At 65.0% G+C, this 57,671-nt stretch carries 47 protein-coding genes and 1 tRNA gene (1 of these 48 only partly in view); 34 read left to right on the top strand and 14 right to left on the bottom strand.

Features of this window, described 5'->3' with window-relative positions:
- Positions 1–932 carry the 5' portion of an MFS transporter gene (locus IFT54_RS12000; protein WP_031395864.1) on the bottom strand. The gene continues 397 nt to the left of window position 1, outside the view, so 932 of the gene's 1,329 nt are visible here — the first part of the coding sequence; the start codon lies at positions 930–932; its stop codon lies beyond the left edge, outside the window.
- Positions 933–1,251: 319 nt separating this feature from the next.
- Here IFT54_RS12000 and IFT54_RS11995 point away from each other — a divergent pair, with 319 nt between their 5' ends.
- The 10 genes from IFT54_RS11995 (at position 1,252) to IFT54_RS11950 (ending at position 10,729) form a co-directional block, all read left to right on the top strand.
- Positions 1,252–2,364, top strand: coding sequence for a ubiquinol oxidase subunit II (locus IFT54_RS11995; RefSeq protein ID WP_420894097.1), 1,113 nt, complete (start codon positions 1,252–1,254; stop codon positions 2,362–2,364).
- A gap of 10 nt (positions 2,365–2,374) precedes the next feature.
- Entirely contained in the window at positions 2,375–4,375 is a 2,001-nt protein-coding gene (gene cyoB / locus IFT54_RS11990; RefSeq protein WP_031395866.1) for a cytochrome o ubiquinol oxidase subunit I, read from the top strand.
- A 4-nt stretch (positions 4,376–4,379) separates the two neighbouring features.
- Entirely contained in the window at positions 4,380–5,024 is a 645-nt protein-coding gene (gene cyoC, locus IFT54_RS11985) for a cytochrome o ubiquinol oxidase subunit III (protein WP_042467557.1), read from the top strand.
- Positions 5,021–5,422: a cytochrome o ubiquinol oxidase subunit IV gene (gene cyoD / locus IFT54_RS11980; protein ID WP_031395868.1), complete on the top strand. Its 402-nt coding sequence runs from the start codon at positions 5,021–5,023 to the stop codon at positions 5,420–5,422. Before cyoC ends, cyoD begins: the two co-directional genes overlap by 4 nt.
- A 35-nt stretch (positions 5,423–5,457) precedes the next feature.
- Entirely contained in the window at positions 5,458–6,138 is a 681-nt protein-coding gene (locus IFT54_RS11975; protein WP_342354818.1) for an SURF1 family protein, read from the top strand.
- A 75-nt stretch (positions 6,139–6,213) separates the two neighbouring features.
- The gene (locus IFT54_RS11970) at positions 6,214–7,524 is read left to right on the top strand and encodes an ATP-binding protein (protein WP_244648872.1); all 1,311 of its coding nucleotides are present in this window, start codon (positions 6,214–6,216) and stop codon (positions 7,522–7,524) included.
- Positions 7,521–8,069 carry a response regulator transcription factor gene (locus IFT54_RS11965; protein ID WP_197975339.1) on the top strand — a complete coding sequence of 183 codons (549 nt, stop codon included), beginning with the start codon at positions 7,521–7,523 and terminating at the stop codon, positions 8,067–8,069. Before IFT54_RS11970 ends, IFT54_RS11965 begins: the two co-directional genes overlap by 4 nt.
- Positions 8,070–8,135: 66 nt before the next feature.
- On the top strand, positions 8,136–9,173 hold the full coding sequence (locus IFT54_RS11960) for a spore photoproduct lyase family protein (protein WP_342354817.1): 1,038 nt from the start codon (positions 8,136–8,138) through the stop codon (positions 9,171–9,173).
- 133 nt (positions 9,174–9,306) lie between these two features.
- A complete protein-coding gene (locus IFT54_RS11955) occupies positions 9,307–9,873 on the top strand; it encodes an NADPH-dependent FMN reductase (protein ID WP_192070774.1) in 567 nt (188 codons plus the stop codon).
- 1 nt (position 9,874) lies between these two features.
- Positions 9,875–10,729: a pirin family protein gene (locus IFT54_RS11950; protein WP_192070773.1), complete on the top strand. Its 855-nt coding sequence runs from the start codon at positions 9,875–9,877 to the stop codon at positions 10,727–10,729.
- Between the two features lie 111 nt (positions 10,730–10,840).
- Here the strand turns inward: IFT54_RS11950 and IFT54_RS11945 are convergent, their stop codons facing one another.
- Positions 10,841–12,784, bottom strand: coding sequence for a CocE/NonD family hydrolase (locus tag IFT54_RS11945; protein ID WP_192070772.1), 1,944 nt, complete (start codon positions 12,782–12,784; stop codon positions 10,841–10,843).
- A gap of 143 nt (positions 12,785–12,927) precedes the next feature.
- Here IFT54_RS11945 and IFT54_RS11940 point away from each other — a divergent pair, with 143 nt between their 5' ends.
- Complete coding sequence (locus IFT54_RS11940; protein WP_042466673.1) at positions 12,928–13,314, top strand: potassium channel family protein; 387 nt, start codon at positions 12,928–12,930, stop codon at positions 13,312–13,314.
- Here the strand turns inward: IFT54_RS11940 and IFT54_RS11935 are convergent.
- Positions 13,311–14,195, bottom strand: a complete 885-nt coding sequence (locus IFT54_RS11935) for a LysR family transcriptional regulator (protein WP_192070771.1) — start codon at positions 14,193–14,195, stop codon at positions 13,311–13,313. The two genes, IFT54_RS11940 and IFT54_RS11935, sit on opposite strands and share 4 nt — an antisense overlap.
- Before the next feature lie 94 nt (positions 14,196–14,289).
- On the opposite strand from IFT54_RS11935, the gene IFT54_RS11930 reads away from it, so the two are divergent.
- The gene (locus IFT54_RS11930; protein ID WP_192070770.1) at positions 14,290–15,837 is read left to right on the top strand and encodes a CoA-acylating methylmalonate-semialdehyde dehydrogenase; all 1,548 of its coding nucleotides are present in this window, start codon (positions 14,290–14,292) and stop codon (positions 15,835–15,837) included.
- A gap of 93 nt (positions 15,838–15,930) precedes the next feature.
- On the opposite strand, the gene IFT54_RS11925 is transcribed toward IFT54_RS11930, so the two are convergent.
- Positions 15,931–16,248, bottom strand: a complete 318-nt coding sequence (locus tag IFT54_RS11925) for a GIY-YIG nuclease family protein (protein ID WP_244648870.1) — start codon at positions 16,246–16,248, stop codon at positions 15,931–15,933.
- A gap of 113 nt (positions 16,249–16,361) precedes the next feature.
- Here IFT54_RS11925 and IFT54_RS11920 point away from each other — a divergent pair, with 113 nt between their 5' ends.
- From IFT54_RS11920 to mmsB, 4 genes are all read left to right on the top strand, one after another.
- Positions 16,362–17,507 carry an acyl-CoA dehydrogenase family protein gene (locus IFT54_RS11920; protein ID WP_192070768.1) on the top strand — a complete coding sequence of 382 codons (1,146 nt, stop codon included), beginning with the start codon at positions 16,362–16,364 and terminating at the stop codon, positions 17,505–17,507.
- A 141-nt stretch (positions 17,508–17,648) separates the two neighbouring features.
- Positions 17,649–18,689, top strand: coding sequence for an enoyl-CoA hydratase/isomerase family protein (locus IFT54_RS11915; protein WP_192070767.1), 1,041 nt, complete (start codon positions 17,649–17,651; stop codon positions 18,687–18,689).
- A gap of 53 nt (positions 18,690–18,742) precedes the next feature.
- Positions 18,743–19,519: an enoyl-CoA hydratase gene (locus tag IFT54_RS11910; RefSeq protein ID WP_192070766.1), complete on the top strand. Its 777-nt coding sequence runs from the start codon at positions 18,743–18,745 to the stop codon at positions 19,517–19,519.
- 207 nt (positions 19,520–19,726) lie between these two features.
- Positions 19,727–20,608 carry a 3-hydroxyisobutyrate dehydrogenase gene (gene mmsB / locus IFT54_RS11905; protein WP_192070765.1) on the top strand — a complete coding sequence of 294 codons (882 nt, stop codon included), beginning with the start codon at positions 19,727–19,729 and terminating at the stop codon, positions 20,606–20,608.
- On the opposite strand, the gene IFT54_RS11900 is transcribed toward mmsB, so the two are convergent.
- Positions 20,605–21,465 (bottom strand): peptidylprolyl isomerase, encoded by an 861-nt coding sequence (locus IFT54_RS11900; protein WP_192070764.1) that lies wholly within the window; start codon positions 21,463–21,465, stop codon positions 20,605–20,607. The two genes, mmsB and IFT54_RS11900, sit on opposite strands and share 4 nt — an antisense overlap.
- Positions 21,466–21,553: 88 nt before the next feature.
- On the opposite strand from IFT54_RS11900, the gene IFT54_RS11895 reads away from it, so the two are divergent.
- Positions 21,554–21,644, top strand: a tRNA-Ser gene (locus IFT54_RS11895).
- Positions 21,645–21,971: 327 nt separating this feature from the next.
- Here IFT54_RS11895 and IFT54_RS11890 read toward each other — a convergent pair.
- The 7 genes from IFT54_RS11890 to IFT54_RS11860 form a co-directional block, all read right to left on the bottom strand.
- Positions 21,972–22,427 carry a spore coat protein U domain-containing protein gene (locus tag IFT54_RS11890; RefSeq protein ID WP_192070763.1) on the bottom strand — a complete coding sequence of 152 codons (456 nt, stop codon included), beginning with the start codon at positions 22,425–22,427 and terminating at the stop codon, positions 21,972–21,974.
- On the bottom strand, positions 22,424–24,766 hold the full coding sequence (locus tag IFT54_RS11885; protein WP_192070762.1) for a fimbria/pilus outer membrane usher protein: 2,343 nt from the start codon (positions 24,764–24,766) through the stop codon (positions 22,424–22,426). Before IFT54_RS11885 ends, IFT54_RS11890 begins: the two co-directional genes overlap by 4 nt.
- Positions 24,767–24,784: 18 nt before the next feature.
- Positions 24,785–25,525, bottom strand: coding sequence for a fimbrial biogenesis chaperone (locus IFT54_RS11880; RefSeq protein WP_192070761.1), 741 nt, complete (start codon positions 25,523–25,525; stop codon positions 24,785–24,787).
- On the bottom strand, positions 25,525–26,088 hold the full coding sequence (locus IFT54_RS11875; protein ID WP_244648868.1) for a Csu type fimbrial protein: 564 nt from the start codon (positions 26,086–26,088) through the stop codon (positions 25,525–25,527). Before IFT54_RS11875 ends, IFT54_RS11880 begins: the two co-directional genes overlap by 1 nt.
- A gap of 539 nt (positions 26,089–26,627) precedes the next feature.
- Positions 26,628–27,749 (bottom strand): GGDEF domain-containing protein, encoded by a 1,122-nt coding sequence (locus IFT54_RS11870; protein ID WP_192070760.1) that lies wholly within the window; start codon positions 27,747–27,749, stop codon positions 26,628–26,630.
- Positions 27,750–28,125: 376 nt separating this feature from the next.
- Positions 28,126–28,464 (bottom strand): hypothetical protein, encoded by a 339-nt coding sequence (locus IFT54_RS11865; RefSeq protein ID WP_197984650.1) that lies wholly within the window; start codon positions 28,462–28,464, stop codon positions 28,126–28,128.
- A 47-nt stretch (positions 28,465–28,511) separates the two neighbouring features.
- Complete coding sequence (locus tag IFT54_RS11860; protein WP_192070759.1) at positions 28,512–31,103, bottom strand: ATP-binding protein; 2,592 nt, start codon at positions 31,101–31,103, stop codon at positions 28,512–28,514.
- Between the two features lie 685 nt (positions 31,104–31,788).
- Here IFT54_RS11860 and IFT54_RS11855 point away from each other — a divergent pair.
- Both IFT54_RS11855 and IFT54_RS11850 read left to right on the top strand, forming a co-directional pair.
- Positions 31,789–32,160 carry a response regulator gene (locus IFT54_RS11855; protein ID WP_192070758.1) on the top strand — a complete coding sequence of 124 codons (372 nt, stop codon included), beginning with the start codon at positions 31,789–31,791 and terminating at the stop codon, positions 32,158–32,160.
- Positions 32,160–34,457 (top strand): sensor histidine kinase, encoded by a 2,298-nt coding sequence (locus IFT54_RS11850; RefSeq protein ID WP_192070757.1) that lies wholly within the window; start codon positions 32,160–32,162, stop codon positions 34,455–34,457. Before IFT54_RS11855 ends, IFT54_RS11850 begins: the two co-directional genes overlap by 1 nt.
- A gap of 222 nt (positions 34,458–34,679) precedes the next feature.
- Here IFT54_RS11850 and IFT54_RS11845 read toward each other — a convergent pair whose 3' ends face one another.
- A complete protein-coding gene (locus IFT54_RS11845; RefSeq protein ID WP_192070756.1) occupies positions 34,680–35,087 on the bottom strand; it encodes a VOC family protein in 408 nt (135 codons plus the stop codon).
- Between the two features lie 592 nt (positions 35,088–35,679).
- Here IFT54_RS11845 and IFT54_RS11840 point away from each other — a divergent pair.
- The 8 genes from IFT54_RS11840 (at position 35,680) to cobA (ending at position 46,388) form a co-directional block, all read left to right on the top strand.
- Complete coding sequence (locus IFT54_RS11840; protein WP_031441254.1) at positions 35,680–36,258, top strand: ANTAR domain-containing response regulator; 579 nt, start codon at positions 35,680–35,682, stop codon at positions 36,256–36,258.
- Positions 36,255–37,463, top strand: coding sequence for an ABC transporter substrate-binding protein (locus tag IFT54_RS11835; RefSeq protein WP_192070755.1), 1,209 nt, complete (start codon positions 36,255–36,257; stop codon positions 37,461–37,463). Before IFT54_RS11840 ends, IFT54_RS11835 begins: the two co-directional genes overlap by 4 nt.
- A 192-nt stretch (positions 37,464–37,655) precedes the next feature.
- On the top strand, positions 37,656–38,939 hold the full coding sequence (locus IFT54_RS11830) for a nitrate/nitrite transporter (protein WP_192070754.1): 1,284 nt from the start codon (positions 37,656–37,658) through the stop codon (positions 38,937–38,939).
- Positions 38,939–40,156 carry an alginate export family protein gene (locus tag IFT54_RS11825; protein ID WP_192070753.1) on the top strand — a complete coding sequence of 406 codons (1,218 nt, stop codon included), beginning with the start codon at positions 38,939–38,941 and terminating at the stop codon, positions 40,154–40,156. Before IFT54_RS11830 ends, IFT54_RS11825 begins: the two co-directional genes overlap by 1 nt.
- Entirely contained in the window at positions 40,153–42,621 is a 2,469-nt protein-coding gene (nirB, locus tag IFT54_RS11820) for a nitrite reductase large subunit NirB (protein WP_192070752.1), read from the top strand. The genes IFT54_RS11825 and nirB overlap by 4 nt, the downstream gene beginning before the upstream one ends.
- Positions 42,618–42,965: a nitrite reductase small subunit NirD gene (nirD, locus tag IFT54_RS11815; RefSeq protein WP_192070751.1), complete on the top strand. Its 348-nt coding sequence runs from the start codon at positions 42,618–42,620 to the stop codon at positions 42,963–42,965. The genes nirB and nirD overlap by 4 nt, the downstream gene beginning before the upstream one ends.
- Positions 42,962–45,571 (top strand): nitrate reductase, encoded by a 2,610-nt coding sequence (locus IFT54_RS11810; RefSeq protein WP_192070750.1) that lies wholly within the window; start codon positions 42,962–42,964, stop codon positions 45,569–45,571. The genes nirD and IFT54_RS11810 overlap by 4 nt, the downstream gene beginning before the upstream one ends.
- The gene (gene cobA, locus IFT54_RS11805; protein WP_192070749.1) at positions 45,564–46,388 is read left to right on the top strand and encodes a uroporphyrinogen-III C-methyltransferase; all 825 of its coding nucleotides are present in this window, start codon (positions 45,564–45,566) and stop codon (positions 46,386–46,388) included. Before IFT54_RS11810 ends, cobA begins: the two co-directional genes overlap by 8 nt.
- 243 nt (positions 46,389–46,631) lie before the next feature.
- Here the strand turns inward: cobA and IFT54_RS11800 are convergent, their stop codons facing one another.
- Entirely contained in the window at positions 46,632–47,300 is a 669-nt protein-coding gene (locus IFT54_RS11800; RefSeq protein ID WP_183937868.1) for a TetR/AcrR family transcriptional regulator, read from the bottom strand.
- A 142-nt stretch (positions 47,301–47,442) separates the two neighbouring features.
- Here IFT54_RS11800 and IFT54_RS11795 point away from each other — a divergent pair, with 142 nt between their 5' ends.
- From IFT54_RS11795 to IFT54_RS11765, 7 genes are all read left to right on the top strand, one after another.
- The gene (locus IFT54_RS11795; RefSeq protein ID WP_192070748.1) at positions 47,443–49,791 is read left to right on the top strand and encodes a TonB-dependent receptor; all 2,349 of its coding nucleotides are present in this window, start codon (positions 47,443–47,445) and stop codon (positions 49,789–49,791) included.
- Positions 49,792–49,842: 51 nt separating this feature from the next.
- Entirely contained in the window at positions 49,843–51,132 is a 1,290-nt protein-coding gene (locus IFT54_RS11790) for a spinster family MFS transporter (protein ID WP_446740670.1), read from the top strand.
- 323 nt (positions 51,133–51,455) lie between these two features.
- On the top strand, positions 51,456–53,099 hold the full coding sequence (locus IFT54_RS11785; RefSeq protein WP_244648866.1) for a putative bifunctional diguanylate cyclase/phosphodiesterase: 1,644 nt from the start codon (positions 51,456–51,458) through the stop codon (positions 53,097–53,099).
- Complete coding sequence (locus IFT54_RS11780) at positions 53,096–53,836, top strand: LysM peptidoglycan-binding domain-containing protein (RefSeq protein WP_192070747.1); 741 nt, start codon at positions 53,096–53,098, stop codon at positions 53,834–53,836. The genes IFT54_RS11785 and IFT54_RS11780 overlap by 4 nt, the downstream gene beginning before the upstream one ends.
- On the top strand, positions 53,836–55,512 hold the full coding sequence (locus IFT54_RS11775) for a serine/threonine-protein kinase (protein ID WP_244648864.1): 1,677 nt from the start codon (positions 53,836–53,838) through the stop codon (positions 55,510–55,512). Before IFT54_RS11780 ends, IFT54_RS11775 begins: the two co-directional genes overlap by 1 nt.
- An 11-nt stretch (positions 55,513–55,523) precedes the next feature.
- The gene (locus tag IFT54_RS11770; protein ID WP_192070746.1) at positions 55,524–56,534 is read left to right on the top strand and encodes a type VI secretion system-associated FHA domain protein; all 1,011 of its coding nucleotides are present in this window, start codon (positions 55,524–55,526) and stop codon (positions 56,532–56,534) included.
- The gene (locus IFT54_RS11765) at positions 56,531–57,283 is read left to right on the top strand and encodes a PP2C family protein-serine/threonine phosphatase (RefSeq protein ID WP_192070745.1); all 753 of its coding nucleotides are present in this window, start codon (positions 56,531–56,533) and stop codon (positions 57,281–57,283) included. Before IFT54_RS11770 ends, IFT54_RS11765 begins: the two co-directional genes overlap by 4 nt.
- The last annotated feature ends 388 nt before the right edge of the window (positions 57,284–57,671 follow it).

Below are 57,671 nucleotides of genomic sequence, written 5' to 3'. Positions count from 1 at the left end.
CCGGAAACGAGCGTCGCGCACAGACCGATCGCCGCGCCGATCACCTCGATCGTCAGGAACCGGCCCGGCGTCTCGCGCGTGAACAGCACGATCCACGACAGCGGGAACACCGTCACCATGTGGAACAGCGCGAAGCTCGCGAGCGGGGCGAAGGCACCGAGCACGATGGTGCGGCCTTCCGCGCGAATCGTGTCGAGCACGGGCGCCGGCTGCAGCGCACGCGATTCGAACAGCGTCGTGAACTCAGGGGTGACGACGAGGCGGAGGCGGGCGAAGAGCGCGACGACGTTGATCGCGAAGGCCACGAAGAACGGATAGCGCCAGCCCCAGTCGATGAAGTCGGCGGCAGGCAGCGTCGCGACAAAGAAGGCGAACAGGCCGCTGGCCACCAGCAGGCCGAACGGCGCGCCAAGCTGTGGCAGCATCGCGTACCAGCCGCGGCGTCCCTCGGGCGCGTTGAGCGAGAGCAGCGAGGCGAGACCGTCCCAGGCACCTGCGAGCGCGATGCCCTGCGCGATACGCAGGATCGACAGCAGCACGACCGACCAGTTGCCGACCTGCGCATAGCCGGGGAGGAAGCCCATCGCCACGGTCGCCGTGCCGAGCAGGAACAGCGCAATCGTCAGCTTGGCGCTGCGGCCATAGAGCCGGTCGACCGCGATGAAGATCACCGACCCGAGCGGGCGCGCGATGAAGGCGAGCGCGAAGACCGCGAACGAGTAGATCGTCCCCTGCAGCCGGTCGACATAGGGGAAGACCAGCGTCGGGAAGACGATGACCGAGGCGATCGCATAGACGAAAAAGTCGAAAAACTCGGACGTGCGTCCAATGACGACGCCGATCGCGATCTCGCCCGGCGACACCTTTTTCCCGTGATCGTGAAGATCGCGGGCATCGTCTTCAAAAGACGTCGATGCGGCGTGTGCACTCATTCTCAAACTCGCTTCCGTGAGGCGGCTCGCCGCCCAATGGCCTTTTCGGACGGCGCACCGATCATACGCCTTTTCGTCGACTGCGGGCAGGGCCTTTCGGAGTCACACCGAGAGACCTATCTCTGTCGCATCATGAGCGCCATGCCTTTGCTGCAGTGCGGCGCCCATTGGACAAATTGTCCACTATGGAATGATCTAACAGCGGCGTAGGGGCGAGTACATGACCGCCGAGCTATCGAATTCCAGGCCCCGATCCTGGCTCTTACGCGCAGCAGCCCTGCTGCCCGCGCTGTTGATCAGTGGATGCAACTGGGTCGTGATGTCGCCATCTGGCGATATTGCGGTGCAGCAGCGTGACCTGGTTCTCATCTCCACCGGGCTGATGCTCATCATCATCGTCCCGGTGATCGCGCTGACGCTGTTTTTCGCCTATCACTACCGGCAGACGAACAAGAGCGCGAAGTACGAGCCGACCTGGGATCACTCGGTCGGGCTCGAGCTGCTGATCTGGGGCGTGCCGCTGCTGATCATCATCGCACTGGGCGCATTGACCTGGACCAGCACGCATCTGCTCGATCCCTATCGTCCGCTCGGCCGCATCTCGGCACAGAGTGGCGATATCGGCGAGAACACGCCGGTGGGGCAGCTCGCGGGTAACCAGCAGACGATCACGGGCGGCAAGCCGCTCGACGTCCAGGTCGTCGCGCTCGACTGGAAATGGCTCTTCATCTATCCCGAATACGGCATCGCCACGGTCAACGAACTGGCCGCGCCGGTCGATCGCCCGCTGCGGTTCAAGATGACCTCGTCCTCGGTCATGAACGCCTTCTACATCCCTGCGCTCGCCGGCATGATCTACACCATGCCCGGGATGGAGACGACGCTGCATGCGGTGATCAACAAGCCCGGCAATTACGAAGGCTTCTCGTCCAACTATAGCGGCGCGGGCTTTTCGGGCATGCGCTTCCGCTTCCACGGCGTGTCCGACGCGGGCTTCGATGCCTGGGTCGCGAAGGTCCGGAACGGCGGCGGCGGTCTGAACCGTGCGAATTACATGCAGCTCGAAAAGCCGAGCGAGAAGGTGCCGGTCCGCTATTTCGGCGGTGTCGAGAGTTCGCTGTTCAAGGCGATCGTCGAGCAGTGCGTGAAGCCCGGCAAGCCATGCATGTCGGACATGATGGGCAAGAACCCGCATGACGGCATGGCGATGCCCGGCGTCAATGGCGGCAGCGGGCCGCAGGACGCCGGCCCCCGACCCGAGGGCGGCTTGATGAAGGACGGCGACGAAAAGGGGAGCGGTAAACACTGGTCTGCGCCAGCCGACATAAAACGCGACGGCGCCAACGCCGCGCCCGGCTCGCCTGCCAACCGCAATCACACCATGCTGACCCCCTCAACCATGCCGGGCTCGCGCCCCGTCGCGAACGGCTAGAGAAAAGCTCATGTCAGACTCCATATTGAAGACGATCTTCGGCCGACTGACGCTGGAATCGCTGCCGCTGCATGAACCGATCGTCGTCGCGACGTTCGGCATGGTGGCGATCGGCGGTGCCGCGCTGCTGGCCGCGCTCACCTATTTCAAGGTGTGGGGCTATCTGTGGAACCAGTGGTTCACCAGCGTCGACCACAAGAAGATCGGGATCATGTACATGATCCTCGCGATCGTCATGCTGCTGCGCGGCTTCTCCGACGCGATCATGATGCGCCTGCAGCAGGCGATGGCGTTCGGGGGTAGCGAAGGCTATCTCAACGCGCATCACTATGACCAGGTCTTCACCGCGCACGGCGTGATCATGATCTTCTTCGTGGCGATGCCGATGGTCACGGGGCTGATGAACTATGTCGTCCCGCTCCAGATCGGTGCGCGCGACGTGTCCTTCCCGTTCCTCAACAATTTCAGCTTCTGGATGACCGCGGCGGGTGCCGTGATCGTCATGATGTCGCTGTTCATCGGCGAATTCGCGCGGACCGGCTGGCTCGCGATGCCGCCGCTGTCGGGGATCGCCTATTCGCCCGATGTCGGGGTCGATTACTACATCTGGGCTTTGCAGATCGCGGGCATCGGGACACTCTTGTCCGGCGTCAATCTGGTCGCGACCATCGTCAAGATGCGTGCGCCCGGCATGGGCATGATGAAGATGCCGATCTTCACCTGGACCGCACTGTGCACCAACATCCTGATCGTCGCCGCCTTCCCGGTGCTGACCGCGGTGCTCGCGATGCTGTCGCTCGACCGGTACATCGGTACCGCGTTCTTCACGAACGACGCGGGCGGCAACCCGATGATGTACGTCAACCTGATCTGGATCTGGGGTCACCCCGAGGTCTACATCCTGGTCCTGCCGGCGTTCGGCATCTTCTCGGAAGTCACCTCGACCTTCTCGGGCAAGCGCCTCTTCGGCTACAGCTCGATGGTCTATGCGACGCTCGTCATCACGATCCTGTCGTATCTCGTCTGGCTGCACCACTTCTTCACCATGGGGTCGGGGGCCAGCGTCAACTCGTTCTTCGGCATCACCACGATGATCATCTCGATCCCGACCGGGGCCAAGATCTTCAACTGGCTGTTCACCATGTACAAGGGGCGGATCCGGTTCGAACTGCCGATGATGTGGACGATCGCCTTCATGGTGACCTTCACGATCGGCGGCATGACCGGCGTCCTGCTCGCGGTGCCGCCCGCCGACTTCGTGCTGCACAACTCGCTGTTCCTGGTCGCGCATTTCCATAACGTGATCATCGGCGGCACGCTGTTCGGCATGTTCGCCGGGATCAACTACTGGTTCCCGAAGGCGTTCGGCTTCAAGCTGGACGAGAAGTGGGGCAAGGTGTCGTTCTGGTGCTGGGTGTCGGGCTTCTACTTCGCCTTCATGCCGCTCTATGTGCTCGGCCTGATGGGCGTGACCCGCCGCATGCGCTATTTCGACGATCCGAACCTGCAGATCTGGTTCGTCATCGCCGCCTTCGGTGCAGCACTGGTCGCGGTCGGCATCGCTGCCTTCCTGATCCAGATCTTCGTCAGCATCCGCAACCGCGAGGCGCTCGCCGATCACACCGGCGATCCCTGGGGCGGCCGGACGCTCGAATGGGCAACCTCGTCGCCGCCGCCCGACTATAACTTCGCGTTCACGCCCGTCGTCCATGACCTGGATGCCTGGTACGACATGAAGGACCGCAAGCATCAGCGGCCGGTCAGCGGCTTCCGCGCGATCCACATGCCGAGCAACACCGGTACCGGCGTCGTGTTGGGCGTGCTCAGCATCGCCTTCGGCTTCGCGATGATCTGGTACATGTGGTGGCTGGCGGGTCTGACGCTGGTCGGGATCTTCGCCACGACGATCTTCCACACTTTCAACTACAAGCGCGACTTCTACATCCCGGTCGAGGACGTGATCGCCAGCGAGGACGCGCGCACCCGCATGCTCGCGACCCAGGGAGCCTGACGCGATGTCTTCGGTATCATTGAAGAAGGACGGTCTGGACGAGAAGGGTGAGCCCCTCTCGTTCTACCAGCTCGAAGAGCATCACCATCCCGAGGGCAGCAGCACGATGCTGGGCTTCTGGATGTACCTGATGAGCGATTGCCTCATCTTCGCGGTGCTGTTCGCAGCTTACGGCGTGCTCGGCACCAGCTATGCCGGCGGACCGACGCCCAAGGAGATCTTCGAGCTGCCGCTCGTCGCGGTGAACACTGCGATGCTGCTGTTCTCGTCGATCACCTACGGTTTCGCGATGCTGTCGATGGAGGAAGGGCGTCAGCGCATCATGCAGATGTGGCTGGCCTTTACCGGGCTGTTCGGCCTCGCCTTCCTGTCGATCGAAATGTACGAGTTCGCCACCCTCATCCATGAGGGCGCGGGTCCGACGCGCAGCGCGTTCCTGTCGTCCTTCTTCACGCTGGTCGGCACGCACGGCCTGCACGTGACGATGGGCTTCATCTGGCTCGTCACGCTGATGGTGCAGGTGCAGAAGCACGGCCTGATCGCCGCGAACAAGCGCCGCCTGATGTGCCTCAGCATGTTCTGGCACTTCCTCGACGTCATCTGGATCGGCGTCTTCACCTTCGTCTATCTGATGGGTTCGCTGCGATGACCGACCGCCCCGCCACCGCGCACGACGCGCATGCCGACCACGCCCATGACGATCATGGGCATGGTGACGACCACGCGTCGCACGGGACGCGCAAGAGCTACCTCAAGGGGTTCTTCCTCTCGGTCATCCTGACCGCGATTCCGTTCTGGGCCGTGATGACCGGCGCGTTCAAGGATCCGTCGACCGCCGCGCTGGTGATCATGCTGTTCGCGGTGATCCAGATCGTCGTCCACATGATCTACTTCCTGCACATGAACGGAAAGTCCGAGAATGGCTGGACGATGATGGCGCTGATCTTCACGATCATCCTCGTCGTGATCACGCTCAGCGGCTCGATCTGGGTCATGTATCACCTCAACACCAACATGATGCCGATGCAGGCCGCGGTAGATATGTGATGACAGGGCATGCCCGGCCGCGGCCGGCGATTTGGGTGGCGGGCTTCATCGCGCTGCTGCTGTTCGCCGGGTTCTGCGCTCTGGGTGTGTGGCAGGTCGAGCGGCGCGCATGGAAGCTCGACCTGATCCGGCAGGTGGCCGCCCGGTCACAGGCCGCACCGGTCGCGCCGCCCGGCCCGGCATACTGGCCGACGATCACGGCAAGCAGCGATGCGTATCGCCGGATCGAAGTAAGCGGCGTCTTCGCGCATGACCGCACGACGCTGGTCCGCGCCGCAACCGCACTCGGTAGCGGCTATTGGGTGATGACGCCGCTGCGGACTGCGCAGGGCTTCGATGTTCTCGTCAACCGCGGCTATATCTCGCCTGAACAGCGCAGCGCCTATGTACGGCCGGTCGGGCCGGTGACGGTGACGGGCTATCTGCGGATCACCGAACCCGGCGGCGGGTTCCTGCGCAAGAATGATCCCGCGACCGACAACTGGTATTCGCGCGACGTGGCTGCGATCGCGGGCGCGCGTGGCCTTGGCCGCACGGCGCCCTATTTCATCGACGCGGACAAGGTCGGGGACGGCGCACCGGTCGGCGGCCAGACCGTCATCGCGTTTCCGAACAATCATCTCGTCTACATGCTGACATGGTTCGGCCTCGCCGCGATGACGGTGATCGGCTTCGTCGTGTTCGTGCGCCACGATCGTCGTCGTGATAGACGCTGATCGGCGACGTCGTGCGTTGAGACCGTCGCAGGAGAGAGCGACCGCGTGACAACGCAAAACACCATGAGATTGGCGATGGATTCCTCGCGGTGGCAGGCCTGGGTCAGCCGTGCGCGCGCGGACACCGATGCCGCGGGCAATGCGAACATGCGGCAGCTGGTCACGTTGCGCTGGATCGCGGTGGCGGGACAGCTGGTGACCGTGCTGACGGTCCGCTTCCTGCTGGGGATCGACCTGCCGCTGGTGCCGATGCTGATGGCGATGGCGGCGTCGGTCGCGCTCAACCTGGCGAGCATGCGGCTCTATGGCTGGCAGCGCGGGGCGAACGCGCAGCTGCTGCTCGCGATGCTGCTCGATGTCGGGTTGCTGACCGTCCAGCTCTACCTCAGTGGCGGCGCGACCAATCCGTTCATCGCGCTGTATCTGTTGCAGGTCGTGCTGGGCGCTGTGCTGCTCGATCGCTGGTCGAGCTGGGCGATCGTCGGGGTGACGGGCGGGTGTTTCGGGCTGCTGACGATCCGGTATCGTCCGCTTGCCCTGCCGACCGATTATGCGGGGGAGTATTTCGCGCTCTACACGGTCGGGTCGCTGCTCAATTTCCTGCTCGTCGCGACGCTGCTCGTACTATTCATGACGCGGATCACGGGCAATCTGCGCGCCCGCGACGAGCATCTGGCGGACCTGCGCCAGCAGGCAGCGGAGGAGGATCATATCGTCCGCATGGGCCTGCTCGCGTCGGGCGCCGCGCACGAACTGGGGACGCCGCTCGCGTCGCTGGCGGTCATCCTCAACGACTGGAAGCGGATGCCCGCGCTCGCCACCGATGCGGGGATGCTCGAGGAGATCGGCGAGATGCAGGCCGAGGTCCAGCGCTGCAAGACGATCGTCACCAACATCCTGCTCGCGGCGGGCGAGGCGCGCGGCGAGGCGCCCGAGGTCGTGCCGCTGCATGTCTTCCTCGACGCGATCGTCGAGGACTGGCGCGCGCTGCACGCCGGTGTCGAGTTCGACTATACCAGCCGGCTCGGCGACGATCCGCTGATCGTCTCGGATCCCGCGCTCAAGCAGGTGATCGCCAACGTGCTCGACAATGCCGCCGAAGCATCGCCCGCCTGGGTCGGGTTTTCAGGCGAGCGGTCGGGCGATCATCTGGCGCTGATCGTCCGCGATCACGGACCTGGGTTCACGCGCGACAAGCTGGCGAGCTTCGGCAAGCCCTATCAGTCGAGCAAGCGCGATCCCGGCCATGGCCTGGGGCTGTTCCTCGCGGTCAATGCGATGCGCAAGCTGGGGGGCAGCGTGGCGGTCGCCAACCGCGAGACGGGTGGCGCGGAAGTGACGTTGATGCTGCCGCTGGCGGCGATCGCCCTGGAGCGTGACGAATGAGCGAGCCCGATATCCCCCCGGTCAAGCGCCTCGTGATCGTCGAGGACGACGAGACGTTTGCGCGCACGCTGAAACGCTCGTTCGAGCGGCGCGGCTATGCGGTCCGGCTTGCGGCGAGCCATGAGGATCTGGTCGTGCTGCTCGCCGACGACGTGCCGCAATATGCGGTGGTCGACCTGAAGCTCGGTGGCGCGTCGGGGCTGGTCTGCGTCCAGACGCTGCACGCGCATGACCCCGATATCCTCGTCGTCGTGCTGACCGGCTTTGCAAGCATCGCGACCGCGGTCGAGGCGATCAAGCTCGGCGCCTCGCATTATCTGGTCAAACCGTCGAACACCGACGACATCGAGGCGGCGTTCGACCGGACCGAGGGCAAGGTCGACACCGCGGTGACCGAACGCCGCGCGACGATCAAGACGCTCGAATGGGAGCGGATCCACGCAACGCTGGCGGAAACCGGGTTCAACATCTCGGAGACTGCGCGGCAGCTCGGGATGCACCGGCGGACGCTCGCGCGCAAACTCGAGAAGCGGCCGGTCAAATAGCCGCAACGCTTGGCGTGGGGCGGGCGTTATGGTGCGATGGTGTCGCCCTCTTCCTCCCGCCTCTGGGTGCCGCGGCGCCTCCTCGCGACGCCGTCGTCGCTCCTCTGGGACCATGGCGAACAGATCGTCGCGCGCGCGCGTGCGCTGGACGTGGCGGTGACGACGCTGCCCAGTGATCGTCTCCGCCTCGACCTGCCCGACGATCCCCGGCAGCAATATGCACAGGCGAAGGCGACGCTGGCGCTCGTCGTCGCCCCGCCGTCGAAACGCCGGTTGCAGCCGATCGCGCCGAGCGCCGACTGGCGAATCGATCTCGCCGAAGGGTGCCCTGCGCATTGCGGCTATTGCTATCTCGCGGGGTCTTTGAAGGGGCCGCCGATCACGCGGGTCTATGCGAACCTGCCCGAGATCCTGGCCGAGCTTCCCGCGCATCTCGGCCAGGGGACGGTCACGTCGCGCTCCGCCACGCGCGCGCACGAGGGCACGACGTTCGAGGCGTCCTGTTACACCGATCCGCTCGCGATCGATCACGTCACCGGGTCGCTGTCCGCGCTGATCGCGCATTTCGGCGCGTGGGAGGCAGACGTGCAGCTGCGCTTCACGACGAAGTTCGACGCGGTCGAGCCGCTGCTCGCGCTCGATCACGCGGGGCGGACGCGGATGCGGGCCTCGATCAACCCCGCGGGCTATGCGCGGTTCGAGGGCGGCACGAGCCCGGTCGCGGCCCGGCTGGTCGCGCTGCGCCGGATGGCGGATGCGGGGTACAAGGTCGGGCTGACGATCGCGCCGATCATCGCCGCGGAGGGATGGCGCGACGCCTATGCCGAGCTGATCGCGCAGGCGGGGCAGGTGCTCGGCGATATCCCGGACCTCACGATCGAGCTGATCACGCATCGCTACACACCCGGGTCCAAGGCGGTGCTGCAGACCTGGTATCCCGGCTCGTCGCTCGATCTCGGCATGGCGAACCGTACCGAGAAGCGCACCAAGTTCGGCTCGGTCAAATATGTCTACGATGCCGACACGATGCGGGCGTTGCGCACCTTCTTCGCCAACGAGATCGCGGCGCGCCTGCCCGAGGCGCGGATCCTCTACTGGACGTGATCGCCGTCCAACCGGGCAACACAGCGTTGCCGACCCTGCGCTGGTGGGCGCCGGTGCCGTCGCCTATTTGCATACCAAGATCTTGCGCGCCGCCGTCGCCCGGCGCTCGCGCGTGACAACAGGAGATTTCTGCATGCCCGTCCTTCTCGGTATTTCCGGCAGCCTGCGCCGCCAGTCGTTCAACGCCGCGATCCTCAATTCGCTCGCCGACGCGCTGGGGGACAAGGCGACACTGCGGATCTTCCCGCTCAACGCGATCCCGATGTACGATCAGGATGCCGATACCGACACGCCACCCGAGGCGGTCGCCGCACTGCGCGCCGCGATCGGCGAGGCGGACGGGATCGTGATTGCGTCGCCCGAATATAATCACGGCATGCCCGGCGTGCTGGAGAACGCGCTCGACTGGGCGTCGCGGCCTTATGGCAAGGCGACGCTGACGGGGAAGCCGGTGTTTACACTGACCTCGTCGCCGGGCGCGGTCGGCGGCGCGCGCGCGCAGGCGCAGCTGAACGAGACGCTGGCGTCGATCGGTGCGCGTACGCTGCTGCGGCCGCAATCGGTGATCGGGGCGGTGCACGAGAAGATCGCCGACGGGCGGCTGAGCGACACGTCGACACTCGACTTCCTGTTGAGCGGTATCGACGCCCTGCTGGCGGAGATCAAGCGGCCCGCATCGGCCGTGCGCGAGGCGAACTGAGATGCGGCGCGTGCTGCGGACCTATCCCGCCCAGCGTGATGATATCGCCGATCTCGTCACGCGGCGCCCACTGCCGGGGCCGCAGCTGCCGCAGGTCGACCCGTTCCTGTTCCTCAACCATCATGGGCCGCAGACCTATCGGCCGGGCAATAACGGCCTGCCGTTCGGGCCGCATCCGCATCGCGGGTTCGAGACGGTCAGCTTCATCCTGAGCGGCGCGATGGCGCATCTCGACAGCGGCGGGCACGAAAGAGTGATGCAGGCGGGCGGGGTGCAGTGGATGACCGCGGGGTCGGGGCTGATCCATGCGGAGATCTCGCCCGCGTCGTTCAAGCGCGACGGCGGGCCGCTCGAGATCCTCCAGCTCTGGGTCAATCTGCCGGGGCGGCTGAAGATGACGAAGCCCGCCTATACTGGGCTCCAGCGCGAGAATATTCCGGCGGTCGCGGTCGACGGCGGTGTCGTGAATGTGATCGCGGGGACGTTTGCAGGGCAGGCGGGGCCGATCGAGTCGCTGACCGGGGTCGCGATGATGACGGTCGAGCTGGCCGCGGGGGGGCGGGTTACACTGCCGGCACCGCGGGGTCGCAGCGTATTCTTCTATGTGATCGAGGGGCGGCCCGAGGTTGGCGGTACGGTCGTCGAGCCGTGGCATCTCGTCACGTTCGATGAGGACGGCGATACGGTCGAGGTCGCGGCGTCAGGTCCGGTGCGGCTGGTGTTCGGCCATGCGGATCCGATCGACGAGCCGGTCGTGGCGCACGGGCCATTCGTGATGACGACGCGCGAGGAGATCGGCGAGGCGATCCGCGATTACCAGGCGGGGCTGTTCGGGCCCGCGCCGGTTATCGCCTAGGTCCTTACTTGTCATCCCCGCGAAGGCGGGGATCTAGACTGGCTGGCCTTGCTAACGATGCCGTGAGGCCAGCCAGTCTGGGTTCCCGCCTCCGCGGGAATGACGAAGAAGTTACTTCGCCAGCACCGCCGACTGGTCGACCGCGACCACCGGCAGCCACACCGCGCTCGCCGTCGCGCCGCCGCGTTCGATCGTTACCGTCGCCTTCTTGTAGTCCGCCTTCTTCGCAAGGAAGATGTTGGGAACGAAGGTCTGCGGATTGCGGTCGTAGAGCGGGAACAGGCTCGACTGGACCTGCACCATGATCCGGTGCCCCGGCTGGAACACGTGGTTCACGGTCGGCAGGCGGAACTTGTAGCGCTGCGACTTGCCGGCAGGAATCGCACTCGGCTTGGCGAAGCTGTCGCGGTAGCGGCCGCGGAAGATGTCGAGGCTGATCGGCAGTTCATAGCCGCCCATCTTCGGATCGCTCGCGACCTCGTCGGGATAGACGTCGATCACCTTGACGACGAAGTCGGCATCGGTCCCCGTCGTCTTGGCATAGATGTCCGCGATCGGTGCGCCCGACACGCGCACCGGGGTCGTCAGCACCTCGGTCGTGTAGGTCATCACGTCGGTGCGGCCGTCGACGCCGCGCTGGTCGCTGACCAGCCAGTCGCCCCAGCGGCCGTCGCCGAAATTGACCGGGCGCGGCAGATGCGGGACGGGCTTGGCGGGGTCTGAGACATAGCTGTCGCCGCCGCTCGCCGCCTTGGTAAATCCGAGTCCGCCTTCGGCGCCGAGATAGATCGGCTTGAGCGGTGCGGCACAGCCGCTTTCGCAGGCGAGTGGCCAGGTCGACAGCCTGTCCCAGTGATTCTCGCCGGTGTTGTAGATCGCGGCGGCGGGCAGCGTGACCGCGGGGCCGTCCTTCAGATACTGGTCGAACATTGGCAGCACCATCTGTTCGCGGAATTGCTGCGCGGTGTCGCCGTTCCACTCGAACGGGCCGAGGCTGCGGCCGTCGCGATTGACCTGGCTGTGCCGCCACGGACCCATGACGAGATGGTTGTTACCCATCTTGCCCTTCGCCTTCAGCGCCTCCCAGGCGGTGATCGCACCGTACATGTCCTCCTGATCCCACAGCCCCTGTTCCCAGAGCGTGGGCACGTTCGAGGGGTTGGCAGCGAGCAACTTGTCGAGCGCCTGGCCCTGCCAGAATCCGTCATAGGCGGGATGCGCGACCATGCGCTGCCAATAGGGAAGCTGGTCGTAGCCCGACGCCTTGGCCCAGTCGCCCGCCGAGCCGATGCGGCGGAAATTCTCGTAATCGTCATAGCCGCCGGTCGGCGGCGCCTTGCCCGCGCCCTTGTAGCCGGTCTGGCCGCCGAGCCAGGCGATGTTGGCGAGGCGGAACGCGCCGTAATGGAACCAGTCGTCGCCCATCCAGCCGTCGATCATCGGGCTTTCGGGCACCGCGGCCTTGAGCGCAGGGTGCGGGTTGAGCAGCGCCATGACGACGGTGAAGCCCTCATAGGACGACCCGATCATGCCGACGCGGCCGTTCGATTCGGGCAGGTTCGCCTTGTTCACCAGCCAGTCGATCGTGTCATAGGCGTCGGTGACATGATCGACCTTGGTCGGGTTGAGCGGGCCGATCACCGGGCGCGTGACGACATACTCGCCCTCCGAGCCATATTTGCCGCGGACGTCCTGATAGACGCGAATATACCCGCCCTTGACGAACATCTCGTCGGCAAGCGGCAGCGTCGAGAGGATGCTCGGGCTGTCCATCCGCGTCGCGCGCGACTTGGCGTCATACGGCGTGCGGGTCAGCACGATCGGCGCGTTGGTCAGCCCCTTGGGATAGACGATGACGGTGTAAAGCTTCGTCCCGTCGCGCATCGGGACCATCACCTCGCGCTTGACGTAGTCGCGGTTGGCGGTGGCGGGGACGAACTTGGCGGGAACATCGCCGCCGGCGGGGGCAGTCTTGTCAGAAACAGTCTGGGGCACCTGCGCCGACGAAACGGTGGCGAGCGCGATCGAGGCAAGAAGGACGAGCTTGAGGGTCATGAAACGCTCCGGAAGAGGATGCGGCCAAGCTAGGCGCAATTGTCGCGCGGGGGCAATCGGGTTCGTGATCGACCAGCCGCGTGCGTGCCGCTTGTAATGTCGGCCGCTTGCTGGATGATGCGCCGAAACAACCGGGGGGTATCATGGCGCGCAGGGCAAAGGGATCGTGGCGGCCGTTCATCCAGGCCTTGCCGATCCTGATCGTCGGCTATGTCTCGACCATCCTGATCTGCGCGGCTCTGTTTGCGACGTTCGAGGGCAAGCCGGTCGATGTCGGCATCTGGTGGTCGTTCGTGACCGCGATGACGATCGGCTATGGCGACGTTTTTCCGGTGACGATGGGGGGCAAGATCGTCGCGGTCGCGCTGATGCATGCGGTGCCGCTGTTCCTCGTGCCGCTGCTGACCGCGAAGATGGCGGCCAAGATGATCGTCGACAGCGACGCCTTCACGCATGCCGAGCAGGAGGAGATCAAGCTGGCGCTCGCGCGGATCGAGGCAATTCTTTCGCGCGAGCCGCGTCAGCCCTAGTCGGCGACCAGCACCGCGCGCTCACGGCCGACGAGTGCAACGAGCCAGTCGGTAAAAGCGCGGATCGCGTCGAAACGGCCGGTGTCCTGGTGCGTGACCAGCCAGAAGGCGCGGCTGATGAGGATGTCGGGGAGGATCGCGACAAGCCCGGGATAGGCCTCGCCGATGAAGCAGGGGAGCACGCCGATGCCGGCGCCGGCGGCGATCATGTGCGCCTGCGCGTTGATGCTCGACGAACGCAGCACGGGGTCGCGGACGCCCGGGATCTCGTCGAGATAGCGCAGCTCGGGCGCGTAGACGATGTCGGGGACATAGCCGATCATCCGCCGGTCGCGCAGGTCGGCGATGCCGTGGACCGGGCCGTGCGCCGCGAGATGCTCCGCCGATGCGTAGAGCCGCAGCGTATAGTCGGTGAGCTTGCGCGTCCGCAGTGGGCCGCGGCGCGGGCGGGCGAGCAGGACCGCGACGTCGGTCTCGCGCCGGGTCGGGTTGAGGAAGCCGCTGGTCGCGACGAGATCGACCGCGAGTTTGGGATGCGCCTGTGCGAGCGTGCCGAGATGTCGGCTGACGAACCAGGTGCCGAAACCCTCCGCGACGCTGACGCGGATCGTGCCGTCGACCTCGGTCCGGCCCGCAGGCGGGGTGCGGATGTCAGACGCGATCGCCGCCATCGCGGTCGCGCGCGCGAGCAGGTCCTCGCCCGCGCTGGTCAGGATCTGGCCGTCGGGGCCCTGCTCGAACAGCCGCTGGCCGACCGCGGTCTCGAGCCGGCGGAGGCGGCGGCCGACCGTCGTCGCATCGACGCCGAGGCTCGCCGCAGCACGACCAAGCTGCTGCGCACGGGCGACTTCGAGGAAGATCGGCAGGTCGCTCCAGTCCATGCCGACTGCAAATATGCAGCTAGCGCCTGCAAGTCTATCGCTTGTGTCGTGCGGGATGCGGTGGTGTAGAGGCCGCAAAACAAAGAGAGGCGCCATGACCGTTCGCACCATCGAGCATCTGATCGCAGGCGGCACTGCGGGTGGACCGTCCTCCGGCGACGGCCGTAGCGGCGACGTGTTCGATCCCAATAGCGGCGAGATCCAGGCTCGCGTGACGCTCGGCACGCAGGCCGATCTCGATGCGGCTGTCGCCGCCGCGCAGAAGGCGCAGCCGGGCTGGGCGGCGACGAACCCGCAGCGCCGCGCGCGCGTGATGTTCGAGTTCAAGCGGCTCGTCGAGGCGAACATGGACGAGCTCGCGCGGCTGCTGTCGTCCGAGCACGGCAAGGTGATCGCGGACTCGAAGGGCGATATCCAGCGCGGGCTCGAGGTGATCGAGTTCTGCTGCGGCATCCCGCACATTCTCAAGGGCGAGTATACGCAGGGCGCGGGGCCTGGGATCGACGTCTATTCGATGCGCCAGCCGCTCGGTATCGGCGCCGGCATCACCCCGTTCAACTTCCCGGCGATGATCCCGCTCTGGATGAGCGGGGTCGCGATCGCGACGGGCAACGCGTTCATCCTGAAGCCGAGCGAGCGCGATCCGTCAGTGCCGGTGCGGCTGGGCGAATTGTTTCTCGAGGCGGGGTTGCCCGAGGGGATCTTCCAGGTCGTCCACGGCGACAAGGAGATGGTCGACGCGATCCTTGACCATCCGGCGATCTCGGCGGTCAGCTTCGTCGGGTCTTCCGACATCGCGCATTACGTCTACCGCCGCGGCGTCGAGGCGGGCAAGCGCGTCCAGGCGATGGGCGGGGCGAAGAACCACGGCATCGTCATGCCCGACGCGGACCTCGACCAGGTCGTTGCCGATCTGTCGGGCGCAGCGTTCGGGAGCGCGGGCGAGCGCTGCATGGCGTTGCCGGTGGTTGTGCCGGTCGGCGAGAAGACCGCGATCGCGCTGCGCGAGAAGCTGATCCCGGCGATTGCCGCACTGCGCGTGGGCGTCTCGACCGACAATGACGCGCATTACGGGCCGGTGGTGAATGCGGCGCATCGCAGCCGCATCGAGAACTGGATCCAGACGGGTGTCAACGAGGGCGCGGAGCTGGTCGTCGACGGGCGCGGGTTCGAGCTTCAGGGGCATGAGAAGGGGTTCTTCATCGGGCCGTCGCTGTTCGATCACGTCACCACGGAGATGTCGGCGTACAAGGAGGAGATCTTCGGGCCGGTGTTGCAGATCGTCCGCGCCAGGGATTTCGAGGAAGCGGTGCGGTTGCCGAGCGAGCATCAGTACGGCAACGGCGTCGCGATCTTCACACGCAACGGCCACGCCGCGCGCGAGTTCGCGGCGCGGGTGAATGTCGGGATGGTCGGCATCAACGTGCCGATCCCGGTGCCGGTGGCGTATCACACGTTCGGCGGCTGGAAGCGTTCGGCGTTCGGCGACACCAACCAGCACGGCATGGAAGGCGTGAAGTTCTGGACCAAGGTCAAGACGATCACGCAACGCTGGCCCGATGGGTCCGCGCTGCCGGCGATGGCGGAAGATGGCGGTCCGGCGCGGAACAACGATGCGTTCGTCATTCCGACGATGGGGTGATCGGGTGCGTCACTCCCTCCCCGTCATCCTGGACTTGATCCAGGATCCAGAGCCATCGAGCGCAACGCCCGTGGCTCTGGATCCTGACTTTCGTCAGGATGACGGGGTGGGGAGGGGGTCGAAGCCCCAGTCTTCGGCCAGATCGCGCCAGGTCGGGTTGTCCGTCTCGATCAGCGTGGTCTTCCACGACCGTTTCCAGACCTTGAGCTGTTTCTCGCGCGTGATCGCCGCGTCCATCGTGTCTGCCATCGCAAACCAGACAAGCCGGTTCACGCCGTATCGCTTTGAGAACCCGTCGGTCACGCCCTCGCGATGCTGAACGATCCGCGCCATCAGGTCGGACGTCACGCCGATGTAGAGCGTTCCGTTGCGCCCGCTCGCCATGATATAGACCGCGGGTTGCCTAGCCAAATCCTTCCCCCACCCCGTCATCCTGACGAAAGTCAGGATCCAGAGCCACAGGCGTCAGCATTCGCCGCTCTAGATACTGGGTCAAGCCCAGTATGCCGACACAGGAAAGCCCGATGACCAACCAGTTCGACCTCACCGACGACCAGCGCGAGATCCAGGAGCTCGCGCGCCGCTTCACCGCCGATCGGATCACCCCGCATGCGGCCGAGTGGGACGAGAAGCACATCTTCCCGCGCGACACGATCAAGGCGGCGGCCGAGCTCGGTTTCGCGGCGATCTATGTCAGCGAGGAGAGCGGCGGGATCGCGCTCGGGCGCCTCGAAGCCGCGTTGATCATGGAGGCGATGTCGTATGGGTGCCCTTCGACGAGCGCGTTCATCAGCATCCACAACATGGCGGCGTGGATGATCGACCGGTTCGGATCGGCCGCGGTGAAGGACAAGTATCTCCCCGATCTGGTGAAGATGGACCGGCTGGCGAGCTATTGCCTGACCGAGCCGGGTTCGGGGTCGGACGCCGCCGCGCTGAAGACGCGCGCGGTGCGTGACGGCGACGACTGGATCGTGACGGGATCGAAGCAGTTCATCTCGGGCGCAGGCGAGAACGAGGTGTACGTCACCATGGTCCGCACCGGTGAGGAGGGGCCCAAGGGCATTTCGTGCCTGGTGATCGAGAAGGACATGCCCGGCGTGTCGTTCGGCGCGAACGAGAAGAAACTCGGCTGGCATTCGCAGCCGACGCGGCAGGTGATCTTCGACGGCGTCCGCGTGCCGGGCGCGAACATGGTCGGCGGCGAGGGCGAGGGCTTTCGGATCGCGATGATGGGGCTCGACGGCGGGCGGCTGAACATCGGTGCGTGCTCGCTCGGCGGCGCGCAGCGGTGTCTCGACGAGGCGATCGCCTATACGCGCGACCGGAAGCAGTTTGGGAAGGCCATCGCGGACTTCCAGAACACGCAGTTCATGCTTGCCGACATGGCGACAGAATTGGAGGCGGCGCGTGCGCTGCTCTACATCGCGGCGGCCAAGGTCACGGCGAACGCGCCCGACAAGACCAAGTTCGCGGCGATGGCGAAGCGGCTGGCGACCGACACCGGCTCGTCGGTGGTCGACCGCGCGTTGCAGTTGCATGGCGGCTATGGATATCTCCAGGATTACCCGATCGAACGCTTCTGGCGCGACCTGCGCGTGCATTCGATCCTCGAGGGCACCAACCAGGTCATGCGCATGATCGTCGGCCGCGAACTGACCCGGCAATGATGGATATGGTCACCAGCTGCCGAATAGCAGCCACCCCGGCGGAGGCCGGGGTCCAGCTGGGGAACGCTAATCGGCTTGGTGACATCCTCTGTTATATCGACCTTTCCAACTGGACCCCGGCCTTCGCCGGGGAGGTGATTTATGAATGACCTGATCACGACCGTCGAAGGCCCGATCGGGCGTATTCGTCTGAACCGGCCCAAGGCGTTGCACGCGCTCAATCTTGCAATGTGCGAGGGCGTGCTGGAGGCGCTCGAGGCGTGGCGCGGGGATGCGTCGGTCGAGGCGATCGTGGTGGATCATGCCGAGGGTCGTGGGTTCTGCGCCGGGGGCGATATCCGGATGCTGGCGGCGTCGGGCGCCGGCGACGGCGTCGAGGCGCGCGCGTTCTTCCATGCCGAGTATCGGATGAACCACCGGCTGTTCGTCTATGCCAAGCCGATCGTCGTGTTCATGGACGGGATCACGATGGGCGGCGGCGTCGGGCTCGCTTTGCCGTGCGCGTACCGGGTGGCGACCGAGAATACGAAGTTCGCGATGCCCGAGACGGGGATCGGGCTGTTCCCCGATGTGGGCGGCGGCTGGTATCTGTCGCGGCTGCCCGGGCGGATCGGGCAGTATCTCGCGCTGACCGGGCACCGGCTCGATGGCGCGGAGTGTGTCGCGCTGGGGTTGGCGACGCATTATCTGCCGGGCGACACGCTCGACACCGCCAAGGCGCGGATCGCGGAAGCACCGCAGGATATTGCTGGCGTTCTGAACGCGCTGTCGACCGAGGCACCCGAAGCGGCGATACTTGCGCGCAAGGACGATATCGACCGGCTGTTCGCGTCCGATGTGCTCGAGGAAATCTATGCCGCGCTCGACGCCGATGGTGGCGAGTGGGCCGCCAAGACGCTCGCGACGCTCAGGACAAAGTCGCCGCAGACGATGAAGGTCTCGCTCCGGCTGCTCCACGAAGGCGCGGCAATGGCGAGTTTCGCGGACGAGATGAAACAGGAATATGCGGTCGGCGCGCATGTCGTGCAGCGGCACGACTTCATCGAGGGCGTGCGCGCGGTGATCATCGACAAGGACAATGCGCCGCGCTGGGATCCGGCGACGCCTGAGGCGGTGAGCGATCATGTGATCGACCAGATCTTCGCGCCGTTGCCCGAGGCCGAGGCGTGGACGCCGGGTTGAACATAGAGCACGTCACCTCAGCGTTCGCTGAGGTGACGGAACTGGAGACTGAGATGGCCGATTACGAAACGATCCTCGTCGAGCAGCGCGGTGCGGTGACGCTCGTCACGCTCAACCGCCCGCAGGCGCTCAACGCGCTCAATTCGCAGGTGCTCGCCGACCTGATCGCCGCGTTCGCCGCGTTCGATGCGGATCCGTCGCAGGGCTGCGCGGTGCTGACCGGCTCGGCCAAGGCGTTCGCGGCGGGGGCGGACATCAAGGAGATGCAGAGCCAGGGCTTTGCCGACATGTATGCGAGCAACTTCTTCGCGGGCTGGGAGCAGGTGACGCGGACGCGCAAGCCGATCATCGCCGCAGTCGCGGGCTATGCGCTGGGCGGCGGCTGCGAGGTCGCGATGATGTGCGATTTCATCCTCGCCGCCGACACCGCAAAGTTCGGCCAGCCCGAGATCAAGCTCGCGGTCTCCCCCGGCATGGGCGGATCGCAGCGTCTCACGCATGCGGTCGGCAAGGCCAAGGCGATGGAGATGGTGCTGACCGGGCGGATGATGGACGCGGTCGAGGCCGAGCGCGCCGGGCTGGTGTCGCGGATCGTGCCTGCCGACGAACTGGTCGAGGAGGCGGTGAAGACCGCCGCGACGATCGCCGCGATGGCGCCGCTGGCGGTGCTGGCGAACAAGGAGATGGTCAACGCGGCGTTCGAGACGAGCCTGTCGCACGGCGTCCAGTTCGAGCGGCGGCTGTTCCACGGCCTGTTCGGCACCGCGGACCAGAGCGAAGGCATGGCCGCCTTCGTCGAGAAGCGTGCGGGGACCTGGACGGGGAAGTAGCAGGCGCGTCGCTGCCCGCCCGCCCGCAATCGTCGCTGCCCGTCATCCTGACGAAAGTCAGGATCCAGGGTTACGGGCGGTGTCGGTCTTGGCTCTGGATCCTGACTTTCGTCAGGATGACGGAGTTTGGGGGGCAGGACGTAGCCGCAGATGGCGGGGTTGGTGCGCGAGCGGCACAGTCGCCGCGGCAGATTTAGGAGAGAGTACATGGCACGCATCGGATTCATCGGGCTCGGCAACATGGGCGGCGGGATGGCCGCGAACCTCGCGAAGAACGGCCATGACGTCCACGCGTTCGACCTGAACGCCGACGCGCTCGCCAAGGCAAAGGCGGCGGGCTGCCTCCCCGTCGACTCCGCCGCCGAGGCCGCGGACGGGGCGGAGGCGATCGTGACGATGCTGCCCGCGGGCAAGCACGTCGCCGAGGTGTATGACGCGCTGTTCGGTGTCGCGACGCCGACCGCGATCCTGATCGACTGTTCGACGATCGACGTCGCCACCGCGAAGCAGGTGGCCGACGCCGCGCAGGCCAAGGGGCTTGCGGCGGTCGACGCGCCGGTCTCCGGCGGGATCGGTGCTGCCAATGCGGGCACGCTCACCTTCATGGTCGGCGGTTCGGCGGCGGCGTTCGAGCGCGCCGAGCCGATTCTCGCGGCGATGGGCAAGGCAGTGATCCACGCCGGCGCGAACGGCGCGGGGCAGGCGGCGAAGATCTGCAACAACATGATTCTCGGCGCGACGATGATCGCGACCTGCGAGGCGTTCGTGCTCGCGGACAAGCTCGGGCTCGACGCGCAGGCCTTTTACGACATTGCGAGCGTGTCGTCGGGGCAGAGCTGGTCGATGACGAGCTATGCGCCGCTCCCCGGGATCGGCCCCGACACCCCCGCCGACCACGACTATCAGGGCGGGTTCGCGGCGGCGTTGATGCTCAAGGACCTGCGGCTCGCGATGGCGGCGGCGCAGGATGTCGGTGCCGACACGCCGATGGGCGCGAAGGCGGCGGAGCGCTACGAGGCGTTCGCCGAGGCCGGGCAGGGCGGGCTCGACTTCTCCGCGATCATCCGCACGCTGCAGGGCAACGCCTAGCCCGGCGTGCGGCGGACCGGCGGGAGCGCGTTGCAAATGTCCGCACCGCCCGCCGGCACCGTGAAGAACGGCGGCGTCCGATTCTCGCGCCCCGCGATCCAGGCGGTGAAGCGCGGGTTGCGCGTCGCGCGGTACTGGAAGTGCGGGCGGGTGGCGGCGGGAAGGTCGCTTGCCAGCCGTGCCGAGACGATCGGGCTGCGCTCGGCAGGCGTGGGGTAGAAGCCGAGCTCGCCCGTCCCGCGCGGCAGCGACGACAGCCACTCGATCCCGTCGACCACCCGCCCGACGACCGCGATGTTGCGGTCGAGCGCGCGCGGCGCATGGCCGATGACGGTGTAGAGCTCGGCGCCGCTGCCGACGCTAGGCGCCAGATCACGCGCAACGCCGACCATCCCGTAGCAATGCGGCAGCCATTGCCGCGCGCCCGACCCGGCGAGCGGCCAGCCATCCGCGCTGTAGCCCGCCCATTCGGCATAAGGATCGCGCTTCGTCAGCCGCGCGACCGCGCTCGGCCCGGCCATATCATATTCGGCAGCGATCCCGTCCGCGACGCCGGGGACGAGCGGCTTCTTCTCGGTCGCATCGCCCCATTGCGCGACATAATTGTCCTGCACGCGGTACACGCTCGTCGCGCTGTCCCACCAGCGCGCGCGGGCGAGCGCGCGGATGTTGGCGACATGCGCGGGGGCATAGGCAGGTGCGAGTCGGAGCGTGAAGCCGTGCCCGTTCGCCAGCGTGAAGACGAGGATTTCGTCATCGGGCACCGCGACCCAGTCCGCCGCGACCGGATCGGACGGCAGCGGTGCCGGCACCGGCGTGGCTTGGGCGAGGGCGGCGGCGAGCAGGGCGGTGATCATCGCTGTGAGACTGCCCGAGCGCCGCCCCGCACGCAATCGCTTGCGCCGCAGCCAAACCCGCTCTAGCAGGCGCGTTCCAGAGCAATGCGGAGCGGTGGCCGAGTGGTCGAAGGCGCTCGCCTGGAAAGTGAGTATACGTCAAAAGCGTATCGAGGGTTCGAATCCCTCCCGCTCCGCCATTACCCTTTGGGTTCAAACCCAAAGTTCCGATTAATTCGTCGGGTTCCCATAACCGTTTCCCGAAAGTGCGCGAGCGTGAAGCCGAACGTCGCCGCACGATTTCCGCGGGTATCGCTGGCCGTGGTTTATGTCGCGTTAGGCCGCGCCCCTGTATTGCGTACGGCCTATGCTCAGAGTTGACCGGTAAAAACGGTCGTAAGCCGCCCGTCCGCTTTCGGGCGGCGATTGCCGTGAACAGCCGTTCGTTCAGACGATGGGCTACAGGTTTAGTCGCCTGACCCATCCGAGATCGGACGTCTTTTCCAAGGTAGTAAATACGTGACCACTCAATAGCTTACTGTAATCACAATCGTATCATTATAGGCTCCGGGGCGGGGCGAGAGATTGGCCGGGATTCTTCCGTAAATTTGGTAGGTCGAACTTCCGCCAAGCAGCGGGATGATATCGAAGGACCGCACGGTGAAGCTGCCGCCCGACCCGTCGCCCCAGATCTGCGTTCGTGCCGGATCCGCATAAAGCTGATAGGGCAGGGTCGCCGTTCCAGAGATCATGCGTCGCGCCGTATAGCTGCCATCTCGTCCCGGGCTGAGCGCGATCGTGTACCCGCCGAGACCGGAGAGTATGAAGCAGTTGATCGTGATCGTGCCCGTCGCGTCGTCCGCCGACGTGGCAGACCCGTCATAGTTCCCGAACGCGACCCCGCTTGCCGATACCGAGCATCCCGCATCCGCGGCAGCCGGTATCGCAAGGCATAAAAGCGCGAACAGCACGCGGGCGATCACCGGGCTGTCTCGACACAGGAAAACGGGCCAAGCCGGGCGAGACCCCGGTCCCGCGCAGCGACGGACAGTCCAACACGGCAGCGCGTGCCGTCGGGGCGCGCGACGTTCAGGACGGTGTGCTGGTCGAGCGCCTCGACGAAGGTCTCCCCGTCAAAGCCCAGGGGAAACGTCGCCCCGGACGCTTCCAGCGTGACGGTGCTTCCCGGTGGAAGTGGTCTGCCGCTTGCGTCGACCAGGACCAGCACTGCGCCATTCGGTCGCTTGATCGGAAACCTGAGCACGACGCCTGCCCGATCCTGTGGCCGGACATCGCGTTCCCCGGTTGCGATCACGGCATCGGGCGGCAGATCGGTCGGCTCGATGGCGAGGTGATTGACCTGGAACGACCGCAGGTCGGTCACCATCAGCTTGCCCGACCGGCCGGTTCGGCCGGCGACCCTGTTTTCGTGCAGCACCCGAACACCTGCCAACCCTTGCGTGTCGACAATCGCGAAACTGTCGTTGATCGTATTCGACAGAAATACCGAGCCATCGATTGCGGACACGGACCCGCGCGCCTGGGCACGGATCGTCGTTGCACCGTTGGTCCGATCGATTCCGGCGGCCAGCCATCCGATGCGGGACCGATGTTGGACTTCGACAAACTGGCTGTCGATCACGCCGCGCCCGATCGCCGCCTGATAGCCCCATGAATCGGCCTCGCTCGTGCCGCGCGCCGCCTGCAGCTGGCTTTGCCAGCGGCCGCCTTGCATCTGCCGATCAACACTCGCCTGACTGCGGCGTCCGAAGGGAAGCGACAGGCCGAACATGATGCTGCGGCCGCCGCGTGCGCTGGTGTCGTGCGAGCCGTTCGCGTAGATCGATACCGGTCCCCGCTGCACGCTGTAGGTTACGGACGCCAGACGGACCGCGGAACCGCGGCCAAACATCGCCGGCGCGCCCTTCAGCCTTTCCCAGGCGACGTCGCCTGCCTGATCGAGTGCGGTATAGCCGAGGGACATCGTACCGGCCGGGCCCACTGCAAGCGCAATGCTGGCGTCGGTCTGCCTGCGAATGGCAGGATAGCCATCGCTTGCCGCGTTGTCGCGAAAGGCCTTCGTCGCAAATCCGTGGGACAGCCTGAGTGACACCAGTGAGTCGCGGTGTTCGATTTGCGCGACGCAGCGCACGCCGTTCCCGTCCCGCCCGCTGCTGGCCGCGCAATCACCCGTGGCGATTGCCAGGTTGGCCAGGTTTACCGACACGCCCGACCCGACGAGCGCCGCGCTGCGGGTTGCTTCGGCATAGAGCGCCGCCGTCAGCCGAGGCGATACGCCCCAGCGGTAGCTGCCGCTCGCCGCGAGCTGTCCGTAGGCGTTGCTCTGGCTCCCGAATTGGTGCCGGATCACGCCAGCCTGGACAGCGAACGTGTGCAACCCGGGTGCGAGCAGAGCATTGCTCGCATAATAGGCCACCGTCGTCCTGACGGATTGTCCTAGGGAATTCTGGAGGTTCAGCGAGACTTTGCCGCTGCCCGTCTGCACCGGCACGTTGCGGATCTCGAAGGGACCAGCGCCGATAGGCAGGGATATCGCGGATGCGTCGTTCACAAGGATGTCGGCGATGGTGGGAACGACCGCGTTGCCACGAAAATCGGGCAGCGGCATCGTGATCAGGTCGGGACGCAGCGCGAAGTCCGAACCGAACTGGATGCCGCCGAGCCGGATCGCCCGTTGCGAGTCCGCGCCCGACGTTATGAAGTCGCCCAACCTGAGCCGCAGCAGGCGGTCGGGCAGCGAAACGGTGTAGTTGAAATCGAGCCTGGTCGCGCGATAGGTCGTCGTCGTCCCCGAACGGAATGCGGTCATCAAGGCCTGACCAGCCGCAACCCCATGGCCTGAAAAGACGCGTGCATCGAGGTACGCGGAAAAGGCCTGGCGACGAGCATCGCCGGTCGCTGTCGTATCGTAGTTCAGCGTGGAACCGGTCCCGCTCTCCACCGCTCCGGCCATGGCAGGATCGGCAGCGGCCGAGATCGTCGTTCTTACCAAACGCGCCTCGGAGGCGGTCACGTAGAGTCGGCCGGTAGCCTGGTCGACGTGCCACCGAAAATCACGGTCGGCGACGATGTCCGCAAGTTCATCGCCGAGCGTGGTGCGAGGGGCAAGGCCGAGTTCGACAAGTTCCTTGGGGGTCGCCGCCAGTCCGTCGCCGCGCAGAACAAACTCGCCGATTTTCCCAGTCGGGCGCCCATTGATCCAGACCTCCAGCAGCGTCGGTGCGGGAGCGGCCCCGGCATGGTCAGCGAGGCAGATCATCAGGAGAAATCGACAGGTCGATCGGAGGGCTTTGGCGCGCATCGCACGGTCCCGTCCCCGCTACCGCGCGAGGGCGACGGTGATGGGGCCCTTTCCGCCCTTCATCGTCAGTCGATAGCGGCCATCCGCGGCGGGTTGGACGGGCATGTCTTGGACCGGAAGTTCCCGCGTCGCGCCAGCCAGCAGATAGGGTGAACCACCATTCTTGACGGCGATCGGCGCGCCGTTCGTGTCGCGCAGCACAACGTTGCGCAGCGTCTCATGGCGCGCTCCCGGATTTTCGAGCACGAGCACCGTGTCACCCTCCCGGCGCGCCAGCCGAAATCGAACGCCGGGGTTCGCCGGAGCGACGGGCTCGACGAAGATCGGCATGGAAATGCGCAGGACCATACGCACGGCACCGGGTTCGGACGCGCGCGGGATCTGATCGAGGATCAATCGGTACGTCAGTTCCTTGGACGTCGCCTTATGCCGCACGAGGACACGGAAGACCTGGTTCGAATGGGATGGGATCGTCACGATGCGGGGACTGACGACGACATCGTCGGCCGGTGTGAGGACATCGTCGGGCTGTTGCGTCCAGGCGAAGGGCCGGATCTGGACCACCGTTTCCTCAGCGCCATCGTTTCGGACCGTCAGGCTCGTCGCCTGTTGCGAGGCGGCAAGATTGAACGTGACCGGGCTCACCGACAGGGATTGTGCCTGAAGCGGGGCGATGCCCGTTGCCAGGACGATCCCGTATCCGCCCGCCATCGACCAGCGACGAAGCCTCTCGAAGCGAAAAAAACTTCTCCGGGCCATCAGTAGGTGATCGTTGCGGTCAGAGTATCCGAATAGGCTCCGGGAACGGGCAATTGACCCGCTGCAAGGCGCCCGTAAACGGTAATGGCCTGAGCGCCGCCGTTGCCGGTGCCCGACACCGTGTCCGTACCGATCGTCGTGCCCCAGCTATTGGTACGCGCACTGTCGCGATAGACGGCATAGGCGAGCACATCGACGCTGGGGCCGTTCATGTACCGGTTCGTTACGGTCGCCCCCGTGCCCAAGCCTGCGCTGACGCCGATGGTGTAGGCGGTGGTATCCGTGCAGGTCGCGGTGATCGTCGAAGTCGCGTCGGTTTGGGCCCCGGTGTAGGTTCCGAACGTCAGCGCGGTCGCCGAAATCTGGCAACTCGACACGACGTTGGCGGTCACATTGAACGTCGTGTTCGCCGTCGATGCGCCTGCCGAGCCATTCGCCACAACCATGCATAGGGGAATGCTCAGAACGCGAGCCTGCGTTTTAAAAAAGGCTGTAGTGGTGTGAAGCGACGGCCGACCTATGCGCAGTAACGCAATATGCCGGGCCAAGTTCTGCGTAATCATAAGACGGCGACCTTTCTCAGGCAATTATAGAATGCCCGCCAAAGGAAGGGCGTCAGCCTCAGGAAAAACGTCACCATTTATATGCGGCGATCCACCACCGGTGGCCCTAACCAACTGCAGATTGTTGCGAATTAGGAAGTACTTCAGAGTCCATATGGACCGAGGAGTCTGGATGGTAATTCTTCACCTCATCGGACTGAAGCGCTTGTCCGCTTAAAAAGAGTGGCTGAGATTTATTGAGGATTTGTCCGAATACGTGCGCGCCGCAATCAACCCGAAAGGCGCCGATAATCATTTTTGCAGCCGTTTGAACCAATGGCGGCCTCCAACCGACTGCCCCAAATTGGACGCGCCGCCTTCTTCTCGCTCACGGCGGCCATGAGGAAATATCAGCCGCCAAAAGCCGCCAGCGCGAACAGGGAAATGCTTGAAGTCAGGGAACGGGGGAGGTGGCAGAAATGGCCGGATTTGGGTCGAGTGTGTCAGTGTAGTGCAAGCGATGAATCAGACGCGCACCGTCCGCAGGTCTCAAACTTGACTTACGCGACCTTGCCGAACCCGCCACTGAACCGCCACGTGCCTCGCCCCCTCCGCTTCGCGTCGTAAAGCGCAACGTCAGCGGATTTCAGGACTGTTTGTATGCTGTCGCCGTCGCCGGGATAAAGCGCGATGCCGATGCTGAAACTTAGGCTCATCTGTCCTCCGTTGAAGTCGACAGCAGGCTGGACGCCATCGACGATGCGACCGCATGCCGCATCGATATCGGCGGTGCTGCCGACGTCGGGTAAGAGTATGGCAAACTCGTCACCGCCGAGCCGCGCGACATGGCTCGACTCTCCGACGGCTGCACGCAGACGGTCTCCTGCCGCGACGAGGAGCGCATCGCCAGCATCGTGGCCAAACGTGTCGTTGACGACCTTGAAATGGTCAAGATCGATCAGGAGCAAGGCAAACCGGGACTTTTGACGATCGGACAGTGCGATGAGATTGCGCATGTGTCGTGTGAACTGTCGACGATTGGCGAGGGAGGTAAGTCCGTCGAAATAGGCCAGATATTCGAGCTCGTCATGAGCTTTTCGTAGCGCCGCATCGCTGCGCCAGTTCGCCCGCACGCTTGCGAAGATATAACTGATGCAAAGACCCGACGCGATTGTCGACGTCAGAGTGGTAAAATAGCTTGCTGGTTCGACCAGCCAAGGTAGCGCGAGCATTGCGCTGGCGGGAACACCAACCTTGAACGCCACGATCGACGGGGCGCGGAAGGCAAAGGCCTGGGCGTGGATCAGCTGCGAGATCAGCATGACGATAACCGCTGAACCTATATCAGGTACCCTGCTCCACCACAGCAAAACCGGCAAGCTCGTCCACGCGATCGTCGTCATGAGTGCGGAGGCAATATAGTTGAGCCGCAGCGGCAGGCGCCCGCCATCCGGTTGCGCCAGCATGATGCTGCATTGCCTGCACCACAGTTCTGCAAAGCCGACAAAGCTGATCCAGAGTATCGCAGCGCGAGAGCCCAGATGGGTGAGCAACAGCAAGCTCGCCAGAGCGGCGATCACCAATCGCGGCAACAGCGTTTTCAGGCCGTCCAGCGCCGCCCCATCGAGCCGATGGTCTCCCAGCCGTTCCAGCCAACCACGCGATATCAGGCCGCGGGGCATGATCACGTGTTCCCTGATGCCAGCACAGCCAGGATTGGGCGAATCCGGTCGCAGGGGCAGTGCGTAGTCCTGTGCCGCCGATCGTGATGGTAGGGAAAAGCGCCGACATGCATGCGCGCATTATAGGACAGCGTGAATCGATCGAGATAACGACACCGAAAAGTTCAGCGATCGGATCTTGCCATCCAAGCTGCAGAAATCACCGGTTTTGCATCGATCCAGGAACGGCATGAAGCCTAGGGTTCCTCCGATGCAAAAGGCTGATGCATCTGGGACGCCCATGCAGTGGCCGGTTTCCCGGGATGCAGCCCTAAAAGTGGAAAGGTCGCTTCCTCTCCATTTCCGACATTCACAAAAAGTCTGACACCAAAAGCGGTCAATCGCGGCGCATGAATATCCAATAGCCGCCCGTACTGGCAGACTGGATGCGCACCGTCAGTTCCCGGTCGCGGTCCTCGAAGTCGCCGACGTGGCTGAACTCCAAATCGAGCACGCCCGATACCCGGGCACGCTCGACGCGACCGCGAAAGTCAGGATTGTCCATACAGGGGGCGATCCTGCTGAAGAAGTCCAGGCCGAGGCGGTCGTGATTGCCGGAGCCCGACAGGCGCCGCTCTGCCGCACTATAATATTCGACCTTGCCATCGTCGCCGATCCGGATTGCGCCATAGGGCAAGGCGTCGACCGTTTCGCTTGGTAGCGCCTCTATCGCCATCGCCAGCTGGGGCTCGTTGAAATCGGGTAGCTCACGGGGGTCAACCATCATCGTTCCCCCACCGCTTCACGTTCGATGACAACCGCACCGACGATATGATCGACGACGATCCCGTCCGACGAGAAGGGCAGCAACAGCCGCTCGAATGTTTCCCTATACCCGTCACCAAGGTTGATACGGGCATATTCATGCGATGGCTTGCCGGTCAGCGCGCAGCGGCGATAGGCCGCCTCGCGCGCCGCGAGGCTATCGTTGCCACTGACCGGCATCTCGGTGGCGGCGATGCTGTGCGGTATAGCGTTGCGCAATGTGTCGCCGACCAGCGTGAAGGTGAAATGGATCGGCACCTTCCCCAAGTCGATCTGCGCAACCACGATCCGGTGCGGCTCGCTGCATGCATTGATCGTGAAGGTCTCGAACAACGGGATGACCGGGCCTGCGCGGATGGCGCGCCAGTGGTCGAGCAATGACCGGGTGCAATCAGACTTCAAGCGCAGCGTCAGCCGATCGAGCCGCTCGGCATCGGACGCACGCTGGTCCCGTGCAATCAGGATGCGGCGTAGCGCATAGTGCAATACGGCGGGGTTGAAGGGCTTCTGCACGACCGTCTCGCCATCGAGAGCGGCTTCGTTGGCGATCCCCGTCATGAACAGGCAGGGAATGTCCGATCCCGACGCGCGCACCTGCGCGACCAGGTCGTTACCGTTCATGTCCGGCATGTGGACGTCGGTCACGAGCGCGTCGATCGCCCGCGTCCGTAACACGAGCAGCGCCGCCTGTGCGTCCGGCGCGACGATGACGTCGAAGCCGTGGTCAGACAATCCTTCGGCGATCATGGCGCACAATTCGGCGTCATCATCGACCAGCAGGACTGTTTCGAAAGCGCGCCCGGTCGCGACGAAACCGGTCTCGTCGCTGCGGGGTACAGGGTCGGAGGCGCCAGGATCAACGGCACGCGGCAGGAAGATCGAGAATGTGGTTCCGTGGCCGGGGCGACTTTCGATACGCAGGGCACCGCCCGACTGCTCCACGAAGCGCTGCACCATCGCGAGGCCCAGCCCGGTTCCCTTGCCGCGCGCCTTGGTGGTGAAGAACGGCTCGGTAATCCGCTGCAAGGTATCGCTGTCCATGCCGGGACCGTTGTCGGCTACGACGATCCTGATCGCGTCCTGGCCGTCCAGTTCCAGCGGATGATCCGGTGAAGTCCGGGCGCAATTGCTGACGGCGATATGCAGGTGGCCACCGCCATTCATCGCATCGCTGGCATTGTTGGCAAGGTTAAGCAGCGCCGATTGCAATTGTGTCGGGTCTGTCAGCACAGGCCAGAGATCGTCGTCGCAGTCGATCGCGAGCGCAACGTTGCCGCGCATGCCGTGCCGGACGAGGTCGGAAATCTCGCCAATCGCGCCGGCTAGGTCGACACGCTGCGCAACCACATCCTCCTGGCGCGCAAAGGCGAGCAGTTGTCGTACAAGCGCAGCACCCCGCTCGGCCGCGCGCTGACCCATCGTCGCAATCTGCTCGATGCGGGGGTCGTCATTGCGGTTCTGGATAATTGTGAGCCCGCCGATCACCGCGCCGAGAATGTTATTGAAGTCGTGCGCTATGCCCGACACGAGCTGACCAACCGCTTCGAGCTTTTGGCTTTGCAGTTGCGCAGCCTGTACCGCTTCGCGCCGCTCGATTTCGGCCGTGAGGCGTGCATTGGCCTGGTTCAGTGCCGCAGTGCGAGCACGGACACGACGCTCCAGGTCAATATTCAGGTCCCGCAATTCGGCCTCGCGGCGACCCAAGGCCCGCGTCCCGTGCTCCCTGTCGATGAGTTCATTAAAATAGCAGACGATGCCATAGCATTCGTCCGGCAGTGTCACACGCTCGATCCGCCAGCCATATGCCTCGCGTGCCTCGATATCCGCGCGCTGTTTCGGCGTCGCTGCCGCGTCATACGCCATGCCAGTGTCGAGCGTCTGTCGGAAGCGGGCGATCGCTTCGCTGGCAAAGGGCTCGGGCCAGAGGGCACGAAGAACGTCGGCGAAATCGCGGCCGAGCAGCGGCTGGATATTTTCAAATACCGTCTGGGCGCCGCGGCTGACTACGCGCAGCCTGAAATCCGCATCGACCAGGCAGATTTCGAGAGGGTTGTTCGCGATCAGCGCTTCGAATGTCTCGATCTGGCGGCGAAGCCGGCCTTTCTGGACCTTGTCATGCGTGATGTCGCGCATGACCGATACGAAGCCGGTGATTTCGCCGCGCTCATCGCGCGTCGCGAATGTCGAGCGCTGGACGTCGATGATGTCGTCGGTCTTCAGATTGACGAGCTGCATCTCGCCCTCCCACACGCCGTCCCGCCTCGCCGTCGGCACGACGACCTCGTCGACGAGGTGGCGTTGTTCCGGAACGACGTAGTCGGTCAGCCGCATCGGGAAAATGTCGGCCGCCTCAACTCCGATCAAGCGTCGGCCGGCCGGATTGAGATAGGCGAGTCGACCGCCGGCGTCACAAAGGCCGATCAGGTCGCCGGTGTATTCCGCCATTTGGATCAGCGCGGCGCTTCCATGTGGAACCGCCTTGAGAAAGTCGGCGCGGCGCCCCTTGGCGAGAGGCTCTACGCAGTGACCGTCCTCGCTTGCGTCTTCCATAAAGGGCTCCCTGCCAGCGGGATCGATTCGGATGCGAAACATTAATCGTATTTCGAGGACGGCACCATATCGGTTGTGGTTCTTGCTAAAATCTGTTGTATTTCGGGAGTCGCACTCGGCCAGCTAAATCCAGCCCGACGGGCCGCGCGCGTCTAAGCGCACAAAGCGTCGCATCAGATTGCCAGCCTGTCGAAATGGCACTGGGCGCTATCGATGCTGGGATAGGGCGGGCCTCAGCTTACACCTGAATGCACGGCTGAGACTGTCGATCCTGCTCCCAGTCCCGGACGCTCAGCCGCGGTTTCGCGCGCGCCGGTACCGGACATCTGTTTATGTCGGGTTCGTGCCGGCCCCTGAGAGAAGCACGAATCCCGGGTGGCGATCTGAAGTCCAGCAGAAAAACGGCTTTTTGTATTGGTTTAGCTACCGTTTCGTCAGGCCTTCGCACTCGCTGTGGCGGAGAGAGGCCTGCCTCTGTTGACGTAGACCGCGAGAGAGACGCGGCCATTCGTAGTCGGCAGCGCATCTGCTTGCGAGAGAAGTGTTGCGGCAGCGCCGTACGAGCGGGAACGTCGCGATTAAGGCGCAGGCTCATCAACGTCGACGTTTATCCACGTCGCCATTTACACGTTGAAAACTTCGCGTTCTTATCTTGAGCTTGCGTCACCATTGAAAGTGCCCAACAATGATCTTGGTCGTCGAGGACGAGACCGACGTCCGGGAGGAGTTGGTTGAAATGTTGGAATTGCGCTCGTTCGCGGTTAGCGGCGCAGCGTGTGTGGCCCTTGCGCTGGAGAGCCTGAAGCAAGGTTCCAGCCACGTAACCCTGTTGACGGACCTCCGCTTGCGAGACGGCAGTGGCCTTGACCTGGTCTGCGCAATCCGAGCCGACCCTGACCTGCGGGCAAAGGTGAACACCATAATCCTGATGACAGGCCACACCGATCTGACCGAACAAATAGAGCATGAAACCAGGAAGAAGGATCTTCATGTCCTTTTCAAGCCAGTCGACTTAGAATTGCTCCTGTCACTGCTTACACAAGACGGGCGGGGTTGATGAATGACATCGTCAACCGCTTACGCCACGGCGGCGAGTTTCAGCTAGCCGCAGAGCCGCTACGGCAAATGACCGTCCAGGGATGGGCTCTGACGATCGTCCTTTTGGCCGTGGCCATCGGCGCGAGTTCCTTCCGCATTATTCTTGCGCCCGGGTTCGAAATGTATCTCGGCCCCCTTTTCTACCTTCTCACATACAGGTTGGGCGGGCTGCGGCTAGCTATTCCCATGGTATTGCTAACGATGGCGTCATCCTGGTTCTGGTGGGGCCATATCTTTACCATTGCGCTGGCGCTGGGACATGTAGTTTTCATCAATTGGACTCGCTTCGCTGGCTCTTCACTTGCCATCGCCACCGCCGTCTTTTTGCTTACCGTCGGGACGGCGGCGGGGTTTCTATTCCTGCGCATCAACTACGATGCGTCGCTGACGATTTTCGCGCTGACGATGATCCGCAAGCTTCTCAACGATGTGTTGATGGCAGCGCTGGTCGATCTAGCGCTGTCACTCTTCGTCGTGAACCTTCCAGCCGGTCGGGTCTCGCTGCGCCGCACGATCAGCCTCGCCCAGCTCTTGCCGGCATCCATTACACTCATCGTGCTCGCGTGCGCGCTCGTCATGTTTGTCAGCAGTGTCCGGCGCTTTCCGGAAGAATTCAAATCCTTCATGGCCGAAACCGCGCTTCTGGCTGAGGTGCGGATCGGTCGCGGGATCGTGACCGGAAATGGGTTCTTGGGCGTGGCAGAAACGCGCAATACAGGAAGGCATCCCCAAAAACTGCTTATCTCAGACAAAGAAAGCAGTCTGCGCTCCGCACAAGCAATGCAGCTTTTCGGCTGCACGCGGATCGATGATGGATTGCAAGTGACGGGGCCGAACGACCGCAATACGTTTGCCTACTGGGTTACCGCGTGTCAGCTCGGCCGTTACACTCTTCCTGACCGCAAATACTTCTATCTCTACTCAACCCGACCAGCTGCCGAGAGTGCTTATCGCGTCGTGCTTCTAGAGATGCTCGGCCTGGGCGTCATTCTCGTCGTGTCGATCTTGCTGCAGCTGCTCATCACGCGCGCCCTGCGTCGTTCGCTGCAAGCGTGGAAAGACGTCGCGGAAGGGTTCGGCCAACCTGGCCTTTCGCTGCCTCAAAAGCTTGCATTCAACGAGTTCGACCGCCCGATCGCAGCTATCGTCACCGCGAACAACAGCTTTGCCGAGTTGGTGCAAGAGCGCTTGCGAATTGCCCAGGCATTCATCGAACTCAAAAAGGAAATGGACCTGAGCCTTGCGGCGGATATCCGCTTCGACGCTGCCAAGGGCACCCTCGCTTTTCTGGACATGAACATCGAACGGGTTGCACAGGAGCGGTCCGAAGCAATCCATACCAATGATTGTCTAGCTTTTGCGGACATCTGCGATGATGCCGAGGCGTTTGTCGAGTTTCGGCTCGCAGACCAGGAATCTAGTGATTGGTATCTATTCGTCGGTCGCGACCTCCTGGCTCCCGGCCATTGGCGTTCGGGGTGGTTGGTGCGCCTCCGGCAGTCGAAGCTGGCGCAGAATCGGATGCTCCAGCAGGCGCGTCTCGTCGAGCTCGGGGGCATGGCCTCAGCCCTGAGTCATGAACTCAAACAACCTCTCTTCACCATCTCGCTTTCTGCCGAGAATGGCCGTTTGTTGCTCGATCAGGCGAGCCCCGATGGCGCGGCGCGTGCTCGCGACAAGTTTGATCGGATCAGCGAACAGGTAAACCGCGCACGCGATATCATTGCGCGCATTTCGCGCTACGCTCGGATCGAGAATGACAGCCCCGAACCGCTTGATCTGGGCGACGTCGTCAGCACAACCTTGTCCTTCATGCGGCCGTTGCTGATCCAGCACGATGTCGGCGTGAAAATGACGTTGCCAGACGGGCCACCGGTTCTGCTCCTTGCTCCGCGAGTCGGTCTCGAGCAGGTGCTCGTCAACGCCATTCAGAACGCGGTCGACTCCATCGCAACGCGACGCGAAGCCGAGGACGCGAGTCTGACCGGTGCCGTCGAACTGGAGGTAACTGTCTCAGAGAGCGGCGTTCGCATCAGTATTGTGGACAATGGCGCCGGGCTGTCTTTGAGTCATCCGGACCGGGCATTCGATGCCTTCATGACCACCAAGGAGACGGATCGCGGGACAGGTCTTGGCCTCTATATCTCCCGGCAGATCGTCATGGAAATCGGCGGAAAGATCAGCATCAGATCGCGCGAAGCTCCGGAGCGAGGTGCGATCCTGAGCATCGATTTTCCCGATTTTGTAGCTATTTAGCCTATCAGGCTTCCATTGGAGACGGTGGATCGAACCTGACCACCGCGCTGCTGACGTTGAGCCTGAACAAATGGTCGTTCTTCTCTCATAGCGTACGTTCCGCGGCTGTTAGTTGCGGTAGAATCGCACGGCAGGACGCGATTTGGCATTCGCGGAGCCGGGTTGCCCGTCACCGCAATTCTCGGCGAGCGTCCGAACCTGCCCATTTTTGTCGAGAAGGGCTTACTTTGATGCAGTCTCGGCCTTCGGCTCCCACAACTCTATCTTGGTCCCGTCCGGATCAACGATCCACGCAAATTTCCCGATTGCGTCGGTGTCATCCCTTTTGAGTATCGCAACGCCCTTTACTTTCAGACGATCAACGAACGCGTCCAAGTCATCTACCGCGAAATTTAGCATAAACTCGCGCTTTGATGGCTCCATGTAGTTGGATCCCTCCTTAAACACATTCAGAGTGAGTACTGGCGGGTGCTCCGGCGCGTCATAGGGCAGCACGACTCCGCCCCACGCCTCAACTTTGAGGCCGAGAACATCGCGATACCACGCCATGAGGGCTTTCGGCGCTTTGCTCTTAAAGAAGATGCCACCGATACCGGTAATTTGACCGATCGGCTCTGCGGAGATAGTCATGGGCGTCAACGCAGCCAAGACGGCAACGACTGATAGTAGCCTGCGAATAGTCGGCAAAGCATTAGCTCGCCCCATCGTTGCTGGCGAGATGTTACGGGGGTGCGGATCGCCTGGCAACTTTATTCCCGATCGACCACTTTTTTGCAGAAAGCGGCAGTCTCGCAATATCGGTTATTGCCACGGGCCTTCTCGAAATCGGACGGCCAGCAATCCTTCCCATCATGACGTGGTCGAACACCGGACATCGAACCTGTCCGCGCGGAGATGAGCGAATGACTGACGTTGGGGAGCGGGGAAGTCGGCGCGAATGACCGAATTTGGGCCTGGCTAATCGGGCGCTCGGCGAGACCGGTATCGGCCCGAGACGGTCATTCCGATCAGTTTCGGTAAACGTCCGATAGTGACAGAAGCTGCCGGTCAGGCTGCGCAGAGCGCCCGGCCGGCGGTGCGCCCGCGGATCACCGCTTCCATGATGTGTTTGCAGTCCCAAAATCTGTCGTCGTAAGCGCGCTCACGGCTTCAGGAGATCGTCCGCTCAATCAGCTTTGGTCTACAAGGTCATCGGTCTAAGGGCGTCACGGGGGACACGCATTTGCGGATCGCGATTGTCGATGAAAGTGCCGCGCGCGCGGCGGTGATCGAGGAAGGGCTGCGCGATGCGGGCCTGAGCGATGTCACGATCTTCGTCGATCGGCGCGGGATCGCCGCGCGGCTCGAGGCGCTGTCGCCCGATGTCGTGCTGATCAACCTCGCCAATCCGCACCGCGACGAGTTGGAAGAACTGTTCGCCTTGTCCAAGGCGATGGCGCGGCCGGTCGCGATGTTCGTCGACCAGAGCGACGTGGCGGGGATCGAGGCGGCGATCGACGCGGGCGTTTCCGCCTATGTCGTCGACGGGCTCAAGAAGGAGCGTATCCGGCCGATCCTCGAACTCGCGATCCGCCGGTTTCGCGCCTATTCGCGGCTGCGCACCGAACTGGACGAAGCGCGCAGCGCGCTCGCCGAGCGCAAGGCGATCGACGAGGCCAAGGCGCTGCTGATGAAGAAGCGCGGGATCGACGAGCCAGCAGCCTACGCCGCGCTGCGCAAGGCGGCGATGGATAGCGGGCGGCGGATCGGCGATGTCGCCGACGCGATCGTCACCGCCAACCGGCTGATGGGGGATTTATGACGACCACGCCGTTCCGCATCGGTTTTTTGCCGCTGGTCGACGCCGCCTTGCCGATCCTTGCACGCGAACTCGGGTTTGCCGAGGCCGAGGGCATCTCGCTCGAGCTGATCCGCGACATCAGCTGGGCCACGGTCAATGACCGGCTGCTCTATGGCCATAGCGATGCCGCGCATCTGCTCGCGCCGCTCGCGATCGCGACGACGCTGGGGCTGGGGCGGCCGGCGACGCCGCTGTCGGTTCCGTTCGTGCTTGGGCTCAACGGCAACGCGATCACGCTGCGGCCTGATCTCGCCGCGCAGGTCACAGCCGTGGGCGCGCCGGGCGATGTCGCGGCGATCGGGGCGCGGCTTGCGATCGTCGCGCAGGCGGCGCGCGAGCGCGGCACGCCGCTGCGTTTCGGCGTGGTGCATCGCTATTCGAGCCACAATTACATGCTGCGCTACTGGCTGATCGGCTGCGGGATTGATCCCGACGCCGATGTCGCGATCGTCACGGTCGCACCGCCCTTCGCCGCCGACGCGCTTGCCGCGGGCGAGATAGACGGGATCTGCGTCGGCGAGCCGTGGAACAGCGTCGCGGTCGATCGCGGCGTCGGCGTGATCGTCGCAGTGACGTCGCAGATCTGGCTGCGCGGCGTCGAGAAGGTGCTGGCCATGCGGACCGCGCGGATGGAGGAGGATCCCGACCTTACCCACCGCCTGCTGCGCGCGCTGTATCGGGCGGGCGTCGCTTTCGTCGATCCGGCACGGCGCGAGGACATCGCCGCGATCCTGGCCGGGCCCGACTATCTCGACGGGTCGGCGACGCTGATCGGCCACGCGATATCGGACCGAATCGTCTTTGCGCAGGGCGCTGCGCCGATCGACGTGCCCGACTTCATGTTCCAGCATCGTGAAGCGGCCAATTTCCCGTGGGTCAGCCAGGCGGCGTGGCTCTATGCGCAGATGTCGATTGCCGGCCATGTCACAGAAAATGCCACCAGTTATGACGCCGCGCAGCGCGTCTTTCGCCCCGACGTCTATCGCGCCGCGCTGCGGCCGCTGGGCGTCCCGCTGCCGGGGGCCAGCTCAAAGCTCGAGGGCGGGATCGTCGAGGCACTCGGTGTCGGGACGACGCAGGGTCGGTTGATCCTCGGCGCGGACCGGTTCTTCGACGCGCGCAGCTTCGATCCCGCCGATCTGGCCGGCTATCTGGGTGGATTCTGAGCTTTAAGCACCGCGTCGCAGAAAATTGTTGCGTTGCGGCGCGAATCGATGCAGCTTTCGGTCATCGTCGAGACGCTGCAATGGGGTAGCGTCTTCGGCATCACTAACAATCTGGCAAAGTCGCCGTCGCGTCTCGCATGATCGAGCGCCGCGGCGGCTTTTTTGCGTTTGCTCGAGGGGGGAATCGGGACGATGACGCAGCTGCAGACAGGGTTTGACGCGGGGCTGGCGGGGACCGGCACGCGTGCCAGGGCGAAGCCGACCGCGCCGGGTGCCACCGGCTTCTGGCAGAGCGGGCATCGCCCGACGCTGATCGCCGCGTTTCTCTATTTCGATCTCGCCTTCATGGTGTGGGTGCTGCTCGGCCCGCTCGCGCCGATCATCGCCAAGGAGCTGGCACTGTCGCCCGCCGAGAAGGGGCTGATGGTGGCCGTGCCGACGCTCGCCGGCGCGGTGTTGCGGCTCGTCAACGGGCTGCTGGTCGACAAGATCGGGCCGAAAAAGACCGGGGCGATCGGGCAGATCATCGTCATCGCCGGCCTGTCGATCGGCTGGCTGTTCGGGGTGCACAGCTTCGAGGGCACGCTCGCGCTCGGCGTCGTGCTCGGCTTTGCCGGGGCGAGCTTCGCGGTCGCACTACCCCTGGCCTCGCGCTGGTATCCGGCCGAGCATCAGGGCAAGGCGATGGGGATCGCGGGCATGGGCAATTCGGGCACTGTGCTCGCCTCGCTGTTCGCGCCGCTGCTCGCCAAGGCGTTCGGGTGGAACGCGGTGCTGGGGCTGGCGGTGATCCCGCTGGTGATCGTGTTCGTGTTCTACATGGTGATGGCGAAGGACTCGCCGAGCCAGCCCGCGCCCAAGCCGTTCGCTGCCTATCTGTTGGTGCTCAAGGAAGCCGACACTTGGTGGTTCATGCTGTTCTACGGCGTCACCTTTGGCGGCTTCGTCGGGCTCGCCTCCAGCCTGCCGGTCTATTTCACCGACCGTTTCGGACTGACCCCGGTAATGGCAGGCTATTGCACCGCTGCGTGCGTCTTCACCGGATCGCTGGTGCGGCCGATCGGCGGCGCGGTGGCGGACAGGATCGGCGGGATCAGCGCATTGACCGCGGTCTATCTGCTGGCGGCGATCACGCTGGTCGCGATCAGCACCGCACCTGCCTCGTTGCTCGTCTCGCTCGGCCTGTTCCTGCTGGTGATGGCGACGCTCGGCTTTGGCAACGGCGCGGTGTTCCAGCTCGTGCCGCAGCGCTTCCGCAGCGAGATCGGCGTGATGACCGGGCTGGTCGGCTTCGGCGGCGGGATCGGCGGCTTCTACCTCGCGTCCTCGCTCGGCTTCGCCAAGCAGTGGACGGGCAGCACGTCGCCGGGCTTCCTGATCTTCGCCGGGCTCGCGGTCATCGCGTTGCTCGGGATCCTCAAGGTGAAGCGCCACTGGCGCGGCAGCTGGACCGCGGCGAACGGAGCGCGGATCTGATGCGCGCGCTGTCGCTCCTCGTATTGGGAGGGCCGGTGGCGACACCGGCCCTTGCCGACCCGCTCACATTCACCCCGCTGGTCGATGCGCGGCTGCGCTACGAGCATGTCGAGCAAGTGCCGCTTGCCAAGGATGCCGACGCGGTCACAGTCAGGGTCCGCAGCGGGTTTGAGGCGAAGTTCAGCGATTTCAGCTTCCTCGCCGAGTCCGAGGCAACGCTGGCGATCAATCCGGCGTACAATAGCGGGGTCAACGGCAGGACCGGCTATCCGATCGTCCCCGATCCCCAAAATATCGAACTCAACCGGCTGCAGCTGCAATATCGCGGGCTCAAGCAAACCGTCGTCACGGTCGGGCGGCAGGCGATCAACCTGGACGACCAGCGGTTCGTCGGCGCGGTCGCGTGGCGCGACAACGAACAGACCTTCGATGCGGTGCGCGTCGAATGGTCCGCGATCAGGAACCTTAAGGCCGATGTCACCTATGCGAACAATGTCCGCACGATCTGGGGGATCGACGGCGGCAATCGCTTCGGTCCTGCAAAGCTGTCGGAGATTGGCGGCGACAATGTCCTTGCCAATCTGGCGTACAAGACCAGCCTCGGCACGCTGACGGGTTTTGCGTATCTGGTCGACCAGGACCAGCGGCAGGTGTTCGTCAATTCGAGCCAGAGCTACGGCGGGCGTTTCGTGGGTGCCTATCCGTTGAGCAAGACGGTCAAGCTGGCCTATCTGGCAAGCTTCGCGTCGCAGAGCGACTATCACCGCAACCCCAATCGCTATCACGCGGACCATTATGCGGGCGAGCTCGGCATTGCGGTCAGGGCGCTGTCGCTGACCGGGGGGTATGAAGTGCTCGGCGCGGACAAGGGCGTTGCGGTCACCAGCTTCCAGACCCCGCTCGCCACGCTGCACAAGTTCAACGGCTGGGCCGACAAGTTCCTCGTCACCCCGCCCAATGGCCTGCGCGATGCTTACGGCTCGCTCGGGTATGGCTGGAAGAAGGTCGCCGGGCTCGATGCGATCGCGCTGATCGCGAGCTGCCATCGCTTCGACAGCGACCGGCTCGGCCAGCATTACGGCAATGAAGTCGACGCGCAGATGAGCGTCAAGAAGGGCAAGTACACCGCTCTTCTTAAATATGCCGACTATCGCGCCGATCGCTTCGCGACCGACACCAAGAAACTCTGGCTTTCGTTGGACTGGGCGTTTTCATGACCAAACCGCATCTCATCGTCATCGGCAACGGCATGGCGGGCTGCCGCGCGGTCGAGGAAATCCTCGCGCGTGACGCAAACCGCTATCGCATCACGATCTTCGGCGCCGAGCCGCACGTGAACTACAACCGCATCATGCTCTCGCCGCTGCTGGCGGGGGACAAGGCGTTCGACGATATCGTCATCAACGATCTCGCCTGGTATGCCGACAACGCGATCGAGCTCGTCACGAGCGACCCCGTCGTCGCGATCGACCGCAAGATCCAGACCGTCACCGCGCGCTCGGGTCGCGTCGAAAGCTACGACACGCTCATCCTCGCGACGGGCTCGGACCCGTTCATCATCCCGGTGCCGGGGCACGATATGCAAGGTGTCGTCACATTCCGCGACATGGACGATGTCGGCGCGATGCTCCGCGCAGCCGACGCCGGAGGAGATGCGGTGGTGATCGGCGGCGGGCTGCTCGGGCTCGAGGCAGCGCATGGCCTGTCGCTCCGCGGCATGAAGGTGACCGTGCTCCACATCATGCCGACGCTGATGGAGCGCCAGCTCGACGAAGCGGCGGGCTGGCTGCTCGAGGAAGCGCTCGAGGCGCGGGGCCAGACGATCCTGACCGGCGCCGACACCGCCGAAATCTACGGCCAGGGGAAGGTGGAGGGCGTGCGCCTCAAGACGGGGCAGGAGATCCCGGCCGCGCTGGTGGTGATGGCGGTCGGCATCCGCCCCAACGTCAAGCTCGCGCGCGCCGCGGGCCTGGCGATCGGGCGCGGAATTCATGTCGACGATCATCTCGTGACCTCGGACGCCAACGTGCTCGCGGTCGGCGAATGCGTCGAGCATAACGGCCTCATCTATGGCCTCGTCGCGCCGCTGTGGGAGATGTGCCGCAGCCTTGCCGACGGCCTCGTCGCGACACCCTCGGGCTATACCGGCTCGGTCACCTCGACCAAGTTGAAGGTCTCGGGGATCGACGTCTTCTCGGCGGGCGATTTCTCGGGTGGCGAGGGCTGCGAGGACATCGTCATGCGCGATGCGGCGCGCGGCATCTACAAGCGCGTCGTGGTCAAGGACAACCGCGTCATCGGTGCGGTGCTCTACGGCGATACGCAGGACGGCAACTGGTATTTCGACCTGCTCAAGAAGCAGCAGGACGTCGCCGAGATCCGCGACGCCTTGATCTTCGGCCAGGCGTTCGCGAGCGGAGGAGCGGCATCGGCAAACCCTAATGCGGCAGTCGCGGCCTTGGCGGACGACGCCGAGATCTGCGGCTGCAACGGCGTCAGCAAGGGCAGGGTGGTCGGCGCGATCTCGGGCGGCGCCTGCACGCCCGACGCGGTGCGCGCCTGCACCAAGGCCTCGGCCTCGTGCGGGTCGTGCACCAATCTGGTCGAAGGGCTGCTCGCGGTCACCTTGGGCGAGGCGTTCGACGGCGAGCGGACCGCGCCGACGGTGTGCAAATGCACCAGCTTCACGCATGAGGACGTCCGCCGGCTGATCCTCGAGAAAGAGCTCAAGGCGATCCCGCAGGTGATGCAGGCGCTGCACTGGACGACGCCCGACGGCTGTTCGTCGTGCCGCCCCGCGCTCAATTACTATCTGCTCTGCGCCTGGCCGGGCGAGTTCGTCGACGACAACCAGTCGCGCTTCGTCAACGAGCGGATGCACGCCAACATCCAGAAGGACGGTACCTATTCGGTCGTCCCGCGGATGTGGGGCGGCGTCACCAACCCGAAAGAGCTACGCGCGATCGCGGACGTGTCAGAAAAGTACGAGGCACGGCTGATCAAGGTCACCGGAGGGCAGCGGATCGACATCTTCGGGATCAAGAAGGAGGATCTGCCCGCGGTGTGGGCCGATCTTAACGCCGCCGGCATGGTCAGCGGCCATGCCTATGCCAAGGCGCTGCGCACGGTGAAGACGTGCGTCGGCTCGGAATGGTGCCGCTTCGGCACGCAGGATTCGACCGGGCTCGGCATCAAGACCGAGCAGATGACCTGGGGCAGCTTCATGCCGCACAAGTTCAAGATCGCGGTGTCGGGCTGTCCACGCAATTGCGCCGAGGCGACGATCAAGGATTTCGGCGTGATCTGCGTCGACAGCGGGTACGAACTGTCGATCGGCGGCAATGGCGGGATCCAGCTGCGCGGCACCGATTTCCTGTGCAAGGTCGCGACCGAGCAGGAGGCGCTCGACCACTGCGCGGCGTTCATTCAGCTGTACCGCGAGGAAGCGCGCTATCTCGATCGCACCGCGCCGTGGGTCGAGCGGGTCGGGCTCGACTATATCAAGGCGCGGATCGTCGAGGATGTGGAAGGGCGCGTGGCGCTGACCGCCCGCTTCCACTTTTCGCAGCGCTTCATGCAGGACGATCCCTGGGCGAAACGCGCAGCGGGGGAGGATTACAAACTCCACCAGCATCTCGCCGAAATCCGTCCGCTCGCGGCGCCTGGGCTGGTGACGGCATGAGCGCGGTCGGCGAATGGCTGGACATCGGTCCGGTCGATCAGCTCCCCACGCTCGGCGCGCGGACGCTGCCGGTACGCGGCGGGCGCGAGATCGCGATCTTCCACACCGCCAATGGCGAGGTCTATGCGCTCGCCAACCAATGCCCGCACAAACAGGGGCCACTCAGCCAGGGGATCGTCCACGACACCACGGTGACCTGCCCGCTGCACAATTGGCGGATCTCGCTGGTGACGGGCGAGGCGCAGGGCGAGGATAAGGGGTGCGTGCCGGTGATCCCGGTCAAGATCGATGGCGGGCGGATCTTGATCGGCCGGGCTGAAGCGCTTGCGGGGGTAGCGGCATGATAAGCCCCTTCCCTTCAGGGGAGGGGCTAAGTGTAAAGACGACATGCGCCTATTGCGGTGTCGGCTGCGGCGTGATCGCCACGCCGACCGGCGGGCGCACCGCAACGATTGCCGGCGACCCTGACCACCCCGCCAACTTCGGCAAGCTCTGCTCCAAGGGCACCCATCTCGGCGAGACAATCGGCCTCGAAGGCCGCCTGCTTCACCCGATGATCGGCACCCGCCAGGCCAGCTGGGACGATGCGCTCGACCATGTCGCGCAGCGCTTCGCCGCGACGATCGCCGAATATGGCCCCGACAGCGTCGCTTTCTACGCCTCGGGCCAGATGCTGACCGAGGATTATTACGTCGCCAACAAGCTGATGAAGGGCTTTATCGGCACCGCCAATATCGACACCAATTCGCGGCTCTGCATGGCGAGTGCGGTGGCGGCGCATGTTCGCGCGTTCGGCGAGGACGTCGTGCCGTGCAGCTATGACGATCTTGATGCCGCCGATCTGATCGTGCTGGTCGGATCGAACACGGCCTGGTGCCATCCGGTGATCTGGCAGCGGATCGAGGCTGCGCGGGCGGCGCGCGGGACCAAGCTGGTGGTGATCGACCCGCGCCGCACCGAGACCGCCGAGCGCGCCGACCTGCATCTCGCGATCGCGCCCGACAGCGACGTCGCTTTGTTCACCGGACTGCTCGCGCACATGCGATCGAGCTGGCGGCTCGACGGCAAGGCGTTGGCCGAGCGCGTAAGTGTCCCCGACGGCTTCTGGAGGTCGCTGCCGAACCCCGACGTCGCACGCACCTGCGACATCGCGAGCGCCGACCTGCAGGCGTTCTACGATCTGTTCGCGGATCACCCGCGCACGATCACGCTGTTCAGCCAGGGCGTGAACCAGTCGACCAGCGGCACCGACAAGGCCAACGCGATCATCAACCTCCACCTCGCCACCGGCCGCATCGGCTTGCCCGGCGCGGGGCCGTTCAGCATCACCGGCCAGCCCAATGCGATGGGCGGGCGCGAGGTCGGCGGGCTCGCCTCGACGCTTGCCGTGCACATGGGCTTCTCGGAGGCCGAGCGCGACCGCGCACAGCGCTTCTGGCAGTCGCCGACGATCTGTGCGGGGCCGGGGCTGAAGGCGGTCGACATGTTCGAGGCGATGGCCAAGGGCCGCATCAAGGCGGTGTGGATCATGGCGACCAACCCCGCCGTGTCGATGCCCGACGCCCGCATGGCGCGCGTCGCGCTCGCCAATTGCCCGTTCGTCGTCGTGTCCGACTGCATCGCCGAGACCGATACGCTGCGGTTTGCGCAGGTGAAGCTGCCCGCACTCGGTTGGGGCGAGAAGGACGGCACGGTCACCAATTCCGAACGCCGCGTGTCGCGCCAGCGCGGCTTCTTGCCGCCGCCGGGCGAGGCGCGCCCCGACTGGTGGGCGATTGCGGAGGTTGCACAGCGCATGGGGTTCGCCGGCTTCGACTATTCCAGCGCCGCGAGCGTGTTCCGCGAGTTCGCCGCGCAGACCGGGTTCGAGAATGGCGGCACGCGGCTGTTCGATATTTCCGGCCAGGCGACGATTTCCGACGCCGGCTATGCCGCGATGGCGCCGTTCCAATGGGGGGGCGCGTCGCCGTTCGCCGAGCGCGCCTTTTCGACACCCGATGGCAAGGCGCGGCTCGTGCCCGTCGTCCACGCGCCGCGCGACGATGCCAGCCGCGCTTACCCGTTGCGGCTCAACACCGGGCGCTACCGCGACCAGTGGCACACGATGACACGCACCGGGCTGTCGCCCAAGCTGTCGCAGCACCGCCGCGAGCCGCTGGTCGAGGTCCATCCCGATACCGCGCAGCGGCTCGGCCTTGCCGACGGCGCACTTGCACGGGTCGAGACGCCGAACGGCGCGAGCATCTTCCGCGTCGCGATCACCCCCGACCAGCGCCGCCGCGAGCTGTTCGTGCCGATCCACTGGACCGACCAGACCAGCGCCGGCGGTCGCGCCGGATTGCTCCCCGGCAAGGATCGCGACCCCGTCTCGGGCCAGCCCGGCTTCAAGAACACCCCCGCGCGCGCCGGGTCGTACAAGCCCGGCTGGACCGGCTTCCTCCTGTCGCGCGAGCGGCCGAACGGACCCGATTGCGCCTATTGGACACGCATCCGCACCGCGCATGGCTGGCTGGTCGAACTGGCGGGGGAGGGCGATCCCGCCGCGATGACCGCGCTGATGCCCGAGGGCGGGCGCGCCGAGATGATCGACGCACGGCGTGGCGTGGTACGCGCGGCGGTGGTCGCCGACGGTCAGCTGGAGGCAGCCTTGTTCGTCTCGCGCGGCGCCGGCCTGCCGCCGCGCGACTGGCTGCTCGGCCAACTCGGCGTTCCCAATGCCGCGTCGTTCGAAGTGCTTGCCGGCCGCCCGGCCACGCCCGCGGCCGATCCCGGGCCAATCGTCTGCGTATGTTTCGACGTCGGGCTCAACTGCTTGCTCGCCGCGATCACCCATCAGCGGCTCGTCAGCGTCGAGGCGGTCGGTGCCGCGCTTCATGCTGGTACCAATTGCGGATCGTGCCGCCCCGCCATCGCCAAATTGTTGCCCGTCCAGGAGAGTATCCATGTCTGAACTCATCGCACCCGGCGACGTGTGGCTGGTCGGCGCGGGGCCCGGCGACCCCGATCTGCTGACGCGCAAGGCCGAGAAGCTGATCGGCGCTGCGAGCATCGTCTTCTACGATGCGCTGGTCGGGCCGGGGGTGCTGGACCTGATTCCCCCCCATGTGCGGCGCGTCTCGGTCGGCAAGCGATCCGGGCGGCATTCGAAGACGCAGCCCGCGATCGACGCACTGCTGGTCGCGGCGGCGCGCGCCGGGGAGCGGGTCGTGCGGCTGAAGGGCGGCGATCCGTCGATCTTCGGCCGCTCGACCGAGGAGGTCGACGCGCTGACCGCGCACGGCTTTCGCGTCCACATCTGCCCCGGCATCACCGCCGCCAGTGCCGCCGCCGCCAGCGCGTGCCTGTCGCTCACGCTGCGCGGGTCGGCCCGCCAGGTGCGGTTCGTCACCGCGCACGCTCGCGCTGGCGAGACGCTGGATCTCGACTGGGCTACGCTGTCAGATGGCTCGACGACAATTGCCTTCTACATGGGACGAGGGGCTGCAACCGTCATCGCGAGCCAGCTGATCGCGAACGGCCTCGACCCGGCGACTCCGGTGCTGATCGCGAGCGATGTCAGCCTTCCGTCGGAACGTCTCGTCCATACCCGGCTCGATCTGCTTGCGCTCGTGATCGACCGCGCTTCGGGTGCCGGCCCTGCATTGATCTTGGTCGGAGAGGCAATGCGTGCGCAACGCGCGTCTCGACTTGCCCAGTTTGCATACGAGATTAGCGGCAGCGGCGCACTCGGCGTAGGCATGCTCGCGGTGCCTTCAGGAGCGATTTGACCGGTCGCCGGCTCGCTGCCAAATCTTTTCGTTCGAAGCTGCAGGTCGCATGGAGCTTTGATGTCCGGTTTCGCCTGAAGCAACCGTTCGCGGGGCAAGCAGCGAATGGCTTCAAAGTCCCACTTCTTGCCATTCTGCGATCGCCCTTCGCGAGGTACGGCGGACATTAACGGGTGTGTGAAACTGTGGAACACGCAACCCCGGCTGAATGTCGTCTTGTGGATCGTGTACCCAATCGGCCCATCAAGTCTTGACCTCGGACATGGCCCGGTCATCCGGGCTGCGTAAGATGCCATCTTTCAGCATTTTCGCGACGACCTTGGCGATATCATCTGGTGTCTCGTCTTCGCTCCAGACGCCGTAGCGAAGTCCGAGGAATACGTTCATTCCCATGATCGCCCAGCCATGGACCTCGCTGACGTCGCCCTTGACCTCGCCGCGGTCCGCGGCCTTTCGCAGGCGACGCGTGATCCGGTCCGCCGTGGTCGCATAATGGAGGCGAAAACTCTCAGGATCGACGAATTCGGACTCGTCGATGATCCGGTAGATTTCCTTGTGGTCACGGACGAAGCTGATGAATTCGCGAAGCCCCGCCTGCTCGGCGGCGATCTGGTCGGGTGCGGACAGGATCGCCGGGGCGACATGATCGCGAACCTGGTCGGACATGTCGCGGACGAGCGCGCGGAACACCGCGTCCTTTGAGTCGAAATAGGTGTAGAAGCTGCCGAGCGCGACCCCGGCGCGGCGCGTGATGTCGCTGATCGATGCCTGGTGGAACCCGTTGTCGCCGAACTCGATCGCGGCGGCGTCGAGGATCGCGCGCATCGTCCGGCGGCCACGCTCGGTCCGCGGTGCCTTGCTGTCGCCGATGACCGCCGGGTCTGACGGAGTCGTCTCCTGCGCCTTCGCCATTCTGTCTGCCTCGATACACAAGTTGAATACTGGTTCAGGTTTCAGTATAGACTGGAACCAAGGCGCACAACCCGGATCATACCGGGCGCATCAAGCGGGCGCCGCAGGAGGGGATGACACCGTGGCACAGCCGAAATCCGTCATGATCTTATTGAACGCCGGTGTTGCACTCGGCGCGCTGCTGGCGGGATCCGTGTCCGCGCAGACGCAACCCGTCGCGCCGGCAGCAGACGCGGCTCAGGCCGGGCCCGTCATCGAGGAGGCCGGGATCGATGGCGATATCGTCGTCACCGCGCGTCGCCGCGAGGAACGGCTGCTCGACGTGCCGATCGCGATCACCGCGTTCACGGGCGCGCAGCTCGAAGCGTCGGGGGCGCTCGACGTCACCGATCTTGCCGCTGTCACGCCGAACGTCACGCTCGAGACGTCGCGCGGCACCAATTCGACGCTGACCGCCTTCATCCGCGGCGTCGGCCAGCAGGATCCCGTCGCGGGGTTCGAGGCGGGCGTCGGCATCTATCTCGACGACGTCTATCTCAACCGACCACAGGCTGCGGTGCTCGACATTTACGACGTCGAGCGGATCGAGGTGCTGCGCGGTCCGCAGGGCACGCTCTATGGCCGCAATACGATCGGCGGCGCGGTGAAATACGTGACCCGCCGGATCGGCGCCGACCCGACGTTGAGCATTCGCGCAACCTATGGCAGCTATGACCAGGCGGACGGTGTCATCAGCGCGAGCACGCCGATCGGCGATACGGGGTTCAGAATCGGCGGCGCGGTCGCGCGACTGAGCCGCGGCGGGTTCGGCACCAACCTCACCACGGGACAGGACAATTACAACAAGGATTTCTGGGGTGCGCGCGGCACGCTGCAATATGAGGCGGGCGACAGCGCGTTCTTCCGGCTCTCGGGGGACTATACGAAGGACGACAGCAACCCGCGCGGCGGGCATCGGCTGATCCCGGGGCTGGTTTCGCGCACGCCGGTGCTGTCCGACGTGTTCGACAGCCGCGGCGGGCTGGTCACACCGAAACAGTCGGTCGAGGCCTATGGCGGGTCGCTCTTCGCTGAACTCAAGCCCGCCGCATATCTGACGCTGCGCAGCATCACCGGCTATCGCAAGGACGACAGCGCGACGCCGATCGATTTCGACGCGCTGCCCGCCGTCGATGTCGACGTCCCCGCCTTCTACAATAACGAGCAGTTCAGCCAGGAGGTGCAGCTGCTGGTCGATGCCGGGCCGTTCAACATGCTGGCGGGGCTCTATTATCTCGATGCTAAGGCGCGCACCGTGTTCGACGTGCGGTTGCCGGGGACGGTCACCGCGCTGACCTTCGGTGATGTGCGGACCAATACGGTGGCGGTCTTCGGTGATGCCACGCTCGACGTGACGCCGATGCTCAGCCTTTCGGTCGGCGGACGCTATACGTGGGACGATCGCATGTCGCAGATCCAGCGCAACGTATATCTGGGCGCTTCCCCCTTCTTCGGCGGCACGAGCGCGCCGATCGCGCGACAGACCGACTTTCGCGGGACCGCGAGCTTTGCCAAGTTTACGCCGCGCGCGTCCATCAGCTTCAAGCCCGATGCCAACAACACGCTGTATGCGAGCTGGTCGAAGGGGTTCAAGGGCGGCGGGTTCGACCCGCGCGGCGTTGGCACCGCGGCGCCCGACCTCAACGGCAACGGCATCACCGGCGCCGGTGGCGACCGGCAGGATATCTATAATTTCCTGTCGTTCGACCCCGAGAGCGTCGAGAGCTTCGAAGCGGGATACAAGGCGTCACTGTTCGATCGCCGGCTGACGCTGGCGATTGCGGGGTTCCATTCGAAATATACCGACGTCCAGGTGCCCGGATCGGTCGGTGCCACCGTCGGCGGCATCCAGACCTTTATCGGCATCACGACCAATGCGGGCCGCGCCCGGATCAACGGTGTCGAAGGCGAGGCCAATCTGACGGTCGCCGAAGGGATCGCGGGGACCGGCGACCGCGTCAATTTGTCGGGGACGATCGGGTATCTCGATGCCAAATACACGCGCTTCATCGATTCCCGCGGGATCAATGTCGCCGCCAATCGCAAGTTCCAGAACACGCCCGACCTGACCGCGAGCGGGACGCTCGCCTATCATGTCCCGGTCGGATCCGTTGGCGCGATCGACGCGAGTACGACGCTGTCCTATCGCAGCGACTCACAGCAGTTCGAACTGCGCACGCCGCTGCTCGACCAGCCGGCCTATGCGCTGCTCGACGCGAACCTCGTCTATACGATAAACGCGCGCTTCTCGATCGGGGTGCACGGCAAGAACCTGACGAACAAGCGCTATGTCGTGTCGGGCTACAACTTCCTGCTGCAGAACCCCGATACCGGCGACTATCTGCGGACGGCGGCGGGCGCCTTGCGGCCATCGCTCGGCAGCGACGGCGTGCTGACGGCCTATTACGGTAACCCGCGTCAGGTCTTTGCGACCCTCACCGCGAAATTCTGATGGAGCGGAACCGGGGGGCGGGTGATCGCCCCCCGGTTACTGGAGCACAATATGGCGAGTGATATCCCGGCGACCCCTGATATCCCGGCGACCCCGCGCGAGGGCCGCCGCTACCGCGTGACGGCGCTCGTCATGCTGTTGCTGGTCTACACGTTCAACTTCGTCGACCGGCAGATCCTTGGCATCCTCGCGCCGACGATCAAGGCGGACCTGGCTTTGACCGACACGCAATTGGGCCTGCTTGGCGGGCTGGCGTTTGCGTTGCTCTATTCGACGCTGGCGATCCCGCTGGCGTGGCTGGCCGACCGGACGAGCCGCACCTGGGTTATCACGCTCTCGCTCGCTGTGTGGAGCGCGTTCACTGCCCTGTGCGGTGTGGCCAGCAATTTTGCGCAGCTCTTCGCGTTCCGGATCGGCGTGGGAGTTGGCGAGGCGGGGGGCGTCGCGCCGTCCTATGCGGTGATCGCGGACACGTTCGCGCCCGACCGCCGTGCGCGCGCGCTGGCGGTCTATTCGCTCGGCATCCCGCTCGGGTCGGCAGCCGGCGTGATGCTCGGCGGCTATATCGCGACGTCGATCGACTGGCGGACCGCGTTCATCGTGGTCGGTGTCGCGGGGCTGGTGCTCGCACCGGTGTTTCGGCTGTGCGTGCGCGAGCCGGTTCGTAGGTCTGATGCGTGCGACCGCGAGCCCGTCCGCCGCGTGTTCGGCATTCTGGTGCGCAAGTCGAGCTTCTGGCTGCTCGCGTTCGGCGCCTCGGCGAGCTCGATGCTTGGCTATGGCCTGGCCTTCTGGCTGCCGTCGCTGATGCAGCGGAGCTTCGGGCTCGACCTCATCGAGACCGCGCAATTCTACGGCGGCGTACTGTTGCTGGGCGGCGTTGCCGGCGTTCTGCTCGGCGGCGTGCTTGGCGACCAGCTGGGCGCGCGCGATCGGCGGATGTACGCGCGCGTCCCCGCGATCGCGTTCGTCATCGCGGTGCCCCTGTTCGCCGCAGGGATCCTGTCGTCCTCGGTGACGGCGGCGTTCGTCTTCTTCCTCGTGCCCCAGGCGCTCGCCTATGTCTGGCTCGCGCCCGTCATCACGGCGATCCAGCATCTGGTACCCGGGCATATGCGCGCCACCGCATCGGCGACGTTCCTGCTGATCAACAACCTCATCGGTCTTGGCGGCGGCAGTTTTGCGCTTGGCGCAGTGTCGGACGGTCTCGCCGCGCATTATGGCGACGAAGCGTTGCGCTATGCGATGCTCATCGGGCTCGTCCTGTATCTGGTGGCCGCGTTGCTCATGTGGCTGGCGTCGACACCGTTCCGTCAGGACTGGGTCGATCAACCGATTTGAGACGCCAACACCGACAGCCGGATGGCTCCAGCCGGGACTGTTTGGGCGTGTGCTCGCGGAATGCGGATAGCGGATTGTGAAGCTCTGATAGCGTCCAGTCGCTCGGAACAGGCACGAGAACGGCGGTACCGCTCGACGCCTGCCACGAGCTGCGTTTTCACGTCAGATTTATGCTTACGCGGCGCCCCGATGATGTGATCTTCGGTGAATTCGGCCTTGCCGCATCGCTCCGCTCCGTCCGACGAGCTGATGTACCAATGGCGTGGCGTCCGGCAATGAGGTCTGACGCACAGACGGGGCTATATTAACACATCCGTATGATAATGGCCGCTATTCAGGTCGTTATGGGGTTTTCAACGGCGATTCCGCCTGCGCAGCGTTGGTGCATCGGGCTACTACCAATAGCGGCGGCTATCGTTACGTGGCGGTTCGTCGACCGCAGTGTCGCCGCCATAGCGTCCGTTGCAGTCTGTCTCGTTTTTGCAGCAATGGCGTATTCGATTGCCCAGCATTACCGGGTGTCGCGATTGATCCGGCATTTGCAAAATCTCGCCGGGACGTCTCCGACGGTCTCGCGTGGTGAAAGGCTCACACAGAGCGTAGCGACCATCGCGGATCGACTGCAGGCTGTCGAGCATCGCACCAGTCATCGCCACGCGATTACCGGCTTGCCGACTCGCGAGCCGTTGATCGAGCGAGTGATGGCGGACGGGCGCGGGGTACTCGGTGTCATCGGATTCATGGACTTCGATCGGCTGTGCGCGTTTGACCCGGCGCTGGGCGAACGCCTGCTGCTGACGATCGTCGACCGGCTGACCCGGATGCTGCCCGAAGAACGACTGATTGCCCATGTCGATCGCGCCAGCGTCGCGATCTGGTTCGGCCCGGATGTCGTCGAGGAAGCTGCGCAGACCGAACTGGATGTGCTGAGATACGCGCTGGGCGACGTGGTGATCGACGGCGACCGGGAAATCCTGCCCGAAATTCGCGTGCGGCAGGCTAAGATACCGGCCGACGGCGTGAACGCGCAGGCGATGTTGTCCCGCACGTTGGCGTCACTGACAGTACAGCCCGGTGCCGTGGTCGCGGTCGCCAGCCCTGTCCTCGATCTCGCAGCCCTGGCCAGCGAGCGGTATGCCTTGGAACAGGACCTTCGCCAGGCAATCGCGCGCGGCGAACTGGAAATGCGATACCAGCCGTTGATCGATGCCGGGGAAGGTCGGGTGTCGGGCGCGGAATCGCTGATCCGCTGGTTTCATCCCACCCTCGGGCAGGTCTCGCCGTCGCGGTTCGTGCCGGTGATGGAGGCGATGGGGCTGGCGCATGAAATCGGGATGTGGACCCTCAACGCCGCTGCACGGGAGGCGCGGTCATGGCAGGCACAGGGCCTGGACGCCCTGCGCGTCGCGGTGAACGTGTCGGGGCATCAGCTCGACCGCGACGACATGGCGGCACTGGTCGCACGCACGCTTTCGCGGCATTCGCTGGGGGCGGCTGCGCTGGAGATCGAATTGACCGAGAGTGTCGCGATGAGCGACGGTACGCGCGCCACCCAGCTGTTCGACGCGTTGCGGGCGGCTGGCGTGCGGATCGCGATCGATGATTTTGGCACCGGCTATTCCAGTTTCAGCACGCTGCGCACGCTGGCGTTCGACAAGATCAAGATCGACCGGGAATTCGTGACGAACGTCGATACGCTGCGCGACAGCCAAGCGATCTGCCAGAGCATCGTCGCGCTGGGGCGCGGGCTCGGCATCCGCGTGCTCGCCGAAGGGGTCGAGCGACGCGCAGAATATGAGTGGCTGTTGCGTCACGGCTGCACGCATTTCCAGGGCTATTATTTCTCGCCACCGCTGAAGGGCGCGGAGTTCGTCGCTTTCGCACGCGATTCCGCCGGGCTCGCGAAGTTGCTGGCCATCGACCCGTACGCGATGCGGGACCGGATCACCGAAAGGCTTACCGCATGAGTTTCTCTCCTCGACAGCTCGCGCGGACCGGCGCGCTGGCGCTCGCGCTTGCGATTACCGCCTGTTCGCATGGGCCCAAGGCGGGACCGCAACCGGCGCCTGCGCCGCAGACGACGCCGGCGAGCGAGATCGACGCAATCCTGCTATTGCTGGATCAGGGCGATAGTGGTGCAGCGAAGAAGCGGATCAACGCCGCGTTGAAGCGCGATCCGATGAATCCTTCGGTCCAGGTGCTGCGCGATTCGATCGACCGCGATCCGAAGGATCTGCTGGGGCCGACGAATTTCACCTATACCACGCGCGACGGCGACACGATGTCGGGACTGGCGCAGCGGTTCCTGGGCAATCGTCTGAAGGCGTATCAGCTCGCACGCTATAACGACATCGCCAAGCCTGCTGATCTGGTGGCTGGCCGGACGCTCCGTATTCCAGGCGAGCCCCCGCGCATCGAGCCGCCCCGGCGATCCGAGCCGCGACCCGTGCCGGCCGCTCCCACCCGCGTGAAGCCAGCCGCGCTCAGGCCGGCGCCGGTGACGAAGCCGACCGCACCCACGGTCAATCGGGTCGCCGCGCGTCAGGCGCGCGCGACGGGGCTGGCGGCGCTCAATTCGGGTAATGTCGTGCGCGCGGTCGGCCTGTTGCGCCGCGCCGCTGCGCTCGATCCCGGCAACCCGGTCATCGCGCGCGACCTGACGCGTGCCGAGCGCATTGCCGCCACCGTGAAGGCGCGCAAGTGATGACCGAGATGCTGGGACGCTACCGGATCGACGGTCGGCTGGGCGAGGGCGCGATGGCGGACGTGTTCCGCGCGTTCGATCCGGGAATCGGGCGCACCGTGGCGATCAAGGTGCTCAAACCGGAATATGGTCGCGACCCCGAACTGGGCGAGCGCTTCCTGCGCGAGGCGCGCGCCGCGGGCGCGCTGAACCATCCCAATATCGCCACCGTCTACGATGTGGGCGAGGCGGACGGTGTCGCCTATATCGCGATGGAGCTGATCGAGGGGCAGCCGCTCGACACGCTGCTGCTGGCGCAAGGCCGGCTGCCGTATGAACGCGTGCTGACGCTGGGTCAGCAACTCGCCTCGGCGCTCGACTATGCACACAGGGCGGGCGTCGTGCACCGCGACGTGAAGCCATCGAATATCCTGCTGTCGGCGGACGGCCGCACCGCCAAGCTGCTCGATTTCGGCGTCGCGCGGATCGGCGATATCGACGTGTCCGGCACCGAAGGACGCCTTGCGCGCACGCAGGTCGGCCAGATGATCGGGACGCCGCGCTATATGAGCCCGGAACAGGCGCTCGGCATCCCCGTCGACCAGCGGTCGGACCTATTCTCGCTGGGCGTGGTGCTGTACGAGATGGTGACCGGCAAGGTCGCATTTCCCGGCATGGGGCTGGCGACGCTGGCCATCCAGATCGCGCAGGAGCGTGTCGAGCCGATCGCGCGTTCCGCCGCGGACTGCCCGCCGGGCCTGCGTTTTGTGATCGACAAGCTGCTGGCGAAGAAGCCCGAGCAGCGGTTCGCCGACGGCCATGCGGTGTACGAGGCGCTGACACGCGAGATCGCGGCGACCGCCGAGGCAGCACCCGGCCGCCGTGGCCTGCCGCTGAAGATCAAGCTCCCGCTGGCGCTCGTCACAGTAACTGCGATCGCGCTGGTCGCGAGCGTCTCGTCGATCCTTGGGCGGCAGCAACGCACGCTTGAGCATATGGCGATCGTGTCGGGTCGCTCGATCGCGGCGTTCGTCACCGGCAACACCGCGGTGCTCGCTGCCGACAATGCGGGGCTCGCGCCCGAGCAGCAGGACTGGACCGCGTTGCAGGCCTTCGTCGCCTCGGCCTCGCGCGATCAGGAGATTCGCGACATGGTGGTCGCCGATACCGGCGGGATCGTCCGCGCGGCAGAGGACGCGAAGCTGCTCGGCACGCGCTATCGCCGCACCGTTGGCGAAGCGGCGATCGGCAGCGGCGCCGGCGTGACCGCGGCACCCGACCGGGGCAAGGGCGCAGGACTGCGGTTCGTCCGGCCGATCCGCTATGCCGGGGCCGAGTTCGGCACGGTCGACCTGGTGCTGCGCCGGACCGCGCTAGACGCCGCGATCGACAATGCGCGGATGCTGCTGACGGTGCTGTCGCTGGTGATCATGGGTGTGGTGCTGGTGATCGGCTATCTGAGCGGCGCTATGGTGGCCCGGCCGCTCGCCCGACTGCGCAAGGCGCTGGACGAGGCGGCGAAGTCCGATTTCGCTCTGCGCATATCGCATCGCCGCCGCGACGAATTCGGCGCCGCGTTCGACGCGTTTAATCGCGCCGCCGCCGCAGTCGAGCCGCATCTGGCGGGGACCGGCGCGCAGGCCGACATCGCGATGCGCGCTACCCGCGTCGTGCCGTCCGCCCGTCTGGCCGCCTGAGGATCCGTTCGATGTACATGCTCCAGCTTTTCGATCGAGACGACATGGTCCAGCCGCTCGATGCGCGGCTGATCCGCGAGGGTCTGCTCCGCATCGGTCGCGATACCGAGGCGGACTGGCCGATCGCCGACCCCGATTGCGCGCTGTCGCGGGCGCATTGCGAACTGCGCGTCGACGGCGATGGGCTGACACTGCGGGCGCTCGGCGCGAATGGCGTATTCGATGCCGATACCGGGCAACGGTTTCCCGATGCGGTCGACGTGGTGCTGCCGGTGCCGAGCGCGCTGAGGCTCGGCCGGTTCAAGATGGTCGCGACGCAGGCCCCGCATGGCGACCTGGAAGTCGATGGCGCGCTGACCATGGTGCTGACACCGCCGCTGGGATCGTCGGTGGAGGTGCCGAGCGACTGGGCCGATGCCGGTGAGGCGCGACCGCTGGGCGATGGGTCGTTGCTGGAGGCATTTTGCGAGGGCGCCGGGCTGGACTGTTCGCTGCTCTCCGAAGAAGAGCCGACCGAGATCATGCGGCGGGCGGGTGCGGTGTATCGGCAGATGGTGCTGGGGATCGGCGACCTGATGGCCGAGCGCGACCATGCGCGCGGACGCTATCAATTGACGCGCACGACCATCAGCGGCGCGGACAATAATCCGTTCAAATGGGCGCCGACACAGCGGCTGGCGATCGACCTGCTGCTCGCGGGCTCGACCGGGTTCCTGTCAGGCCCGGCGGCGCTGAAGGCGTCGTTTCGCGACGTGAAGCGGCATCTGGTCGCCACGTTCGCAGGCCTGCAGGGGAGCCTGCGCGCGGCGATCGGCACGTTCGAGCCGGCATCTGTCGATGCGGCGATCGCGGACCGCGCGACGCTGCTGAAAAGTCGTGCGAGCCTGCAGATGGCAGAAGTCGCTGACCGTCATGCCGACCTGACACGGCAGATCGTGGCATCTGCACCCGGCTCGCTCGATCGCGCTTTCGCCCTCGCCTATGACGCCGCGGACTCGGCCATGGCGCGCGATCCCGCATGAAGATCGCCAGCCTGTTGCGACGCAAACCCCGAGGCGGTCCGTCGCTCGCTCGGGAAACCGTCTATGTGTCGCAAAACCGATCCCATGTCGGGCGGGTGCGCCGCGTCAACGAGGATCGTTTTCTCGATCGCGCAGACCGTGGGCTCTGGGCGGTCGTGGACGGCATGGGCGGCCATAGCGGCGGGGCCGCCGCCGCTGCGACGGTGGTCGATGTCTTGCAGGCACTGGCGGATGATCCGGCGCCGATCAACGCGGCAGCGGTGCGCGCCGCGGTGTCGCATGCCAATCGCGCGATCTACGATGTGCATGCGACCAGCGGCGCGACGATCGTGATCGCGCTGATCGAGGGCAGTGAGGCGACGATCTTCTGGGCGGGGGACAGTCGGGCCTATCTGATGCGCGGCGGCGGGGCGGAGCAGCTGACCCACGATCACAGCGTCGTGCAGGAGATGATTGACGCGGGTGTCCTGACGGAAGCCGCGGCGGACCGTCATCCGCAAGCCAATGTCGTCACGCGCGCGCTCGGCGTTGCGCCGGCCGTAGCGCTGGATAGCGTCACCACACTCGTCCAGCCGAACGATCGACTTCTGCTGTGCTCGGACGGCGTTTCACGATCGCTTGATCCGCGCGATTTCGCGACGATGCCCGCGGCGATCGGGGACATGGCGGACCGCATTCTCGAAAACGCACTGCAACGTGATGGCAGTGACAATGCAACGCTCGTCGTGATCGTAGGGCTATCGGGGTGAGACCTGTGCGTCCGCTCGTAGCGGAACGCACGACCGCTGCTCTGTTGTTATGCAGCGTCATGCAAAACCGTGTACCATCTGCTAGCCTGGTATAAGAATACTAACGTTCCATAACGCGCTGCCGTCGAACGGCCGGCACACATAGATGTCGGCCGATAACTCAAGCGCTGTCGATGATGGGAATTCAACGTGATGCAAGCCATTTGGTTTTTGCATCGGGAATGACGGGAATGGCGGTTAGCGGGGCTGGCGGCGTTCCGTGCTGGATCATAGCCAAGCGGTGGTGCCATTTAGGGGCATCACGTCCTCGCAAACGGCAGAGATGCCAAATCGCCGCCGCATTGATCCCGGCCGCTGCAAGCGCGACTCTTGGCAGGGTTAGGCCGCG

Source organism: Sphingomonas sp. CFBP 13714, from assembly GCF_014842205.1.
GTDB classification, from domain to species: domain Bacteria; phylum Pseudomonadota; class Alphaproteobacteria; order Sphingomonadales; family Sphingomonadaceae; genus Sphingomonas; species Sphingomonas aerolata.
Note: the sequence above shows the minus strand (reverse complement) of the source record. Positions and strands in the feature narration are given on the sequence as shown.

What these genes read in the sequence shown, in the direction of transcription:
- IFT54_RS11995 (WP_420894097.1), top strand. Translation starts at nt 1,252, where the DNA reads ATGTCGCCATCTGGCGATATTGCGGTGCAGCAGCGTGACCTGGTTCTC.
- cyoB (WP_031395866.1), top strand. Translation starts at nt 2,375, where the DNA reads ATGTCAGACTCCATATTGAAGACGATCTTCGGCCGACTGACGCTGGAA.
- cyoC (WP_042467557.1), top strand. Translation starts at nt 4,380, where the DNA reads ATGTCTTCGGTATCATTGAAGAAGGACGGTCTGGACGAGAAGGGTGAG.
- cyoD (WP_031395868.1), top strand. Translation starts at nt 5,021, where the DNA reads ATGACCGACCGCCCCGCCACCGCGCACGACGCGCATGCCGACCACGCC.
- IFT54_RS11970 (WP_244648872.1), top strand. Translation starts at nt 6,214, where the DNA reads ATGGATTCCTCGCGGTGGCAGGCCTGGGTCAGCCGTGCGCGCGCGGAC.
- IFT54_RS11965 (WP_197975339.1), top strand. Translation starts at nt 7,521, where the DNA reads ATGAGCGAGCCCGATATCCCCCCGGTCAAGCGCCTCGTGATCGTCGAG.
- IFT54_RS11955 (WP_192070774.1), top strand. Translation starts at nt 9,307, where the DNA reads ATGCCCGTCCTTCTCGGTATTTCCGGCAGCCTGCGCCGCCAGTCGTTC.
- IFT54_RS11950 (WP_192070773.1), top strand. Translation starts at nt 9,875, where the DNA reads ATGCGGCGCGTGCTGCGGACCTATCCCGCCCAGCGTGATGATATCGCC.
- IFT54_RS11945 (WP_192070772.1), bottom strand. Translation starts at nt 12,784, where the DNA reads ATGACCCTCAAGCTCGTCCTTCTTGCCTCGATCGCGCTCGCCACCGTT.
- IFT54_RS11940 (WP_042466673.1), top strand. Translation starts at nt 12,928, where the DNA reads ATGGCGCGCAGGGCAAAGGGATCGTGGCGGCCGTTCATCCAGGCCTTG.
- IFT54_RS11935 (WP_192070771.1), bottom strand. Translation starts at nt 14,195, where the DNA reads ATGGACTGGAGCGACCTGCCGATCTTCCTCGAAGTCGCCCGTGCGCAG.
- IFT54_RS11930 (WP_192070770.1), top strand. Translation starts at nt 14,290, where the DNA reads ATGACCGTTCGCACCATCGAGCATCTGATCGCAGGCGGCACTGCGGGT.
- IFT54_RS11920 (WP_192070768.1), top strand. Translation starts at nt 16,362, where the DNA reads ATGACCAACCAGTTCGACCTCACCGACGACCAGCGCGAGATCCAGGAG.
- IFT54_RS11915 (WP_192070767.1), top strand. Translation starts at nt 17,649, where the DNA reads ATGAATGACCTGATCACGACCGTCGAAGGCCCGATCGGGCGTATTCGT.
- IFT54_RS11910 (WP_192070766.1), top strand. Translation starts at nt 18,743, where the DNA reads ATGGCCGATTACGAAACGATCCTCGTCGAGCAGCGCGGTGCGGTGACG.
- mmsB (WP_192070765.1), top strand. Translation starts at nt 19,727, where the DNA reads ATGGCACGCATCGGATTCATCGGGCTCGGCAACATGGGCGGCGGGATG.
- IFT54_RS11900 (WP_192070764.1), bottom strand. Translation starts at nt 21,465, where the DNA reads ATGATCACCGCCCTGCTCGCCGCCGCCCTCGCCCAAGCCACGCCGGTG.
- IFT54_RS11885 (WP_192070762.1), bottom strand. Translation starts at nt 24,766, where the DNA reads ATGCGCGCCAAAGCCCTCCGATCGACCTGTCGATTTCTCCTGATGATC.
- IFT54_RS11880 (WP_192070761.1), bottom strand. Translation starts at nt 25,525, where the DNA reads ATGGCCCGGAGAAGTTTTTTTCGCTTCGAGAGGCTTCGTCGCTGGTCG.
- IFT54_RS11875 (WP_244648868.1), bottom strand. Translation starts at nt 26,088, where the DNA reads ATGATTACGCAGAACTTGGCCCGGCATATTGCGTTACTGCGCATAGGT.
- IFT54_RS11870 (WP_192070760.1), bottom strand. Translation starts at nt 27,749, where the DNA reads ATGCCCCGCGGCCTGATATCGCGTGGTTGGCTGGAACGGCTGGGAGAC.
- IFT54_RS11865 (WP_197984650.1), bottom strand. Translation starts at nt 28,464, where the DNA reads ATGGCGATAGAGGCGCTACCAAGCGAAACGGTCGACGCCTTGCCCTAT.
- IFT54_RS11860 (WP_192070759.1), bottom strand. Translation starts at nt 31,103, where the DNA reads ATGGAAGACGCAAGCGAGGACGGTCACTGCGTAGAGCCTCTCGCCAAG.
- IFT54_RS11855 (WP_192070758.1), top strand. Translation starts at nt 31,789, where the DNA reads ATGATCTTGGTCGTCGAGGACGAGACCGACGTCCGGGAGGAGTTGGTT.
- IFT54_RS11850 (WP_192070757.1), top strand. Translation starts at nt 32,160, where the DNA reads ATGAATGACATCGTCAACCGCTTACGCCACGGCGGCGAGTTTCAGCTA.
- IFT54_RS11845 (WP_192070756.1), bottom strand. Translation starts at nt 35,087, where the DNA reads ATGACTATCTCCGCAGAGCCGATCGGTCAAATTACCGGTATCGGTGGC.
- IFT54_RS11835 (WP_192070755.1), top strand. Translation starts at nt 36,255, where the DNA reads ATGACGACCACGCCGTTCCGCATCGGTTTTTTGCCGCTGGTCGACGCC.
- IFT54_RS11830 (WP_192070754.1), top strand. Translation starts at nt 37,656, where the DNA reads ATGACGCAGCTGCAGACAGGGTTTGACGCGGGGCTGGCGGGGACCGGC.
- IFT54_RS11825 (WP_192070753.1), top strand. Translation starts at nt 38,939, where the DNA reads ATGCGCGCGCTGTCGCTCCTCGTATTGGGAGGGCCGGTGGCGACACCG.
- nirB (WP_192070752.1), top strand. Translation starts at nt 40,153, where the DNA reads ATGACCAAACCGCATCTCATCGTCATCGGCAACGGCATGGCGGGCTGC.
- nirD (WP_192070751.1), top strand. Translation starts at nt 42,618, where the DNA reads ATGAGCGCGGTCGGCGAATGGCTGGACATCGGTCCGGTCGATCAGCTC.
- IFT54_RS11810 (WP_192070750.1), top strand. Translation starts at nt 42,962, where the DNA reads ATGATAAGCCCCTTCCCTTCAGGGGAGGGGCTAAGTGTAAAGACGACA.
- cobA (WP_192070749.1), top strand. Translation starts at nt 45,564, where the DNA reads ATGTCTGAACTCATCGCACCCGGCGACGTGTGGCTGGTCGGCGCGGGG.
- IFT54_RS11800 (WP_183937868.1), bottom strand. Translation starts at nt 47,300, where the DNA reads ATGGCGAAGGCGCAGGAGACGACTCCGTCAGACCCGGCGGTCATCGGC.
- IFT54_RS11795 (WP_192070748.1), top strand. Translation starts at nt 47,443, where the DNA reads ATGATCTTATTGAACGCCGGTGTTGCACTCGGCGCGCTGCTGGCGGGA.
- IFT54_RS11790 (WP_446740670.1), top strand. Translation starts at nt 49,843, where the DNA reads ATGGCGAGTGATATCCCGGCGACCCCTGATATCCCGGCGACCCCGCGC.
- IFT54_RS11785 (WP_244648866.1), top strand. Translation starts at nt 51,456, where the DNA reads ATGGCCGCTATTCAGGTCGTTATGGGGTTTTCAACGGCGATTCCGCCT.
- IFT54_RS11780 (WP_192070747.1), top strand. Translation starts at nt 53,096, where the DNA reads ATGAGTTTCTCTCCTCGACAGCTCGCGCGGACCGGCGCGCTGGCGCTC.
- IFT54_RS11775 (WP_244648864.1), top strand. Translation starts at nt 53,836, where the DNA reads ATGACCGAGATGCTGGGACGCTACCGGATCGACGGTCGGCTGGGCGAG.
- IFT54_RS11770 (WP_192070746.1), top strand. Translation starts at nt 55,524, where the DNA reads ATGTACATGCTCCAGCTTTTCGATCGAGACGACATGGTCCAGCCGCTC.
- IFT54_RS11765 (WP_192070745.1), top strand. Translation starts at nt 56,531, where the DNA reads ATGAAGATCGCCAGCCTGTTGCGACGCAAACCCCGAGGCGGTCCGTCG.